This is a genomic window from Acidovorax sp. KKS102, assembly GCF_000302535.1.
Classification (GTDB): Bacteria; Pseudomonadota; Gammaproteobacteria; order Burkholderiales; family Burkholderiaceae_C; genus Acidovorax.
In genome coordinates this window covers 799,612-856,151 of record NC_018708.1, presented here as the reverse complement: position 1 = coordinate 856,151, position 56,540 = coordinate 799,612, and the positions used below count along the sequence as shown (strand labels likewise).

51 protein-coding genes and 1 riboswitch (1 of these 52 running past the window's edge) are annotated in these 56,540 nt (G+C 66.8%); of the genes, 20 read left to right on the top strand and 31 right to left on the bottom strand.

Features of this window, described 5'->3' with window-relative positions; genetic code table 11:
- The first annotated feature begins 179 nt into the window (after positions 1-179).
- The 3 genes from ilvA (at position 180) to C380_RS03830 (ending at position 3,216) form a co-directional block, all read left to right on the top strand.
- On the top strand, positions 180-1,739 hold the full coding sequence (gene ilvA / locus C380_RS03840) for a threonine ammonia-lyase, biosynthetic (RefSeq protein ID WP_015012579.1): 1,560 nt from the start codon (positions 180-182) through the stop codon (positions 1,737-1,739).
- 80 nt (positions 1,740-1,819) lie between these two features.
- A complete protein-coding gene (cobS, locus tag C380_RS03835) occupies positions 1,820-2,626 on the top strand; it encodes an adenosylcobinamide-GDP ribazoletransferase (protein ID WP_015012578.1) in 807 nt (268 codons plus the stop codon).
- Positions 2,623-3,216, top strand: coding sequence for a histidine phosphatase family protein (locus C380_RS03830; protein WP_015012577.1), 594 nt, complete (start codon positions 2,623-2,625; stop codon positions 3,214-3,216). The genes cobS and C380_RS03830 overlap by 4 nt, the downstream gene beginning before the upstream one ends.
- A gap of 33 nt (positions 3,217-3,249) precedes the next feature.
- Here the strand turns inward: C380_RS03830 and C380_RS03825 are convergent, their stop codons facing one another.
- On the bottom strand, positions 3,250-3,699 hold the full coding sequence (locus tag C380_RS03825; protein WP_015012576.1) for a type II secretion system protein N: 450 nt from the start codon (positions 3,697-3,699) through the stop codon (positions 3,250-3,252).
- A 72-nt stretch (positions 3,700-3,771) separates the two neighbouring features.
- Between C380_RS03825 and gspG the strand changes: the two genes are divergently transcribed.
- The 10 genes from gspG (at position 3,772) to C380_RS03775 (ending at position 13,491) form a co-directional block, all read left to right on the top strand.
- Positions 3,772-4,212: a type II secretion system major pseudopilin GspG gene (gene gspG / locus C380_RS03820; protein WP_015012575.1), complete on the top strand. Its 441-nt coding sequence runs from the start codon at positions 3,772-3,774 to the stop codon at positions 4,210-4,212.
- A 28-nt stretch (positions 4,213-4,240) separates the two neighbouring features.
- Positions 4,241-4,756 carry a prepilin-type N-terminal cleavage/methylation domain-containing protein gene (locus C380_RS03815; protein ID WP_051022478.1) on the top strand — a complete coding sequence of 172 codons (516 nt, stop codon included), beginning with the start codon at positions 4,241-4,243 and terminating at the stop codon, positions 4,754-4,756.
- The gene (gspI, locus tag C380_RS03810; RefSeq protein WP_015012573.1) at positions 4,753-5,127 is read left to right on the top strand and encodes a type II secretion system minor pseudopilin GspI; all 375 of its coding nucleotides are present in this window, start codon (positions 4,753-4,755) and stop codon (positions 5,125-5,127) included. The genes C380_RS03815 and gspI overlap by 4 nt, the downstream gene beginning before the upstream one ends.
- Positions 5,127-5,948 (top strand): type II secretion system protein J, encoded by an 822-nt coding sequence (locus C380_RS03805; protein ID WP_015012572.1) that lies wholly within the window; start codon positions 5,127-5,129, stop codon positions 5,946-5,948. Before gspI ends, C380_RS03805 begins: the two co-directional genes overlap by 1 nt.
- Positions 5,945-7,024 (top strand): type II secretion system minor pseudopilin GspK, encoded by a 1,080-nt coding sequence (gene gspK / locus C380_RS03800; protein WP_015012571.1) that lies wholly within the window; start codon positions 5,945-5,947, stop codon positions 7,022-7,024. Before C380_RS03805 ends, gspK begins: the two co-directional genes overlap by 4 nt.
- Before the next feature lie 95 nt (positions 7,025-7,119).
- Positions 7,120-8,406: a type II secretion system protein GspL gene (gene gspL / locus C380_RS03795; RefSeq protein WP_015012570.1), complete on the top strand. Its 1,287-nt coding sequence runs from the start codon at positions 7,120-7,122 to the stop codon at positions 8,404-8,406.
- A complete protein-coding gene (gspM, locus tag C380_RS03790; RefSeq protein WP_015012569.1) occupies positions 8,403-8,948 on the top strand; it encodes a type II secretion system protein GspM in 546 nt (181 codons plus the stop codon). The genes gspL and gspM overlap by 4 nt, the downstream gene beginning before the upstream one ends.
- 41 nt (positions 8,949-8,989) lie before the next feature.
- Positions 8,990-9,802 carry a type II secretion system protein N gene (gene gspN / locus C380_RS03785; RefSeq protein ID WP_015012568.1) on the top strand — a complete coding sequence of 271 codons (813 nt, stop codon included), beginning with the start codon at positions 8,990-8,992 and terminating at the stop codon, positions 9,800-9,802.
- Positions 9,803-9,806: 4 nt separating this feature from the next.
- On the top strand, positions 9,807-12,089 hold the full coding sequence (gspD, locus tag C380_RS03780) for a type II secretion system secretin GspD (RefSeq protein ID WP_015012567.1): 2,283 nt from the start codon (positions 9,807-9,809) through the stop codon (positions 12,087-12,089).
- Between the two features lie 13 nt (positions 12,090-12,102).
- The gene (locus C380_RS03775; protein WP_015012566.1) at positions 12,103-13,491 is read left to right on the top strand and encodes a GspE/PulE family protein; all 1,389 of its coding nucleotides are present in this window, start codon (positions 12,103-12,105) and stop codon (positions 13,489-13,491) included.
- A gap of 66 nt (positions 13,492-13,557) precedes the next feature.
- On the opposite strand, the gene C380_RS03770 is transcribed toward C380_RS03775, so the two are convergent.
- The 4 genes from C380_RS03770 to lpxC form a co-directional block, all read right to left on the bottom strand.
- Positions 13,558-15,207 (bottom strand): methyl-accepting chemotaxis protein, encoded by a 1,650-nt coding sequence (locus tag C380_RS03770; protein WP_015012565.1) that lies wholly within the window; start codon positions 15,205-15,207, stop codon positions 13,558-13,560.
- 196 nt (positions 15,208-15,403) lie between these two features.
- Positions 15,404-17,308, bottom strand: coding sequence for a phosphomethylpyrimidine synthase ThiC (thiC, locus tag C380_RS03765; RefSeq protein ID WP_015012564.1), 1,905 nt, complete (start codon positions 17,306-17,308; stop codon positions 15,404-15,406).
- 122 nt (positions 17,309-17,430) lie between these two features.
- A riboswitch (TPP riboswitch) is annotated at positions 17,431-17,554 on the bottom strand.
- Positions 17,555-17,609: 55 nt separating this feature from the next.
- The gene (locus C380_RS25220) at positions 17,610-17,786 is read right to left on the bottom strand and encodes a hypothetical protein (protein ID WP_015012563.1); all 177 of its coding nucleotides are present in this window, start codon (positions 17,784-17,786) and stop codon (positions 17,610-17,612) included.
- 12 nt (positions 17,787-17,798) lie between these two features.
- A complete protein-coding gene (lpxC, locus tag C380_RS03760; protein ID WP_015012562.1) occupies positions 17,799-18,722 on the bottom strand; it encodes a UDP-3-O-acyl-N-acetylglucosamine deacetylase in 924 nt (307 codons plus the stop codon).
- Between the two features lie 178 nt (positions 18,723-18,900).
- Between lpxC and C380_RS03755 the strand changes: the two genes are divergently transcribed.
- Positions 18,901-20,682, top strand: a complete 1,782-nt coding sequence (locus C380_RS03755; RefSeq protein ID WP_015012561.1) for a methyl-accepting chemotaxis protein — start codon at positions 18,901-18,903, stop codon at positions 20,680-20,682.
- Between the two features lie 144 nt (positions 20,683-20,826).
- Here C380_RS03755 and ftsZ read toward each other — a convergent pair whose 3' ends face one another.
- From ftsZ to C380_RS03650, 21 genes are all read right to left on the bottom strand, one after another.
- On the bottom strand, positions 20,827-22,068 hold the full coding sequence (gene ftsZ / locus C380_RS03750) for a cell division protein FtsZ (protein WP_015012560.1): 1,242 nt from the start codon (positions 22,066-22,068) through the stop codon (positions 20,827-20,829).
- Positions 22,069-22,219: 151 nt separating this feature from the next.
- The gene (gene ftsA / locus C380_RS03745) at positions 22,220-23,449 is read right to left on the bottom strand and encodes a cell division protein FtsA (RefSeq protein ID WP_015012559.1); all 1,230 of its coding nucleotides are present in this window, start codon (positions 23,447-23,449) and stop codon (positions 22,220-22,222) included.
- A gap of 107 nt (positions 23,450-23,556) precedes the next feature.
- Entirely contained in the window at positions 23,557-24,360 is an 804-nt protein-coding gene (locus C380_RS03740; protein ID WP_015012558.1) for a cell division protein FtsQ/DivIB, read from the bottom strand.
- A complete protein-coding gene (locus C380_RS03735; RefSeq protein WP_015012557.1) occupies positions 24,360-25,349 on the bottom strand; it encodes a D-alanine--D-alanine ligase in 990 nt (329 codons plus the stop codon). The genes C380_RS03740 and C380_RS03735 overlap by 1 nt, the downstream gene beginning before the upstream one ends.
- Positions 25,346-26,779, bottom strand: coding sequence for a UDP-N-acetylmuramate--L-alanine ligase (gene murC, locus C380_RS03730; RefSeq protein ID WP_015012556.1), 1,434 nt, complete (start codon positions 26,777-26,779; stop codon positions 25,346-25,348). Before murC ends, C380_RS03735 begins: the two co-directional genes overlap by 4 nt.
- Positions 26,776-27,837 carry an undecaprenyldiphospho-muramoylpentapeptide beta-N-acetylglucosaminyltransferase gene (murG, locus tag C380_RS03725; protein WP_015012555.1) on the bottom strand — a complete coding sequence of 354 codons (1,062 nt, stop codon included), beginning with the start codon at positions 27,835-27,837 and terminating at the stop codon, positions 26,776-26,778. Before murG ends, murC begins: the two co-directional genes overlap by 4 nt.
- A gap of 79 nt (positions 27,838-27,916) precedes the next feature.
- A complete protein-coding gene (gene ftsW, locus C380_RS03720) occupies positions 27,917-29,185 on the bottom strand; it encodes a putative lipid II flippase FtsW (RefSeq protein ID WP_015012554.1) in 1,269 nt (422 codons plus the stop codon).
- The gene (gene murD / locus C380_RS03715; protein WP_015012553.1) at positions 29,182-31,047 is read right to left on the bottom strand and encodes a UDP-N-acetylmuramoyl-L-alanine--D-glutamate ligase; all 1,866 of its coding nucleotides are present in this window, start codon (positions 31,045-31,047) and stop codon (positions 29,182-29,184) included. The genes ftsW and murD overlap by 4 nt, the downstream gene beginning before the upstream one ends.
- 107 nt (positions 31,048-31,154) lie before the next feature.
- Positions 31,155-32,333 carry a phospho-N-acetylmuramoyl-pentapeptide-transferase gene (mraY, locus tag C380_RS03710; RefSeq protein WP_015012552.1) on the bottom strand — a complete coding sequence of 393 codons (1,179 nt, stop codon included), beginning with the start codon at positions 32,331-32,333 and terminating at the stop codon, positions 31,155-31,157.
- A gap of 39 nt (positions 32,334-32,372) precedes the next feature.
- Positions 32,373-33,839, bottom strand: coding sequence for a UDP-N-acetylmuramoyl-tripeptide--D-alanyl-D-alanine ligase (murF, locus tag C380_RS03705; protein WP_015012551.1), 1,467 nt, complete (start codon positions 33,837-33,839; stop codon positions 32,373-32,375).
- Positions 33,830-35,344 carry a UDP-N-acetylmuramoyl-L-alanyl-D-glutamate--2,6-diaminopimelate ligase gene (locus tag C380_RS03700; RefSeq protein WP_015012550.1) on the bottom strand — a complete coding sequence of 505 codons (1,515 nt, stop codon included), beginning with the start codon at positions 35,342-35,344 and terminating at the stop codon, positions 33,830-33,832. Before C380_RS03700 ends, murF begins: the two co-directional genes overlap by 10 nt.
- Positions 35,344-37,089, bottom strand: a complete 1,746-nt coding sequence (locus tag C380_RS03695; protein ID WP_015012549.1) for a penicillin-binding protein 2 — start codon at positions 37,087-37,089, stop codon at positions 35,344-35,346. The genes C380_RS03700 and C380_RS03695 overlap by 1 nt, the downstream gene beginning before the upstream one ends.
- Entirely contained in the window at positions 37,086-37,415 is a 330-nt protein-coding gene (ftsL, locus tag C380_RS03690; RefSeq protein ID WP_015012548.1) for a cell division protein FtsL, read from the bottom strand. Before ftsL ends, C380_RS03695 begins: the two co-directional genes overlap by 4 nt.
- A gap of 1 nt (position 37,416) precedes the next feature.
- Positions 37,417-38,343: a 16S rRNA (cytosine(1402)-N(4))-methyltransferase RsmH gene (rsmH, locus tag C380_RS03685; RefSeq protein WP_015012547.1), complete on the bottom strand. Its 927-nt coding sequence runs from the start codon at positions 38,341-38,343 to the stop codon at positions 37,417-37,419.
- 8 nt (positions 38,344-38,351) lie between these two features.
- Entirely contained in the window at positions 38,352-38,780 is a 429-nt protein-coding gene (gene mraZ, locus C380_RS03680; protein ID WP_015012546.1) for a division/cell wall cluster transcriptional repressor MraZ, read from the bottom strand.
- A gap of 252 nt (positions 38,781-39,032) precedes the next feature.
- Positions 39,033-40,358, bottom strand: a complete 1,326-nt coding sequence (gene hslU / locus C380_RS03675; protein WP_015012545.1) for an ATP-dependent protease ATPase subunit HslU — start codon at positions 40,356-40,358, stop codon at positions 39,033-39,035.
- Between the two features lie 132 nt (positions 40,359-40,490).
- Positions 40,491-41,057 carry an ATP-dependent protease subunit HslV gene (gene hslV, locus C380_RS03670; protein WP_015012544.1) on the bottom strand — a complete coding sequence of 189 codons (567 nt, stop codon included), beginning with the start codon at positions 41,055-41,057 and terminating at the stop codon, positions 40,491-40,493.
- A 165-nt stretch (positions 41,058-41,222) separates the two neighbouring features.
- Positions 41,223-42,962, bottom strand: a complete 1,740-nt coding sequence (locus C380_RS03665) for an STAS domain-containing protein (protein WP_015012543.1) — start codon at positions 42,960-42,962, stop codon at positions 41,223-41,225.
- Between the two features lie 47 nt (positions 42,963-43,009).
- Positions 43,010-43,807, bottom strand: coding sequence for an RNA polymerase-binding protein DksA (gene dksA / locus C380_RS03660; RefSeq protein ID WP_015012542.1), 798 nt, complete (start codon positions 43,805-43,807; stop codon positions 43,010-43,012).
- A 177-nt stretch (positions 43,808-43,984) separates the two neighbouring features.
- On the bottom strand, positions 43,985-45,046 hold the full coding sequence (locus C380_RS03655) for a GTP-binding protein (protein WP_015012541.1): 1,062 nt from the start codon (positions 45,044-45,046) through the stop codon (positions 43,985-43,987).
- Positions 45,047-45,159: 113 nt separating this feature from the next.
- Positions 45,160-46,395, bottom strand: coding sequence for a class I SAM-dependent rRNA methyltransferase (locus C380_RS03650; protein WP_015012540.1), 1,236 nt, complete (start codon positions 46,393-46,395; stop codon positions 45,160-45,162).
- A gap of 227 nt (positions 46,396-46,622) precedes the next feature.
- Here C380_RS03650 and C380_RS03645 point away from each other — a divergent pair, with 227 nt between their 5' ends.
- Both C380_RS03645 and C380_RS25720 read left to right on the top strand, forming a co-directional pair.
- Entirely contained in the window at positions 46,623-47,150 is a 528-nt protein-coding gene (locus tag C380_RS03645) for a chemotaxis protein CheW (protein ID WP_015012539.1), read from the top strand.
- Between the two features lie 34 nt (positions 47,151-47,184).
- Complete coding sequence (locus C380_RS25720) at positions 47,185-48,840, top strand: methyl-accepting chemotaxis protein (RefSeq protein WP_015012538.1); 1,656 nt, start codon at positions 47,185-47,187, stop codon at positions 48,838-48,840.
- 39 nt (positions 48,841-48,879) lie between these two features.
- Here the strand turns inward: C380_RS25720 and lepB are convergent, their stop codons facing one another.
- From lepB to dapF, 4 genes are all read right to left on the bottom strand, one after another.
- A complete protein-coding gene (gene lepB / locus C380_RS03635) occupies positions 48,880-49,560 on the bottom strand; it encodes a signal peptidase I (RefSeq protein ID WP_015012537.1) in 681 nt (226 codons plus the stop codon).
- Positions 49,561-49,679: 119 nt separating this feature from the next.
- Positions 49,680-50,657 carry a tyrosine recombinase XerC gene (locus C380_RS03630; RefSeq protein ID WP_015012536.1) on the bottom strand — a complete coding sequence of 326 codons (978 nt, stop codon included), beginning with the start codon at positions 50,655-50,657 and terminating at the stop codon, positions 49,680-49,682.
- A 51-nt stretch (positions 50,658-50,708) separates the two neighbouring features.
- Complete coding sequence (locus C380_RS03625; protein WP_015012535.1) at positions 50,709-51,398, bottom strand: DUF484 family protein; 690 nt, start codon at positions 51,396-51,398, stop codon at positions 50,709-50,711.
- Complete coding sequence (gene dapF, locus C380_RS03620; protein ID WP_015012534.1) at positions 51,395-52,276, bottom strand: diaminopimelate epimerase; 882 nt, start codon at positions 52,274-52,276, stop codon at positions 51,395-51,397. The genes C380_RS03625 and dapF overlap by 4 nt, the downstream gene beginning before the upstream one ends.
- Before the next feature lie 94 nt (positions 52,277-52,370).
- Here dapF and C380_RS03615 point away from each other — a divergent pair, with 94 nt between their 5' ends.
- Positions 52,371-53,075 (top strand): glutathione S-transferase N-terminal domain-containing protein, encoded by a 705-nt coding sequence (locus tag C380_RS03615; protein WP_015012533.1) that lies wholly within the window; start codon positions 52,371-52,373, stop codon positions 53,073-53,075.
- A 120-nt stretch (positions 53,076-53,195) separates the two neighbouring features.
- The gene (locus C380_RS03610) at positions 53,196-53,393 is read left to right on the top strand and encodes a hypothetical protein (protein ID WP_015012532.1); all 198 of its coding nucleotides are present in this window, start codon (positions 53,196-53,198) and stop codon (positions 53,391-53,393) included.
- A 25-nt stretch (positions 53,394-53,418) separates the two neighbouring features.
- On the opposite strand, the gene C380_RS03605 is transcribed toward C380_RS03610, so the two are convergent.
- Positions 53,419-54,303, bottom strand: coding sequence for a LysR family transcriptional regulator (locus C380_RS03605; RefSeq protein ID WP_015012531.1), 885 nt, complete (start codon positions 54,301-54,303; stop codon positions 53,419-53,421).
- A 123-nt stretch (positions 54,304-54,426) separates the two neighbouring features.
- Between C380_RS03605 and C380_RS03600 the strand changes: the two genes are divergently transcribed.
- Together C380_RS03600 and C380_RS03595 are read left to right on the top strand one after the other, a co-directional pair.
- A complete protein-coding gene (locus C380_RS03600) occupies positions 54,427-55,629 on the top strand; it encodes an MFS transporter (RefSeq protein ID WP_015012530.1) in 1,203 nt (400 codons plus the stop codon).
- 106 nt (positions 55,630-55,735) lie between these two features.
- Positions 55,736-56,540, top strand: the 5' end (the start) of a protein-coding gene (locus tag C380_RS03595; protein ID WP_015012529.1) for an MBL fold metallo-hydrolase. Its footprint extends 893 nt past the window's final position; 805 of the gene's 1,698 nt are visible here — the first part of the coding sequence; its start codon is at positions 55,736-55,738; its stop codon lies beyond the right edge, outside the window.

Below are 56,540 nucleotides of genomic sequence, written 5' to 3'. Positions count from 1 at the left end.
TCTCCTCAAAGGATGGATTAGCCCCAGGCCTCACGGCCCGGGGCTTTTTTTTGCCCGATCGCCCTGCGCCGCAACAGGCCGCCCGCCCAGAGGCCTCGGCCCCTGCCCAGGGCGACGCCCTATGATGTGGGCCCCCGCCCGCCGCCCTGCGCCGGTGGGGCTCTCCTCCTGCACCTGCCATGACCCAGCACCTCACCCCCGCCGACTACCTCAAGAAAATCCTGACTGCCCGCGTGTACGACGTGGCGGTGGAGTCGGCGCTGGAGCCCGCCAAGAACCTCAGCCGCCGCCTGCACAACAAGGTACTCCTGAAGCGCGAAGACCAGCAGCCCGTGTTCAGCTTCAAGTTGCGGGGCGCGTACAACAAGATGGCGCACCTCACGCCCGAGCAGCTGCAGCGCGGCGTGATCTGCGCCTCGGCCGGCAACCACGCCCAGGGCGTGGCCATGAGCGCCCACCGACTGGGCACGCGCGCCGTGATCGTGATGCCCACCACCACCCCGCAGCTCAAGATTGATGCCGTGAAGACGCTCGGTGGCGAGGTCGTGCTGTTTGGCGAGAGCTATTCCGACGCCTACGGCCATTCCGTCCAGCTGGAAAAGGAACAGGGCCTGACATTCGTGCACCCGTTCGACGACCCGGACGTGATTGCTGGCCAGGGCACCATCGCCATGGAGATCCTGCGCCAGCTGCAAAGCCTGGGCAGCAACCAGCTCGATGCCGTGTTCGTGGCCATTGGCGGCGGCGGACTCATCTCGGGTGTGGCCAACTACATCAAGGCCGTGCGCCCTGAGATCAAGGTGATCGGGGTGCAGATGAACGACTCGGACGCCATGATCCAGTCGGTGCAGGCCCATGAGCGCGTGACGCTGGCCGATGTGGGCCTGTTCTCCGACGGCACGGCCGTGAAGCTGGTGGGCGAGGAAACCTTCCGCGTGGCACAGGGCCTGGTGGATGACTACATCACCGTCGACACCGACGCCGTCTGCGCCGCCATCAAGGACATCTTTGTGGACACGCGCAGCATCGTCGAGCCCGCCGGGGCGCTGGCTGTCGCTGCCATCAAGCAGTACGTGGCCCAGCGCAAGACCAAGGGCGAGACCTACGCGGCCATCCTGTGCGGCGCCAACATGAACTTCGACCGGCTGCGCTTTGTGGCCGAGCGGGCCGAGGTGGGCGAGGAGCGAGAAGCGCTGCTCGCTGTCACCATTCCGGAAGAGCGCGGTAGCTTCCGCCGCTTCTGCGAGGTGGTCGGCGGCCTGCCCGGCGGCCCGCGCAACGTGACCGAGTTCAACTACCGCATCAGCGACGCCGCCCGCGCCCATGTGTTTGTAGGCCTGACCACCAACGGCAAGGGCGAATCGGAAAAGATCGCCAAGAACTTCAACCGCCACGGTTTCGAGGCGCTGGACCTGACGCACGACGAGCTGGCCAAGGAACACCTGCGCCACCTGGTGGGCGGGCACTCGGCGCTGGCGCAGGACGAGCGCCTGATGCGCTTTACCTTCCCCGAGCGGCCCGGTGCGCTGCTCAAATTTTTGAGCCTGATGCAGCCGACCTGGAACATCAGCCTGTTCCACTACCGCAACCAGGGCGCGGACTATGGCCGCATCCTCGTGGGCATGCAGGTGCCGCCCGAGGACAAGGCGGCCTTCGACGCCTTCCTGGCCACGCTGGGCTACCCCTATGTGGAAGAAACGCTGAATCCGGCCTACCGCCTGTTCCTGCGCTCCAAATAATGCCAAAAATGGCTGCAAGCGCTGGTTGAACATGCCTTGACAGCTATCAAAACAGAAGCATCGAACCCCCACTGCACACCATGCAATCCCTGCGCCACTACCTGCTGGCCGTGCAGTTCTTCACCCGCATCCCCGTCACCGGGCGGCTGGCGAACTGGGTGGGCTACAGCCCGGCCATGCTGCGGGCCAGCGCGGCACACTTTCCGGGCATTGGCTGGCTGGCGGCGTTGCTGTCTGTGGCCGTGTATGCCGCGCTGCACTGGGCGCTGGCGCCCAACCCGCTGGCCCCGGCTGTGGCGGCGGTGTTCTGCACCATCGCCACGGTGCTGATGACAGGTGGCTTTCATGAAGACGGCCTGGCCGACGTGGCCGATGGCCTGGGCGGCAGCTACGACCGCGAACGCGCGCTGGACATCATGAAGGACTCGCGCATCGGCGCCTTCGGGGCCATGGCGCTGGTGCTGGCGCTGTTGGCCAAGCTCAGCCTGCTGGCGCTGCTGGGGGCACACAGCGTGCTGGCCGCCCTGGCCGCGCTGGTGGGCGCGCATGTGCTGTCGCGCTTTTGGCCCCTGCTCATCGTGCGCAGCCTGCCGCATGTGGGAGACACGGCGCGCTCCAAAAGCAAGCCGCTGGCCGACCAGATCTCCGGCCAGGCATTGGTTGCGGCGCTTTTGTGGTGTTTTCCGCCCCTGGTGCTAGTGGGATATGCCCAGTCAGCTCTCTTTTTGGTAGCACCCATCGCTCTCAGCGCGCTCTGCGCGGCCTGGATGGCGCGCTGGTTCGCCCGGCGGCTGCAAGGCTTCACGGGCGACTGCCTGGGCGCCACGCAGCAGGTGAGCGAGATCGGGTTCTACCTGGGCGCTGCCATCGCACTGCGATGGCTATGACGCCCTCCCCCGCCACCGCCAGCAGCCGCCTGTGGCTGGTGCGCCATGCAGCCCCGCTGGTTGCGCCGGGCACCTGCTACGGCGCTTTGGACGTGCCCGCCGACGCGCAGGCCACCCGTGCTGCGGCAGAGCGACTGGCAACGGCACTGCCACCCGGAGCTCGCGTGGCGCATTCCACGCTACAAAGATGTGAGCTGCTAGCGCATGATTTACAGGCACTCAGACCCGATTTGACATTCGCCCCTGACACCCGGCTGCGCGAGATGGACTTTGGCCGCTGGGAAGGGCAAACCTGGGACGCCATCGGCAAAAGTGCCATCGATGCCTGGGTGGCCGGGTTCGCCACCCACGCACCCGGCGGGGGCGAAAGCCTGGCGCACATGCTGCACCGCGTGGCGGCCGCCCTGCAGACCGCCCGCGAATGGCGCAATGATCAGGGGGCGATGGATGTGGTGTGGATCACCCACGCCGGGGTGGCACGCTGCGTGGCCTGGTTGCAGGAGCGTGGAGAAAGCGCCCTGCCCCGCTCGGAGGACTGGCCGGTGGCGGCACCGGGCTGGGGGGAATGGGAAATCAGGGAGCTGGCCTAAGCGCCTGGTCAAAGTCTTCAGGCCAGCAGGTGCTCAGTTCTTGAGCGGCATGTCCAGCGTCACTGTGGCAGGCCCGCCCATGCTGGCCCCCAGTTGCGCCTGGCGGGGGCCCAGGGCCTGCAGCACCAGCCCCTCATCCACAGCAGCGCCCACACGGAAGGGCTTGGCGGGCTTGCCGTCCACGGCAATCAGTGCCGCACCGCCGCCGCTGCTGCGCCCCGACAGCACCCCGATCAGCGTGAACCGGCTCGCGGTGGGTGCCACCGGCGCTGCCACGCCAGGGGCTGCAGGCGCAGCACCCAGCAAACGCGCCAGCGCCTGCGCGTCCATGGCCACCGGGGCAGGCGCCACGGCCGGCGCGGAGGAAGCGGACGAGGGCGCCGACAGGCGCAGCCCCCAATAGACCACGCTGGCACCGGCTGCTGCCCAGAGCACCAGAGTCCCCAGGCGGACGCCCCATTTGCTGTACGTATTGGTCACCATGCGGGGATTATGATTCACGCGATTCGACCATCCGAGAGACCGCCAGCAGTGAACACTTCTTTCTCCCTCCTTGTGCGCTCCGCCCCGCGCCGCGTTGCCAAGTCCGTGGCCCGTGGTTTCACCCTCATCGAACTGATGGTGGTGCTGGTGATCATCGGCGTGCTGGCCGCGCTGATCGTGCCCAACGTGCTCGAACGTGCCGACGATGCCCGCGTGACGGCCGCCCGCACCGACATCACCAACATCATGCAGGCGCTCAAGCTCTACCGCCTGGACAACCAGCGCTACCCCACGGCCGAACAGGGCCTGCAAGCCCTGGTCATCAAGCCCACTGCGGGCCCCGTGCCGGGCAACTGGAAGCTGTACCTCGAAAAGCTGCCCAACGACCCCTGGGGCCGCCCTTACCAATACCTCAACCCCGGCATCAAGGGCGAGATCGACGTGATGTCGTTCGGCGCCGATGGCCAGTCGGGCGGCGAAGGCAAGGACGCCGATATTGGCAGCTGGCAGTGACCGTTCATTGCCAAGGTGCCCCAGCCCCATGAAACGGGCATGCGCCCAGCGAGGGACGCCGTGGAACTGGTTTTGCCAGGCCACTGGCGTCTTCTCCCCCGGAAGAAGCCGTGCAGAGGCTCAGAGGGGCTTCACCCTCCTGGAGTTGCTGGTCGTCATCAGCATCATGGCGCTGGCCACGGCGGGCGTGGGGCTGGCGATGCGCGATGGCGGGCAGACGCAGCTGGAGCGGGAGGCCGCGCGGCTGGCGGCGCTGCTCGAATCCGCACGCGCCCAGTCCCGCGCCGGGGGCATCCCGGTGCGCTGGCGTGCGCTGCCGGGGGGATTCCGTTTTGAAGGGCTGCCACGCAGCGCGCAGGCCGCTCTGCCCAACCAATGGCTGGACCCCGGCACCGTGGTACGCGGACCGGCGGTGCTGCAACTGGGCCCCGAGCCCCTGATCGGCCCGCAGCAGGTGCTGATCACCCACCAGTCCTCCCCCGACCGCACCCTGCGCATTGCCACCGACGGCGTGCGCCCGTTTTCTGTGGATGCGGTGCAGTGAGGACTCTCCGCCCTTTCATCCGTCACCAGGGCTTCACGCTGGTGGAAGTGCTGGTGGCGCTGGCCATTGTGGCCATTGCCCTCATGGCGGGGCTGCAGGCCACGACGGCACTCACGCGCAACGCCCTGCGGCAGTCCGACATCGTGCTCGCACAGCTGTGCGCAGAGAACGAACTGGTCAAGGCCCGCCTCTCGCGCCAGATGCCCAGCGTGGGTGACAGCAGCCTGACCTGTGAGCAGGCCGGGCGCCAGTTGCAGGTGGTGACCATCGTGCGGCCCACGCCCAACCCGAGTTTTCGGCGCATCGATGCGCAGGTGCTGGATGGGGACAACTCCATCCTGCGACTCTCCACCATCATCGGGCGGTATTGATGGAACACCCCCCTGAGGCCCTGCGGGCCTTCCCCCCGCTCTCGCATTGCTGCGCAATGCGGGCAGGGGGACGCCGCCAGCGCGGCGGGGCGGCCCTTGCGCGGCGTCCGCTGGCCTGGGCCGCGCCAGTTGCTCAGGCCTCGCGCCGGCGCCTCTGCAGTGGGGGCACGGTCCCGCGCGGCTTCACGCTCATCGAGTTGCTGGTCGCGATCAGCGTCATGGCGTTGATCGCCATCCTGAGCTGGCGCGGGCTCGATGGCATGGTGCGGGCGCAGGAGTCCACCCGCCAGCGGGCGGACGAGATGCTGGTGCTGCAGGCCGCGCTGGGCCAGTGGGGGACGGACCTGGACGCCCTGGTCTCCATCGCCAACACCACGCCGCTGGACTGGGATGGCCAGGTGCTGCGCCTCACCCGCCGCAGCAGCGCCGTGCCCGACGAGGGTGCGCTGGTGGTGGCCTGGACCCGCCGCAACAACAACCAGGGCGTGGGCCAGTGGCTGCGCTGGCAGTCGCCGCCAGTGCGCACCCGTGCTGATTGGCGGCAGGCCTGGGAACAGGCCGCCCAGTGGGCGCGCACGCCGGGCGACGCCGAGCGGCGCTACGAGGTCACGCTGCTGCCGCTGGACAACTGGCAGATCTTCTACTACCGGGGCGGCGCGTGGTCCAACCCGCAGTCGAGCACGGGCACCCCGACGGGCGACAGCACCTCGGCCATCCCGGACGGCATCCGCCTGCAGATCACCCTGCCCCCGGGCCAGGCGCTGACGGGCCAGCTGACGCGAGACTGGGTCAACCCGGTGCTGGGCGGAGGCAGATCATGAGTACCCCCCTGAGCGGCTGCGCCGCATCCCCCCAGGGGGACGCCACCCGTGGCCTGGCAAAGCCAGCTCCACGGTGGCACCCGCTGCGGCAGCGCCCATTGCACATGCACAGGGCGCGCGGCGCCGCACTGCTCGCCGCCATGCTCACCGTCACGCTCGTCGCCACCTTTGCGGCCGCCGCGATGTGGCAGCAGTGGCGCGCGGTGGAGGTCGAGACGGCCGAGCGCGGCCGCGTGCAGTCCGCGTGGATCTTGATCGGCGCGCTCGACTGGTCGCGGCTCATCCTGCGCGAGGACGGGCGCTCGGGCGGTGCCGACCACCTGGCCGAGCCCTGGGCCATTCCCTTGCAGGAGGCCCGACTGTCCACCTTCCTCGCGGCCGACAAGAACGTGACGCAGGTGGACGACGCCAGCACCGACACCACCGAGGCCTTCCTGTCGGGCCAGATCACCGACCTGCAGGGCCGCCTGAACATCACCAACCTCGCAGAAGGTGGGCAGGTGCAGGCCGTGGCCCTGCGGCAGTTCACCCGGCTGTTCGAGCGCCTGGGCCTGCCCGGCACGCAACTGAGCACCCTGATCGACGGCCTGCGCCGCGCGCAGGCGGGTGCAGGCACCGACAGCGGCTCCGCCCCCCTGCAGCCCCCCAGCGTGACCCAGCTGGGCTGGCTGGGCCTGACCCCCGCCACGGTGGCGGCGCTCGCTCCCCATGTGACGCTGCTGCCCGTGCGCACCCCGGTCAATCTGAACACCGCCGACATCAACGTGCTCATGGCCGCCATCGACGGGCTGGACAGCGCCACGGCCCAGAAGATCGTGCAGACCCGCGAAGCGCGGCATTTCCGCACCCTCAGCGACGTGCGCGACCTGGTGGGTGCCAGCATCGACATCAACGAAAGCGCCCATGCCGTGGCTTCGTCGTACTTTGAAGTGCGGGGCCGCCTGCGCCTGGGCGATGCGATGGTGGACGAGCGCTCTTTGGTGCGCAAACAGGGTATCGACGTGACCACGCTGTGGCGCGAGCGCGGGGCCTTCGACCGGGAAACCACGCAAACCCTGCCAGGGGCGCAGCGTTGAGAACCTGTTCTGAGGCACAACAACCCTCAACACCGCACCACCCACACCGCCGCCGTGTCACGCCCGCCCCCTAAAATGGCCCGCAAAACCCGCCCATGAGCACCCTGATCCTTTTCCTGCCGCCGGCACGCCCGGGACCCGCCTCCGAGTACGCCTACACGCTCACGGCAGACGGCCATTCCGCCCTCCAGCACGCCACCGCACCCGCTGCCCTGCTGCCCGAGCCCACCCGCCCCGGCGGCGAGGTCGTGGCTGTGGTGCCCGCACGGGCGCTGTCGTGGCAACGCGTGACCATTCCGGCCGGGGTGCCGCTGGGCGCCGGCCAGCAAACGCCCCGGCTGCGCTCGGTGCTCGAAGGCCTACTTGAAGACCGCGTGCTGGACGATGCCAGCCAGCTGCACTTTGCGCTGCAGCCCGGTGCACAAAGCCGTGCACAGGCCGGCGAGCCGGTGTGGGTGGCTGTTTGCGACCGCGCCTGGCTGCGCGAACACCTGCAGGCGCTCGAAGCCGCAGGCCGCCGCGTGGCCCGCGTGGTGCCCGAATTTGCGCCCGGCCCCACGGCCAGCGGCCAGCCTGAGCTGTGCGCCCTGGGCACGCCCGAAGAGGCCTACGTGGTGCTCACTGGCCATGGTGCCGAACAGGGCGTGGCGGTGCTGCCGCTGACGCCCATGGCCCTGACGCTGGCGCGTACCGGTTTGCCGGCCGCCGAGGCAGGCGACGACCTGGCCCTCATGGTCCGCGCCGAGCCCGCCGTGGCCGCGCTGGCCGAACGCACCCTGGGCCAGCAAGGCCAACGCATTGCGCTGCACACCACCAGCCAGCGCGCGCTCGATGCCGCCCGTGGCGACTGGGACCTGGCGCAGTTCGACCTCTCCAGCACCAGCAGCACCCGCGCGCTGCGCAAAGTGGGCAGCGCGCTGAGCGCGGCGCTGTATGCCCCGCAGTGGCGTGCAGCCCGCTGGGGCGCGGGCGTGCTGGTGGTGGCACACCTGGTGGGGCTGAATGCCTGGGCCTGGCAAGAACGGCAGGCACTGAACGCCAAGCAGGCCAGCGTGCGCAACACCCTGACCCAGACCTTCCCCAAGGTGCAGGTGGTGGTCGACGCGCCGGTGCAGATGGAACGCGAGCTCGCCCAGCTGCGGCAGGCCGCCGGTAGCGTGTCGGCGCGCGACCTGGAGCCCCTGCTGGCAGCGGCCGGCGCCGCCTTGCCCGATGGCCGCCTGCCCAGCAGCATCGAATACACGCCCGGCGAGCTGCGCCTGCGCGGCGTGACGCTGGCGCCCGATGAAGAAGCTGTGGCGTCTGGCCGCCTGCAAGCCGCCGGCTACCGCGCCCGCATGGACGATGGCAGCCTGTTGCTGCGCACCGAGGTGAGCCCATGACCCAACCCTCCGCCCTCCAGGACCGCTGGAAAGCCCTGGCGCCCCGCGAGCAGAACCTGGTGCTGGCCGCCAGCACCGTGGTGGCGTTGGCCCTGCTGTGGTGGGTGGCCGTCGCCCCCGCACTCGGCACCCTGCGCGCCGCGCCCGCGCGGCACGCCGCGCTCGATGCTCAACTGCAGCGCATGCAAAGCCTGCAGGCCGAGGCCCAGCAGCTGCAGGCCACCCCCGCCACCAGCCCCGGCGATGCCGTGGGCGCGCTGCGCACCGCCCTCACGCAGCGCCTGGGCAACACGGCCCAACTCAACGTGGCGGGCGACCGGGCCACGGTCACGCTCAAAGGCGCATCGGCCGACGCTCTGGCCCAGTGGCTGGCCCAGGCCCGTAGCAACGCCCGCGCCACGCCGCTCGAAGCGCGGCTGACCCGCAGTGCTGCCGCTGCGCCGACTGGCAACGCGCCCGTCACCCTGGGCAGCACACCCGTGGCCATGCCCCGCTGGGATGGCACCGTGGTGCTGGCCTTGCCCGCCACCCCGGCCCGCTGACCCGCTGCCCCGTCACCGCCCTGAACGACACCCTCCCCACCGTGGCCCGCAACCTCCGTCCGACACGCCCAGCCCCCCGCTCCGCCCCCCGCACAGCGTGGGGCTGGGCATGTGCCGGTGCGCTGGCCGGCGTGCTGCCCGCCGTGGTGGCCTTTGCGCCCGCGCACTGGCTGGCCGGCGGCGTGGCCCGTGCCACCCAAGGGCAGGTGCTGTTGCTGCAGCCACGCGGCACGGTGTGGACCGGCTCGGCCCAGCTGGTGTTGACCGGCGGCCAGGCCAGCAAAGACAGTGCCGCCCTGCCCGGCCGGGTGGACTGGCAGCTGCGCCCCACCTGGGGCGGGCTGCGCGCCCGGCTGCAAGCGGGCTGCTGCACGGCGGAGCCCCTGCAGGCCCAGGTGCACCTGCGCTGGGCAGGCCCGCAAATCACCCTGGCCGACGGCCAGAGCCAGTGGCCCGCCGCGTTGCTGGCGGGCCTGGGCACCCCCTGGAACACGCTGCAGCCGCAGGGCCAGCTGGCGCTGCAGACCCGCGCACTGGCCGTGCAATGGGCCGCTGGCCGCATGGTGCTGTCGGGCCAGGCCCAGCTGGATGCACGGGCCATGTCCTCGCGCCTGTCCACCCTGCGCCCCATGGGCAGCTACCGGCTGGTGCTGCAGGGCGGCGAGGTGCCCACGCTCGCCCTCAGCACCCTCGACGGGGCCTTGCAACTGAGCGGCAGCGGCCAGTGGGTGGGCAACCGCCTGCGCTTTGCGGGCGAGGCCAGTGCCGCCCCCGAGCGGGAGGCCGCACTGTCCAATCTTCTGAACATCATCGGACGGCGCAATGGCGCGCGCTCCATCATCACCGTGGGTTGAATCTATGACTTTCCTGTTTGCTCCACGCCTGCGCTTTACTCTCAAAACAATAGCTGCCAGCGCAATACTTACTTGCGCCAGCGGCCAAATTGGCGCCCAAACGGCGGTGGACACCCGCACCGGCAGCGTGCGCCCCAGCGAACCCGTCACGCTCAACTTTGCCAACGCCGAGATCGAGGCTGTGGCCCGCACCATGGCCACCATCACCGGCCGCAACGTGGTGGTGGACCCGCGCGTGAAAGGCCAGCTCAACCTGGTGACAGAGCGCGCCGTGACACCCGCCGCCGCGTTCCAGCAGTTCCTGGCCGCGCTGCGGCTGCAGGGCTTCACGGTGGTGGAGGCAGCCGGCCTGTACAAGGTGGTGCCCGAGGCCGACGCCAAGCTGCAGGGCGGCAGCGTGAGCGTGGTGCAGGGCAACGCGGGCAGCGCGCCCGGCGGCGGGCAGATCGTCACGCAGATCTTCAAGCTCAACTTCGAGAACGCGGCCAACCTGGTGCCGGTGCTGCGCCCGCTCATCAGCCCCAACAACACCATCAACGTGAACCCCGGCAACAACTCGCTGGTGATCACCGACTACGCCGACAACCTGCAGCGCCTGGCGCGCATCGTGGCGGCCATGGATGTGTCCAACGCCAGCGATGTGGAGGTGATTCCGCTCAAGAACGCGATTGCCAGCGATCTGGCACCGCTGGTGTCGCGCCTGATCGACGGCGGCAGCGCCAACGGAGGCGCCGCCGCTGCGGCCGCGCCCGGCCAGGCCGACACGTCGTTCAAGACCACCCTGATTGCCGAGCCGCGCAGCAACTCGCTGATCCTGCGCGCCGCCAACCCGGCCCGCGTGGCCCAGGTGCGCGCGCTGGTGGCCCAGCTGGACCAGGCGCCTGCGCCGGGCAGCAGCGCCGCCAGCGGCAACATCCATGTGGTCTACCTCAAGAACGCCGACGCCACCAAGCTGGCCACCACCCTGCGCGCCGCCATGGCGGCCATGGGCGGCAACAATGGCGGCGCGGCCAGTGGCGGTGGCGGTGCCAGCGCGCCCGCACCCAGCACGGGGCTGAGCACCGGCGGCATGCTGTCCACCAACGGCAGCTCGTCCGGCAGCAACAGTAGCACCGGCGGCCTGGGCTCCAGCGCGAGCGCCATGGGCACCAGCAGTACCAACAACAACCAGCCCTCCACTGGCGGGCAGATCCAGGCCGACCCCACCACCAACTCGCTCATCATCACCGCGCCCGAGCCGCTGTACCGCCAGCTGCGCGACGTGATCGACAAGCTCGACGGCCGCCGCGCGCAGGTGTTGGTCGAGAGCCTGATCGTCGAGGTCTCCGCCAACAAGGTGGCCGAGTTCGGCATCCAGTGGCAGGGCGTTCTGGGCAAGAACGGTGATGGCACCGTGGGCGTGATCGGCACCAACTCCGGCCAGGCGGGCGCCAACATCCTGAACGTGACAGCCGCCCTGGCCTCGGGCTCCACCACCTCCATCGCCTCGGCGGCCAGCTCGCTGGGCAAGGGGCTGAACCTGGCGCTGGCGCCACGCGTCAACGGCCAGTACTACCTGGGTGCGCTGGCGAACTTCCTGCAGACCAGCGGCGATGCCAATGTGCTCTCCACCCCCAACCTGATGACGCTGGACAACGAAGAGGCGCGCATCATCATCGGCAACAACGTGCCTTTCGTGACCGGCTCGTACGCCAACAGCACGGGCAGCAGCACGGTGAACCCGTTCACCACGGTGGAGCGCAAGGACGTGGGCCTGATGCTCAAGGTGCGCCCGCAGATCAGCGAGAACGGCACCGTGAAGATGGCCATCTACCAGGAAGTCTCCAAGATCGACACCGCCACGCTGAGCAACGCCAACGGCCCCACCACCAGCAAGCGCTCCATCGAGTCGAACGTGGTGGTGGACGACGGCAACATCATCGTGATCGGCGGCCTGCTGGAAGACAGCTACTCGCAAGGCCAGGACAAGGTGCCGGTGATGGGCGACATCCCGGTACTGGGCAACCTGTTCCGCAGCGAGAACCGCACCCGCAACAAGACCAACCTGATGGTGTTCCTGCGCCCCATTGTGGTGCGCGACAACGCTACCAGCGACGCGCTGATGATGGACCGCTACGAGGCCATCCGCGCGCTGCAGCAGACCACGCAGCCCGCGCCCAGCGTGGTGATGAAGTCGGTGTCCGGCGCGCCCATCCTGCCCGCGCTGCCACAGCGCGCAGAGCCCGGCGCAGCCACGGTGCCTGCGCAGCCGCTCGCCCCGCTGCCCGCAGAAACTTCGCCACGCTGAAGGGTCGCCACGCATGCGCCACCCCCTGCCCTACGCCTTTGCCCGCACCGCCCAACTGCTGCTGGAGGACGACGGCCACCAGCTGGTGCTGTGGCACGGCCCCAGCCCCGACGCGGGCGCGCTGTCCGAAGTGCTGCGCAAGCACCCCGTGCAGCAGCTGCTGCCGCTCGATGCCCCGGCCCTGGCCCAGCGCATCAGCGCGGCCTATTCGCACAGCGAATCGAGCGCTGCCACCGTGGTGAGCGAGGTCGAGAGCGACGCCGACCTCTCGCGCATGATGCAGGAGCTGCCGGCCGTCGAAGACTTGCTGGAGTCGGCCGGCGACGCGCCCATCATCCGCATGCTCAACGCCCTGCTCACGCAGGCCGCGCGCGACGGCGCGAGCGACATCCACATCGAGCCCTACGAGCGCCACAGCAGCGTGCGCTTTCGGGTGGACGGCACGCTGCGCGAAGTGGTGCAGCCCAACCGCGCGCTGCACGCGGCCCTGATCTCGCGCCTGAAGATCATGGCCGACCTGGACATCAGCGAAAAACGCCTGCCCCAGGACGGCCGCATCAGCCTGCGCCTGGGCACCCGCGCCATCGACGTGCGCGTGTCCACCCTGCCCAGCGCCCATGGCGAACGCGCGGTGCTGCGTCTTTTGGACAAGAGCGAAAGCAAGCTGAGCCTGGAGGCCGTGGGCATGCAGGGCGACACCCTGCACCGCTTCGAGGGCCTGATCGGCCAGCCGCACGGCATCATCCTGGTCACCGGCCCCACGGGCTCGGGCAAGACCACCACGCTGTACGCGGCGCTGGGCCGGCTCGACGCCACGCGCAACAACATCATGACGGTGGAAGACCCCATCGAATACGAGCTGCCCGGCGTGGGGCAAACCCAGGTCAACAGCAAGATCGAGCTGACCTTTGCCAAGGCCCTGCGCGCCATCCTGCGGCAGGACCCGGACATCATCATGATTGGTGAAATCCGCGACTTCGAGACCGCGCAGATCGCCATCCAGGCGTCACTCACCGGCCACCTGGTGCTGGCCACGCTGCACACCAACGATGCGGCCAGCGCCGTCACGCGCCTGACGGACATGGGCGTGGAGCCCTTCCTGTTGTCGTCGTCGCTGCTGGGCGTGCTGGCCCAGCGCCTGGTGCGCAAGTTCTGCACCCACTGCCATGGCGCGGGCTGCGAGCACTGCGGCCAGACGGGTTACACCGGCCGCACCGGCGTGTTCGAACTGCTGGTGACCACGGACGCGATCCGCGCGCAAATCCACGCCCAGGCGTCAGAGGCCGACATCCGCGCCGCCGCCATGGCCGATGGCATGGCACTGATGCGAGAGGATGGCGAACGCCTGATTGCCGCCGGCATCACCAGCCGCGAAGAAGTGCTGCGGGTGACGCGGGACTGATTTGCTATACATATGATAGCAGCCAGCACATAAAGCACTAGCGCCACCAGCCAAAAACACCTGAAATTACCGGATCTGCAACGCCGGTCGGCGCGCCACCTGGGCGACGGCGGGTGCTGCGGGCGCGGGGGTGTTGAACGTGGCCGAGGGCGATGCGCCATCCTGCAGCTTGAACTGGCTGACCGCGCTGTTGAGGTGGTGGGCCTGCTCACGCAGCGACTCGGACGCTGCGGTGGATTCCTCCACCAGCGCCGCGTTCTGCTGCGTCATTTGGTCCAGCTGGGTGACCGACTGGCTGATCTGGCCGATGTTGTCGCTCTGCTCGGCCGACGAGGCGGTGATCTCCGCAATGATGTCGGACACACGCCGCACGCTGCTCACGATCTCCGTCATGGTCTGACCGGCCTGGCTCACCAGGCGCGAGCCGTCTTCCACCCGCTCCACCGACGAACCGATCAGGCCCTTGATCTCCTTGGCCGCTTCGGCGCTGCGCTGCGCGAGGTTGCGCACCTCGCTGGCCACCACCGCAAAGCCACGGCCTTGCTCACCGGCACGGGCGGCTTCCACGGCGGCATTCAGCGCCAGGATGTTGGTCTGGAACGCAATCGAATCGATCACGCCCGTGATGTCGGCGATCTTGCGCGAGCTGGTGGTGATCTGGTCCATGGTGGTCACCACCTGCGACACCACGGCGCCGCCGCGTGCGGCCACCTCGGCAGCGGTCGACGCGAAGTCGCTGGCCTGGCGCGAGGCCTGGGCGCTTTGCTGGACGGTGCTGGTCAGCACTTCCATCGACGAAGCCGTCTCTTCCAGGTTGGCCGCCGTCTGCTCGGTGCGGTGGCTCAGATCGTGGTTGCCGCTGGCGATCTCGGAGCTGGCGGTGGAGATGTTGCCCGCCGCGTCCTGCACCTGGCGCACCAGGTCACGCAGCGAGTCCTGCATGCGGCCCATGGCGCCCACCAGCTGGCCCACTTCGTCCTGGTTCATGGCCGCCACATCGCGCGACAGGTCGCCGCTGGCAATGCGTTCGGCCAGCTCCTGCGCCTGTCCGATGGATTTGGTGATGGAGCGCACGCTGAAGAACGTGAGCGGAATCAGAACCGCCAGCGCCAGCACCAGGCCCACACCGATCAGCGCGGCCATGGTGGAGGTGCGTGATTCGACGCCCGCACGGGCCTCGTCCATCTGCGCACGGGCCGAGTCCGCGAGGCTGGAGAACAGCTTGTCGGTGGCCTCCATGTGGACCTTCAGGCGATCGGCGTAGGCGCCGCCACCCGCGCCGTCCAGCTGCGCGCCTTCGATCTTCTCGAAGATGGGCGAAATGCCGGTTTCGTACTGCTTGATCTCGTCCAGCGATTTGTCGATGGAGGCCACAAAATCGGCATCGCCCGACTGCACCTGGCGCACATCGGCCAGGCGCTTGCGCAGGGAGGTCAGGGTCTTGGCCCAGGACTCGCGCAGGGCAGAGACCTCGACCGAGTTGTTGAAGTTGATGATGATGTCTTTTTCGGTCCGGCGCAGGTCACCCAGGGTGGTGCGCAGCTCGGACATGTCGGTCAGCGTCTGCACCCGCTCTGAAAACAGCACCTGCAGGGTGCCGCGCGTGCGGTCCAGGGCTACGTAGCCCATGGCACCGATGACGACCAGAAGGATCAGGGAGAAGACGGTTCCGAAGTAGAGACGCGTGCGGATGGAGAAGCGGCCGAGAGCGTTCATGGCTCTTCCTTACATTTTTTAACAGATAGTCCAGCATAGCAAATTTGGTGCCACACACACCCCCCACCTTCTGGGCCGGGGGTGGGCGGGACTATATGCCGGGCCAGGCCGTCCGCCGCACAGGGTAAGCACGGCCCAGGGGCCCTGTTTCAGGGAATCCTCGGGGCCAGTAGCTGCGCTTATTGCGCCGCTGCCATCACACGGGCTTGAGGGGGATGTACAGCTCGCCGCCGCCCTGCTGGAACTCGGCCGCCTTGGCCTGCATGCCCTGGGCCAGGGCTTCGGCCTCGGCCACGCCCTTTTGCGCGGCAAAGTCGCGCACTTCCTGGGTGATCTTCATCGAGCAGAACTTGGGCCCACACATCGAGCAGAAATGCGCCACCTTGGCCGAGTCCTTGGGCAGGGTCTCGTCGTGGTATTCCTTGGCCGTCTCCGGGTCCAGGCCCAGGTTGAACTGGTCCTGCCAGCGGAAGTCGAAGCGCGCCTGGCTGAGCGCATCGTCGCGCGAGCGGGCGCCGGGGTGGCCCTTGGCCACGTCGGCCGCGTGGGCGGCAATCTTGTAGGCAATGATCCCTTGCTTCACGTCGTCACGGTCGGGCAAGCCCAGGTGCTCCTTGGGCGTCACGTAGCACAGCATGGCCGTGCCCATCCAGCCGATCATGGCCGCGCCAATCGCGCTGGCGATGTGGTCATAGCCCGGCGCGATGTCGATGGTCAGCGGGCCCAGGGTGTAGAACGGCGCTTCGTGGCAGGTCTTGAGCTGCTCGGTCATGTTGGCCTGGATCATGTGCATGGGCACATGGCCGGGGCCTTCGATCATGGTCTGCACGTCGTGCTTCCAGGCCACCTGGGTCAGCTCGCCCAGCGTGTGCAGCTCGGCAAACTGCGCTTCGTCATTGGCATCAGAGGCGCAGCCGGGGCGCAGGCCGTCGCCCAGGCTGAACGACACGTCGTACGCCTTCATGATGTCGCAAATGTCCTCGAAGTGCTCGTACAGGAAGCTCTCGCGGTGGTGCGCCATGCACCACTTGGCCATGATGGAGCCGCCGCGCGAGACGATGCCCGTGCGGCGCTGCGCCGTGAGGTGGATGTAGGCCAGACGCACGCCCGCGTGGATGGTGAAGTAGTCCACGCCCTGCTCAGCCTGCTCGATCAGCGTGTCGCGGAAGATTTCCCAGGTCAGGTCTTCGGCCACGCCGCCCACCTTTTCCAGCGCTTGGTAGATGGGCACCGTGCCAATCGGCACGGGCGAATTGCGCACGATCCAGTCGCGCGTGGTGTGAATGTTCTTGCCGGTGGACAGGTCCATCACGTTGTCTGCGCCCCAGCGGATGGCCCACACAAGCTTTTCCACTTCTTCTTCAATGCTCGACGTGACGGCCGAGTTGCCGATGTTCGCGTTGATCTTGACCAGGAAGTTGCGGCCAATGGCCATCGGCTCGACTTCAGGGTGGTTGATGTTGGCGGGGATGATGGCGCGGCCCCGGGCCACTTCGTCGCGCACGAATTCGGGCGTGATGATGCGCGGGATGCTGGCACCCATCGGGTTGCCCATCAGGCGCTTCTCACGGCCTGCGTCGGCCATGTACTGCGCCATCCACTCGCGCTTGCCGTTTTCGCGAATGGCCACGTATTCCATCTCGGGCGTGATGATGCCCTTCTTGGCGTAGTGCATCTGCGTAACGTTGGCACCGGCTTTGGCGCGCAGGGGCTGGCGCTGCAGGGCCGCAGCCTCGGCGCGCAGCTGGGCCAGGCGGGTGGCGTCTTCGCTCTTTTGTCCGTCGTCCAGCGCCACGGGCGCGCGGCCTTCGTACTGCTCCACATCGCCCCGGCCGGTGATCCAGCCACCGCGCACGCTGGCCAGGCCTTGGCGCACATCGATCACGGCATTCGGGTCGGTGTAGGGGCCCGAGGTGTCGTACACGCTGACGAGCTCGCCGTTGGTGAGCGCGATGTCGCGCACGGGCACGCGCAGGTCGGTGTGCAGCTGGCCGGGGATATAGGCCTTGCGCGATGCGGGGAAGGGTTCGCGGGTGCGGGCGAGCAGCTCGGCAAACTTTTCGGAGGCAGCGAGCTGGGCGTGGGGGTCGGGGGCGTTCATGGGCAGGTCTCCTGGTTCCGGTGGCGGTGGGGTCTGCTCCGGAATGGACCTGTGCGCCCCTCGGGCGGCTGCGCATGGCAGCCCCTGAGGCATGGCGTGCCTACAGGGACTGCGGGCACGGGGACAAGGAGGTCGGCTCTTCTTCCGCCGGTATGAACCGGATCAAGTTCGTCGGGTTCGCAAGCTCGCCTGAATTCCTTCAGGACCCTTGCATCTCAGCGCATCAGCACACCCCGGAGCAGGCGCGAGTATAGGGCAGAGGAAAAAACGGGCCCGCAGAGCCCGCGCATCAGCCGATACATCAGGCCAGGCGGCCGATGAGAATCACCGCAAAGAAGAACACAGCGGCAATCACCGTCCACTTGAGGATGACGAGCCCCAGGCGCTTGTAGCGCGGCTGCCCGGTGCCGGCATAAAACGCAAAGGACACGGCTGCCGCCAAGAGCAGCAGCATGGCCAGCCAGCGAAAGATCAACATGGCCAACGGGCCCTACCAGGCACGCGCAGGCTGCGCAAAACCGGTGGGTGCCTGGCGCTCATCCTCGAAGGTGACCACTTCCCAGGCATCGCGCTGGGCCAGCAGCTCGCGCAGCAGCAAATTGTTCATGGCATGGCCCGAGCGGAAGGCGCTGTAGGCGGCCAGCAGCGGCTTGCCAATGAGGTACAGGTCGCCCATGGCATCCAGGATCTTGTGCTTCACGAACTCGTCGTCGTAGCGCAGGCCGTCGCTGTTGAGCACCTTGTAGTCGTCCATGACGATGGCGTTGTCCAGCCCGCCTCCCAGCGCCAGGCCGTTGGAGCGCATCATCTCCACATCGCGGGTGAAGCCAAAGGTGCGCGCGCGAGCGATGTCGCGGCTGTAGTTGCCTTGCCCCAGGTCAAACTCCACACGCTGGCCGGTGGAGTCTACGGCGGGGTGGTCGAAGTCGATTTCAAAACTGAGCTTGTAGCCGTGGTACGGCGTGAGGCGCGCCCACTTGGCGTTGGCGCCTTCACCCTCGCGCACCTCCACGGGGCGGGTGACGCGGATGAAGCGCTTGGGCGCGTTTTGCAGCTCCACCCCGGCGCTTTGCAGCAGGAACACGAACGAGGCTGAAGACCCGTCGAGGATGGGGACCTCCTCGGCCGTAATGTCCACGTAGAGGTTGTCAATGCCCAGCCCCGCACAGGCCGACATCAGATGCTCCACGGTGTGCACCTTGGCATTGCCCACCGCGATGGTGGACGCCAACCGCGTGTCCGTCACCGCCTCGGCACGGATGGGAATGTCTACCGGCTGCGGCAGGTCTACCCGCCGGAACACGATGCCCGTGTCCGGCTGCGCGGGCCGCAGGGTCAACTCGACCCGCTGGCCGCTGTGCAGACCCACGCCTACGGCGCGGGTCAGGGTCTTGAGGGTGCGTTGCTGGAGCATCCGTGCATTTTAGTTTCTGCGGCACCGCCCCGCACGCGCCGAGGTCTTGTCGGCTACGTAGAGCTACCGCCGCGTTTTCACCTACTGTGCAGGCCCCATGCTTGGTCGCAAAATTTGGTACAGAGGGCCTTGGAAACCACAACATGAACACATGAAACCCGCCCCACAGGAGACTCCCATGAGCAAGCTCAGTTTCAAGATGAAGGTCATGCTCATGATCGGCACCGCGCTCACGGCGCTGCTGATCATGGCCATCCTGTCCCTCCTCCAGGAGCGACGGCTGATCACCGAGTCCCGCAAGGACATGCTGACCACCGCCGTCCAGTCCGCCCACAGCATCGTGGTCGGCTACCAAGCCAAGGCCGCCAGCGGCGCCATGTCGGTGGAAGATGCGCAGAAAGCCGCCAAGGACGCCCTGCGCATTGCCCGTTACGGCGGCCCCGAGGGCAAGACCGAATATTTCTACATCTGGACCACGGAGGGCGTGGGCGTGATGCACCCCTTCAAGACCGAATGGGACGGGCAGGACATGCTCGGCAAGGTCAAGGACGGTTCGGGCGTGGACATCATCGGCCTGCTGGTCAACGGCATGCGCAACAGCAAGGATGGCAAGGCCTTTGTGCCCACCATGTTTGCGCGTCCCGGCCAGCAGACGCCCGTGCCCAAGCTGCAGTACATCGTCAAGGTGGATGGCTGGAACTGGATGGTCGGCTCCGGGCTGTATACGGACGACGTGGATGTCATGCTGCGCCAGGCCCTGTGGTCGAGCCTGGCGCTGGTGCTGGCGGTGTTTGTGGCGGTGGGGGTGATCGGCCTGCTGGTGTCGCGCTCGGTATTGCGCCAGATTGGCGGCGAGCCCACCCATGCCATTGCCATCATGTCCGAGGTGGCCGAAGGCAACCTGGACGCGCAGATTCCGGCCGCCCCTCCGGGCTCCATGCTGGACGGCCTCGCACACATGGTGACCTCGCTGCGCAAGCTGGTGACCGAAGTGCGCTCGGCCACCGACAGCATCGCCACCGCGTCCAGCGAAATTGCGCAAGGCAACAACGACCTGGCCCACCGCACCGAAGACACGGCCAGCAACCTGCAGACCACAGCCAGCAGCATGGAGGAGCTGACCAGCACGGTGAAGCAGACCTCCGACTCCGCCCAGACCGCCAACCAGATGGCCACGTCCGCCGCCGAAGTGGCGGCACGCGGGGGCGAGGTGGTGTCGCAGGTGGTGTCCACCATGCAGGACATCAACGCCAGCAGCAAGAAGATCAGCGACATCATCGGTGTCATCGACGGCATTGCGTTCCAGACCAACATCCTGGCGCTCAATGCCGCCGTGGAGGCCGCCCGTGCTGGCGAGCAGGGCCGGGGCTTTGCTGTGGTGGCCGGCGAGGTGCGCAGCCTGGCGCAGCGCAGCGCCGAAGCCGCCAAGGAGATCAAGTCGCTGATCGGCGCGTCGGTCGAGAAGGTGGAGTCCGGCACGGCCCTGGTGGGCAATGCGGGTGCCACCATGACGGAGATCGTGGCCAGCGTACAGCGCGTGACCGACATCATTGGCGAGATCCGTGCCGCCACGTCGGAGCAGAGCCAGGGCATTGCGCAGGTCAACACGGCCATGAACCAGCTGGACCAGATGACGCAGCAAAACTCGGCACTGGTGGAAGAATCCACCGCCGCCGCCGACAGTCTGCGCGAGCAAGCCATGAAGCTCACCCAGGTGGTGGCGCTCTTCCGTGTGAACGGCAGCACCTCCGCGCCCGCCCCGGCCAGCCGGCCCGCAGCCGCGCCACGCCCCGCCGTGGCTCCTGCAGTGCGCGCCGCAACACCCCGCCCAGCCCTGGCCAAGGCGCCGGCAGCCCCTCGCCCAGCGGCGCCTTCACCTGCCCCAGCGGCGGCATTGCCCCCCAAGGCCAGCAGCCCCAAGCCTGCGGCAGACAACAACGATGACTGGGAGTCTTTCTGATCGCTGAGAGGCCTGGGGCCACCCAGGCCTGAACGCGCGCTGAAGCACACCACACCAGTAAAAAAGCCCTGCCAGCTTGCGCTGGCAGGGCTTTTTGTTTTATGCCCCCCATCAAGGGGAGGCGAAGTGCGATCAGCGGGGCTCTCAGTCCGCCTGCTTGCGCAGGAAGGCGGGGATCTCCAGGTCATCCATGCCGCCCGACGACAGGGCATCCACGCGGGCTGCCGCCTGCGTGCGGTTGGTGCGCCACACGCTGGGCACCGACATGCTGCCGTAGTCGGCCTGTGCGCTGCCTGCATGGCCGCCTGGCACGCCCACGGCGCCACCCAGCGTGCCCACACCTGCGACGGGCATCTGGTAGGCCATGTTGTCCGTGCCCGTGCGCAGACCACCTTGCACCACCGAGATGGGCTGGCGGCGTGCATTGGCACGCGACAGGCCCGTGGCCACCACGGTCACGCGGATCTCATCGCCCAGGCTTTCGTCGTAGGCGGCACCGAAAATCACATGCGCATCGGTGGATGCGTAGGCGTTGATAGTGTTCATGGCCTGGCGCGACTCGGACAGCTTGAGGCTGCCCTTGCTGGCTGTGACCAGCACCAGAACGCCCTTGGCGCCCGACAGGTCGATGCCTTCGAGCAGCGGGCAGGCAATCGCCTGCTCGGCAGCGATGCGTGCACGGTCTGGGCCGCTGGCCGTGGCCGTGCCCATCATGGCCTTGCCGGGCTCGCCCATCACGGTGCGCACGTCTTCAAAGTCCACGTTCACCTGGCCGTATTCGTTGATGATCTCAGCGATACCGCCCACGGCGTTCTTGAGCACGTCATTGGCGTGCGCAAAGGCCTCGTCCTGGGTGATGTCGTCGCCCAGCACGTCCAGCAGCTTCTCGTTGAGCACCACGATCAGCGAGTCCACGTTGGCTTCCAGTTCGGCCAGACCATCGTCCGCATTCTTCATGCGGCGACCGCCTTCCCAGTCGAAAGGCTTGGTGACCACGCCCACGGTGAGGATGCCCATCTCCTTGGCCACGCGCGCGATCACGGGCGCCGCGCCCGTGCCCGTGCCGCCGCCCATGCCCGCCGTGATGAACAGCATGTGGGCGCCGGAAATGGCTTCACGGATATCGGCCACCGCTGCCTCGGCCGCGTCGCGGGCCTTCTCGGGCTTGCCCCCTGCGCCCAACCCGCTGTTGCCCAGCTGGATGACGCGGTGGGCCGAGCTGCGCGTGAGCGCCTGCGCGTCGGTATTGGCGCTGACAAACTCCACGCCCTGGACGCTGCGGGCAATCATGTGCTCGACGGCATTGCTGCCGCCGCCGCCCACACCGATCACCTTGATCTGGGTGCCCTGGTTGAATTCTTCGGCTTCGATCATTTCGATGGTCATCTTGGAGCTCCTGGTTCTAAATTCGTATGCAATTGCCAATTGAGAGATGGGATCATTTTTCTTGTAGTGCGTGGCGGTCCTGTACATCGCCATCGCTCGCGCGGTATCTGGTGAGGGCTCCCACGCGCTAGCCACAGGGGATATTTCATGGTCAGAAATTCCCCACGATGAAATCTTTGAAGCGACCGAATGCGGTCTTCATGGACCCACTCTTCTGAGCCACCTTGAAGCCGCGCAGGCGCGCCAGTCGGGCCTCTTCCAGAAGGCCCATCACCGTGGCTGCACGGGGCTGAGCCACCATGTCCGCCAGAGCGCTGGAATACTTGGGGATGCCGCGCCGCACGGGCTTAAGGAAGATGTCTTCGCCCAGTTCGATCATGCCGGGCATCACCGAGCTGCCGCCCGTGAGCACGATGCCCGACGACAGCACTTCTTCGTAGCCCGACTCGCGCACCACCTGCTGCACGAGCGAGAAGATTTCTTCGACACGCGGCTCGATCACACCGGCCAGCGCCTGCTTGCTGAGCATGCGCGGACTGCGGTCGCCCAGGCCGGGCACTTCCACCTGCGCCTCGGGGTCGGCCAGCAGCTGCTTGGCGTAGCCGCTTTCCACCTTGATGTCTTCGGCGTCCTTCGTAGGGGTGCGCAGCGCCATCGCGATGTCGCTGGTGATGAGGTCGCCCGCAATCGGGATCACCGCCGTGTGACGGATCGCACCACCCGTGAAGATGGCCACATCCGTCGTACCTGCGCCGATGTCCACCACCACCACGCCCAGCTCGCGCTCGTCGTCGGTCAGCACGGCCTGGCTGCTGGCCAACGGGTTCAGCATGAGCTGCTCGACCTCCAGGCCGCAGCGGCGCACGCACTTGATGATGTTTTCGGCCGCACTCTGTGCACCGGTCACGATGTGAATCTTGGCCTCCAGGCGGATGCCGCTCATGCCGATGGGCTCCTTCACATCCTGCCCGTCGATCACGAATTCCTGCGGCTCCACCAGCAACAGGCGCTGGTCGCTGCTGATGTTGATGGCCTTGGCCGTCTCCACCACGCGAGCCACGTCGGCCGACGTGACCTCCTTGTCCTTCACGGCCACCATGCCGCTGGAGTTGAGGCCGCGAATGTGGCTGCCGGTGATGCCGGTGTAGACGCGCTGGATCTTGCAGTCCGCCATCAGCTCGGCCTCTTTCAGGGCCTGCTGGATGCTCTGCACCGTGGCATCGATGTTGACCACCACGCCCCGCTTGAGACCATTGCTCGGGGCCACGCCCAAGCCTGCGAGCTTCAGCTCGCCATTGGGCAGAACCTCGGCCACCACGGCCATGACCTTGGCGGTGCCAATGTCCAGCCCCACGACGACGTCTTTGTATTCTCTTGCCATATCAGTCTATGCCCTTCTCGGTTCTGTCCCGCTGTCCCACCAAGCCCTCACACCGCCCTCTCGGGGCCTGCAGCATGCTGCGTCCAGTCCTGTTGTTCCTCATGCCATCACCTCTTGCGCACGGCCGTGGCGCCGGTTGCGTCTGCACTCACCGTGGTCACGCCCCGCAGGCGCAGCGCGTAGCCCCCGGCGTGGCGCAGGTCTGCCGACTCCAGCGCATCCACGCGGCGGCCGTACTGCGCGGCCACCTGGGTGAGGGTTCGCACAAACCGCTGCGTGCGCTGCACCACTTCCTGCGGCGTACCGCCGCCTAGCTCCACCACAGCCTCGCTGTCGAGGGTGGCGCGCCAGCCGCCCCGCCCTGTCAGCTCCAGCTCTTCCACATCCAGCCCAAGCGGTTGGAACACCGGCTCCAGCAGCCCGTACATCTGCAGCACCTCGGCCGAGGTGCCCGCTGGCCCCTGCAGGCGCGGCAGGCCTTCCTGCTCCACATCGCCCACATTCGCCTCGAAGACCTCGCCCTGGCTGTTGACCAGCGCCGAGCCGGTGTCCGGGCCCCAGTACGCCACGGCGTCGTGCTCCTGCAGCTCCACACGCAGGCTGCCGGGGTAGACCCGCCGCACCTGCGCGCGGCGAACCCAGGGCACCTGCTCAAAGGCCTCGCGCGCCGCGCGCAGGTCCACCGTGAAGAAGTTGCCCACCAGGTGCGGCGCCACGTTGGCCCGCAGCGTCACCGCGTTGTTGTGCACCAGTTCGCCCTGCACCACGATGCGTGCAATGGCAAAGCCGGGGTAGCGCAGCACCCACCACGCGCCCGCCGCCAGCACGGCCATGGCGCAGCCCACGAACAGGACCGACGCGGTCAGGTTCATGAGCTTGACGTCCAGGGGTGCGGGCAGCGTCTGATTCATCAGGCAGCCTTTGGCTTTGCGGGCGTGTCCAGTGCCGCATCCGCAAGGATGCGCAGGCACAGCTCTTCGTAGCTGATGCCTGAGGCCCGGGCCGACATGGGCACGAGCGAATGGCCTGTCATGCCGGGGGACGTGTTCATCTCCAGCAGGAAGGGCTTGCGGTCACTCGCACGGATCATCAGGTCGGCGCGGCCCCAGCCCCGGCAGCCCAGGGTGCGATAGGCCTCCAGCACGATGCGCTGGATCTCGCGCTCCTCGGCCTCGGGCAGGCCGCTCGGGCACTGGTACTTCACGTCGTCGGTGAAGTACTTGTTCTGGTAGTCATAGGCGCCATCGGGCGCCACGATGCGGATCACCGGCAACGCACGGGCATTGGCGCCCTGGCCCAGCACGGGGCAGGTCACCTCTTCGCCCTCGATGAATTCTTCGCACAGCACGTCGGGGTCGTACTGGGCCGACAGCTGCACGGCCTCCTGCATGTCGGAATAGCCGCGCACCTTGGTCACGCCGATGGACGAACCTTCGCGCGGCGGCTTGACGATGAGGGGCAGACCCAGCTCGTCGGGCACGGTGCGTACCACTTCGCGCTGCTGGCGGTCAGGGGCCAGCCACACATAGCGCGGCGTGGGCAGGCCCTCGGCCAGCCACACCCGCTTGGTCATGACCTTGTCCATGGCAATCGCCGACGCCATCACGCCAGGGCCGGTGTACGGAATGCGCAGCAGCTCCAGCGCGCCCTGCACCGTGCCGTCTTCGCCATGGCGACCATGCAGTGCGATGAAGCAGCGCGCATAGCCGTCGCGCTTCAAATCACCCAGCGCGTTCTGCGCAGGGTCAAACGCATGGGCATCGACGCCACGGGAGCGCAGCGCCTGCAGCACGCCGCTGCCCGACATCAGCGACACCTCGCGCTCGGCCGAGTCTCCGCCCATCAGGACGGCGACCTTGCCCAGCGATTTCACGTCGATATTCGATTCAGGAAGGGTCATGGTGCGCTCCCTTCACGCGCTTTCAGCTCATTATTTTGTAGCATCTCAACCACCTTGCCGGGCACGGCACCGATGGAACCGGCGCCCATGCACATCACCACATCGCCCGCGCGTGCGTTGTCGGCAATGGCCTGGGGCAGATCGGCCACGTTGTCCACAAACACAGGCTCCACGCGCCCCGCCACACGCAAGGCACGGGCCAGCGAGCGCCCATCGGCAGCCACGACCGGCGCCTCGCCTGCGGCATACACCTCGGTGAGCAGTACCGCGTCGGCATGGCCGATCACCTTGACGAAGTCTTCGAAGCAATCGCGCGTACGCGTGTAGCGGTGCGGCTGGAAGGCCAGCACCAGGCGCCGCCCGGGAAACGCGCCACGTGCGGCTGCCAGCGTGGCAGCCATTTCCACCGGGTGGTGGCCGTAGTCGTCGATGACGGTGAAGGTGCCGCCGTCCTTCGCGGGCAGATCGCCATAGCGCTGGAAGCGCCTACCTACGCCCTTGAAGCCCGCCAGCGCGCGTTGCACGGCCTCATCGGGGATGTTCAGCTCCACCGCCACGGCAATGGCCGACAGCGCGTTGAGCACGTTGTGCTCGCCCGCGAGGTTGAGCACCACCTCCATGTCGGGCAGCGTGACGCCGTTGCGCCGCTGCACCGTGAAGCGCATCTGGCCGGCATCGGCACGCACGTTGATGGCACGCACCTGGGCGTCTTCCGCGAAGCCGTAGCTGGTGACGGGGCAGGTCACGCTTTGCAGGATGTCGCGCACGGCGGGGCTGTCCACACACAGGATGGCCGTGCCATAGAACGGCATGCGGTGCAGAAAGTCCACAAACGCGCCCTTGAGCCGGCCGAAGTCGTGCCCGTAGGTCTCCATGTGGTCGGCATCGATGTTGGTCACCACCGCCATCACGGGCAGCAGGTTCAGGAACGACGCATCGGACTCATCGGCCTCGACCACGATGTAGTCGCCGCTGCCCAGTTTGGCATTGGCGCCCGCGCTGTTGAGCTTGCCGCCGATCACAAAAGTCGGGTCCAGTCCCGCCTCGGCCAGCACGCTGGTCACTAAGCTGGTGGTGGTGGTCTTGCCGTGCGTGCCCGCAATGGCAATGCCCTGCTTGAGGCGCATCAGCTCGGCCAGCATCAGCGCGCGCGGCACCACGGGGATTTTCTTTTCGCGTGCGGCCAGCACTTCGGGGTTGTCCGATGTGACTGCTGTGGACGTGACCACGGCGTCGGCACCATCGATGTGCGCGGCCGCGTGGCCGAGGCAGGTTTTGATGCCCAAGTCGGCCAGGCGGCGCAGCGTGGCGCTGTCGGCCAGGTCCGAGCCCGAGATGCGGTAGCCCAGGTTGAACAGCACTTCAGCAATGCCGCTCATGCCGGCGCCGCCCAGGCCGACGAAGTGGATGTGGCGAATCGCGTGTTTCATGCCAACTCCTCGCAGGCAGTCACCACTTCGCGGGTGGCGTTGATTTTTTGCATGTTTTTGGCCTTGAGCGCTACATCCACAAGCGTGGACCGCTCCAATTTCAATAGCATTTCAGACAGCCCTTGCGGCGTCAGGTCGCGCTGCTGCACCAGCCAGCCGCCGCCCGCATTCACCAGGAACTGCGCGTTGGTGGTCTGGTGGTCATCCACGGCCGACGGGAAGGGCACAAAGATGGACGCGGCGCCCACGGCCGCGATCTCGGTGACGGTGCTCGCCCCCGCCCGGCAGACGATGATGTCGGCCACTGCAAACGCACTGGCGGTGTCGTCGATGAAAGGCGTCAGCTCTGCCTCGACACCCGCGGCGGCATAGTTGGCTCGCAGCGCATCGATCTGCGCCGCACCGCTTTGGTGGACTACGGTGGGGCGCTGGTCGGCAGGCATCAGCGCAATGGCCTGGGGCACGATCTCGTTGAGCGCACGCGCGCCCAGGCTGCCGCCCACCACCAGCAGACGCAGCGGGCCGCTGCGGCCCGCAAACCGTTCTGCCGGGCCGTGCTGCTGTGTGAAGGCGGTACGCAGCGGGTTGCCCACCCACTGCCCCTTTTTGAACACGTTGGGGAAGGCGGTGAACACCCGGTCGGCCACACCGGCCAGCACCTTGTTCGCCATGCCCGCCACGGAGTTCTGCTCGTGCAGCACCAGAGGCTTGCCCGCGAGCACGCCCATCATCCCGCCCGGAAAGGTGATGTAGCCGCCCAGGCCCACCACCACATCGGGCTTCACACGGCGCACGACCTGCAGCGCCTGCCAGAACGCACGCAACAGGCGCAGCGGCAGCAGGGCCAGCGTGACGAGCCCCTTGCCGCGCACGCCAGAGAAATCGATGAGTTCCAGCGCAAAGCCGTGCTGCGGCACGATGCGCGACTCCATGCTGCCGGGAGCGCCCAGCCAGTGCACGCGCCAGCCGCGCGCGCGCAACTCTTCGGCAACAGCCAAACCGGGGAAGATGTGGCCACCGGTGCCACCGGCCATGATGAGGGCGGTCTTCTGCTTCATACCCGCCCTCCTCGCATCGGATGCTGCGCATTCGGCAGCGTTGCACGCTGCTGCAGCTTGTTTTGGTGAAACAAACTCCTCATACGCGGCCTCCGCGCATGAGGAGTTTGTTTTCATAGTCAACGCGCAGCACGACCGCCAGCGCCACCAGATTCATCAGAATCGCCGACCCGCCAAAACTCATCAGCGGCAGCGTGAGCCCCTTGGTCGGCAGCGCGCCCAGGTTCACGCCCATGTTGATGAAGGCCTGGAAGCCGATCCAGATCGCCACGCCCTGTGCGACGAGGCCGGAGAACACCCGGTCCAGCGCAATGGCCTGCCGACCGATGTGCATGATGCGGCGGGTCATCCACAGGAACAGGATGATGAGCGCCACCACCCCCACGAGGCCAAACTCTTCGCCGATCACGGCCATCAGAAAGTCGGTGTGCGCCTCAGGCAGCCAGTGCAGCTTCTCCACGCTGCCGCCCAGCCCCACGCCAAACACCTCGCCCCGCCCGATGGCGATCAGCGAGTGCGACAACTGGTAGCCCTTGCCCAGCGCATGCTGTTCGCTGAAGGGGTCCAGGTATGCAAACACGCGCTCGCGACGCCAGGGCGAGCTGGCGATCATCAACGCAAAGGCACCGACCAGCACGCCAGCAATCAGGAAGAACATGCGGGCATTCACACCGCCGAGGAACAGGATGCCCATGGCAATCACGGCCACCACCATGAAGGCGCCCATATCGGGCTCGGCCAGCAGCAGCACGCCGACGATGGCCACCGCAGCGCCCATGGGCAGCACGGCGCGGAAGAAGCGCTCCTTCACCTCCATCTTGCGCACCATGTAGTCGGCGGCATAGATCAGCACCGCAAACTTGGCCACCTCGGACGGCTGGAAGCCCACCGGCCCGATGGACAGCCAACGGCGCGCGCCGTTGACCACCTTGCCCACGCCAGGAATCAGCACCGCCACCAGCATGAGCAGGGCCACAATGAACAACCAGGGTGCCACGCGCTCCCACAGCGCCATGGGCACCTGGAACGCCAGCAGCGCCGCCACAAAGCCCACCACCAGATACATCATGTGGCGGGTCAGGAAATGGGTGGACGCGTAGTTAGCAAAGCGCGGGTTGTCCGGCATGGCAATCGACGCCGAATAGACCATCACCAGTCCCCAGGCCAGCAGCGCCACCACCACCCAGAGCAGGGCTTGGTCAAAGCCCAGCACACTCGCGGGCGTGCTGGACGACTGGCGGTACTCGGTGCCGCCCACACGCACGGGCAACACGTCGGCCGCCTTGCCGGGCAGGCCACCGAACCAGCCGGTCACGCGTTGGAGCAAGGTGCTGGCGGGGGCTGTCATTGCATGCCCTCCGCCGACTGGCCCGCATCGTCAGCCATCGCCCGCACGGTCTCGCAAAAGACGTGGGCGCGATGCTCGTAGTCCTTGAACATGTCGAAGCTGGCGCAGGCGGGCGACATCAGCACCGCGTCGCCAGAATGGGCGCGCTGCGCTGCCAGTGCGACGGCCTCAGGCAAGGTGCCCGCATCGAGCAGCGGCACGCCGGCGTCCTGGAGCGCAGCGCGGATCAGCGGTGCGTCGCGGCCGATCAGCACCACCGCACGTGCGTAGCGGGCGACGGGAGCGGCCAGGGGCGCAAAGTCCTGCCCCTTGCCTTCTCCGCCCAGAATGACCACCAGACGCCGCTCCGTGCCCAACCCCACCAGCGCTGCCGCCGTGGCGCCTACGTTGGTGCCCTTGCTGTCGTCAAAATATTCCACGCCATGGATGATGGCCACGGGTTCCACGCGGTGCGGCTCGCCCCGGTACTCGCGCAGGCCGTACAGCATGGGCGCCAGCGGGCAACCCGCTGCTGTGGCCAGCGCCAGCGCCGCCAAGGCGTTGGTGGCGTTGTGGCGCCCCCGGATGCGCAGCGCATCCGCCGGCATGAGCCGCTGGATATGCAGGTCCTCTTCGACCTCGTTGCGGCCACGCTTGCGGGTTTCGTCGGCGTCCATGGCGCGCACCAGCCAGGGCATGCCGCTGACCACCTCAATGCCGAAGTCGCCCGGACGCCGGGGCATGTCGCCACCAAAAGTGATGTGCGCGCGCACCTGCGGCTTTTGCAGCTTGACCTTGACGGGCGGCGGCAGCATGCCCATCACCGCAGGGTCTTCGCGGTTCAGGATCATCCAGCCCGTCTGGCCAAAGATGCGAGCCTTGGCCGCAGCGTAGGCCTCGATGCTGCCGTGCCAGTCCAGATGGTCCTGCGTGATGTTGAGCACCGTGGCGGCTGTGGGCTCGAAGCCGCCTTCACCCCCATTCACGCCATCGAGCTGAAAACTCGACAGCTCCAGCACCCACACATCGGGCAAGGTGCCGGAATCCAGGTGTTCTGCCAGTGTGTCGAGCAGGGTCGGACCGATGTTGCCGGCCACGGCCACGCGTTTGCCCGAGCGCTCCACCAGTTGGCCGGTGAGCGAGGTCACCGTGGTCTTGCCGTTGGTACCGGTGATGGCCAGCACGGCGGGGGCATACGCGTGCGATGCACGCAGCGCAGCCAAGGCCGTGGCATACAGGCTCAACTCACCGCCAGCGCTGATGTTGTTTGCACGAGCCGCTTCCAAAACAGGAGCAACCGCCTCGGGGCTCAGCCCTGGCGAACGATAGACCGCATGCATGTCCTGCCCCTGCACCAGGCTGGCATCGAATGCGCCCGACACAAAACGCACCTGGGGCAGCTCCTGCTGCAGCGCAGGCAGTTGCGGCGGGGCAGCGCGTGTGTCAGCCACGGTGACCTGCGCACCACAACGCACACACCAGCGGGCCATCGCCATGCCCGAGGCGCCCAGGCCCAGGATCAGGATGTGCTGGTCTTGCAGCAGGTTCGCCACGCCTTCGCGCGCCGGGCCTGCAGGCACATCGGGCGTGGTGGACTCGTCGGCCTCAGCGGTCTCGGCAACGTCCGCGCTGTCCGCAGCGCCCGGCTCGGGGGCGGACACCTCGGCAAAGATCTGCGCCACAAAGTCCGCCGCTGCCTTCGCGGCGGAGACGGCCGGCACGGCCTCGGGGTTCCAGGCGGTGCTGGTGCTTTTGGCTGCGGGCGCAGCGTCTGTGGCCTCGCTGCCTGTCGCGGCAACATCCTGCTGCGGATTCGCCTCAGGCACTGCGAGCGCTGCGAGCGCTGCGGGCTCTGCGGGCTCTGCGGGCAAAGGGGCCTGCATGCCAGGATCGCCTTCGGGAGCGCCGTCCGCGCCCACCCCGGCCCCTGCCAACGGGGGCATAGCCTCGGGCTTACCGAGGGGGTCAGGGACAAGAGGATCGTTCGGAATCATCGCAGTTTCAGCGTGGACAGCCCAATCAGGCACAGCAGCATGGTGATGATCCAGAAGCGCACAACCACCTGCGTTTCCTTCCAGCCGCTCTTTTCAAAGTGGTGATGCAGAGGTGCCATCTTGAGCAGGCGGCGGCCTTCGCCGTAGCGCTTCTTGGTGAACTTGAACCAGGTGACCTGCAGCATCACCGACAGCGCCTCGACCACAAAGATGCCGCCCATGATGGCGAGCACGATTTCCTGGCGCACGATGATGGCGATGGTGCCCAGGGCACCGCCCAGCGCGAGTGCACCCACGTCACCCATGAAGACCTGGGCAGGGTGCGCGTTGAACCACAAAAACGCCAAGCCTGCGCCCGCCATGGCTGCGCAGAAGATCAGCAGCTCGCCCGACCCCGGAATGTGCGGGAAAAACAGGTACTTGGAGTACACCGAGCTACCGGTGACATAGGCAAACACGCCCAGTGCCGAGCCCACCATCACCACGGGCATGATGGCCAGGCCGTCCAGACCATCGGTCAGGTTCACCGCATTGCTGGAACCCACGATGACCAGGTAGGTGAGGATCACGAAACCCAGCACGCCCAGCGGGTAGCTCACCTCTTTGAAGAACGGCAACTGCAGGCCCGCCTTGGGCGGCAGGTCCAGCGAGAAGCCCGACTGCACCCAGCCCACAAACAGCTCCCACACCTTGGCGTTGGAGCTTTCGGAAATGCTGAACACCAGATACAGCGCGGCCATGAGGCCGATCACCGACTGCCAGAAATACTTCTCGCGCGAGCGCATGCCCTCGGGGTCTTTGTTGACCACCTTGCGCCAGTCGTCCACCCAGCCGATGGCGCCAAAGCCGAGCGTGACGATGAGCACGATCCACACAAAGCGGTTGGACAGGTCAAACCACAGCAAGGTGGAAATGGCAATCGACAACAGGATCAGCACACCACCCATGGTGGGCGTGCCGCTCTTGGACAGGTGCGACTGCATCGCATAGCCCCGGATGGGCTGGCCGATCTTGAGCGAGGTGAGGATGCGAATCACCTTGGGGCCGGCCACCAGCCCGATGAGCAGCGCCGTCATGGCGGCCATCACCGCACGGAACGTGAGGTACTGGAACACCCGGAAAAAGCCGAACTCGGGCGACAGCCCTTGCAGCCATTGCGACAGCATCAGCAGCATGTGGCACCTCCGGCGCAGGCTGGCACCGTGCGGGCAATATCAATGCGTTGCGCCATGGTGTCCCTCCCGTGGGTTGATCGGCCTTTGTTGTTGTTCTGCGGGCAGTGCGGCGGCGCTGATCGCCTCGACCACCTGTTCCATCTTCATGAATCGCGATCCCTTGACCAGCACACTGCCCACCGTGGGCAGGGCTTTGCGCACGGCATCCTGCAGGGCGGCCATCTCGTTGAAATGCCGGGCCCCATCGCCATAGGCCGATGCGGCGTGCACCGACTGCGCACCCAGCACAAACATCGTGGGGATGCCCGCCTCACGGGCCAGTGCGCCCGCCTCGGCATGGAACTGCGGGCCCTGGTCGCCCACCTCGCCCATGTCGCCCATCACCAGCAGTTGCGGGCCTGGCAGTTCAGCCAGCACCTGGATGGCCGCGTGCATGGAATCGGGGTTGGCGTTGTAGGTGTCGTCCACCACCGTGATGTCGCGGCCTGCAACGGACACGCTGAACGCGCGCGAACGGCCCTTGACCGGGGTGAAGTCGCGCAGCCCCTGGGCAATGGCCGCAACCGGTGCACCCGCTGCCAGCGTGCACGCCGTGGCCGCCAGCGCGTTGGACACGTTGTGGCGGCCTGCGATGTGCAGACGGGTGGTGATCTCGCCGCGTGGCGTGACTAGGGTGACCGCCCAGGCGCCGCGCTCCCAGGTGGCCTGCGCGCAGCGGACGTCGCCGCCCTCACCAAACGTCACCGTACGGCGGCCGGGCCGCTCCATGGCAAGCGATTGCCACAGGCTCGTGTACGCATCCCCTGCCGGGAATACGGCCACACCATCGGCCGGCAGGCTGGCAAACACCGAACCGTTCTCGCGGGCCACGGCCTCTACGGTGTGCATGAATTCCAGATGCTCACGCTGCGCGTTGTTGACCAAGGCCACCGTGGGCTGGGCCATGGCCGCCAGTGTGGCGATCTCGCCAGGGTGGTTCATGCCCATCTCGATCACGGCGGCGCGGTGGCTGGCGCGCAGGCGCATCAGCATCAGCGGCACACCGATGTCGTTGTTGAAATTGCCCTGCGTGGCAAATGCGGCGTCGCCCTGCCAGGCACGCAGAATGGACGCAATCATCTGCGTCACCGTGGTCTTGCCGTTGCTGCCCGTCACGCCGATCAGCGGCAGATGAAATTGCGCGCGCCAGCCGGTGGCCAGTGCGCCCAGCGCAGCCAGGCTGTTGGGCACTTCGATGCCGGACAAGCCCGCTGCTTCCAGGCCACCGTGCGCAATAGCGGCTGCAGCGCCGCCAGCCCGGGCGTCGGCCAAAAAGGCGTTGGCATCAAAACGCTCGCCCTTGAGGGCCACAAACAAATCGCCCGGCTGCAACGTGCGCGTGTCGGTGTGCACGCGCGCCAGCGGAGTGGCGCCATCGCCCACCAGACGGGCAGCAGGGATACTTGGCTGCAGCAGCGCCCAGGCTTGCTGCAGAGTCATGACGGGTTCAAAACTGTTCATGCCCATGTGTGGGCTCCTCGGGCCTGCAGCGCAGCCTGCGCGTGGGCCATGTCGGAAAACGGCACGCGCACGCCTGCCGTCTCCTGGGTGTCTTCGTGGCCCTTACCGGCAATCAGCACCACATCGGCGGGCGCAGCTTCGGCCACGGCCTGGGCGATGGCGACGGCACGGTCGGGCTCGGCTCGCACAGTGCCACCGGCAATCGTGCCCTGCAGGATCTGGTGCAGGATGGCGGCCGGGTCTTCGCTGCGGGGGTTGTCACTGGTCACCAGCACCTGGTCGGCCTGCTGCTGGGCCACCGCCCCCATCAGCGGGCGCTTGCCCGCGTCGCGATCGCCGCCGCAACCGAACACGCACCAGAGGCGCCCGCCACGCTCGGCCGCCAGGGGACGCAGGGCTTGCAGGGCCTTGTCCAAAGCATCGGGGGTGTGGGCGTAGTCCACGGCCACCAGGGGTTGTCCTGCAGACACCAGCCGCTGCATGCGGCCCGGCACGGGCTGCAGACTGGCGCAGGCGCGCACGGCGCGGTCCAGCGGTACGCCCAGGCTGCGCAGCGTGGCCAGCACGCCCAGCAAGTTGAGCACGTTGTACTGGCCGATCACACGGGTTTGCAGCAGATGACGGTCATTGCCCTCCACCACCGTGAAGCGCAGGCCCTGGTCACCCAGGGTGGTGTCTTGTGCCGTCAGACGCGCAGGTGCCTGGGCCGAGACGCTCCACAGATCCAGCGCACTGCCTTTCAGCTCTCCATGCAGCTGGGCGCCTGCGGGGTCGTCCACATTGATGATGGCGGCCTGCAGACCGGGCCAGTCGAACAGGGCGCGCTTGGCCAGCCAGTAATCGGCCATGCTGCCGTGGTAGTCCAGGTGGTCCTGCGTGAAGTTGGTGAAGATGGCGGTGTGGATCTGCGTGCCGTCGAGCCGGGCCTCGGCCAGTCCAATCGACGAGGCCTCGATGGCACAGGCACCGAAGCCCTGCGCCACAAACTGGGCAAACGCGCGCTGCAGTCGCACCGGGTCGGGCGTGGTCATGCCGGTGGAGGCCAGCGCGGGGGGCACCCCCATGCCCAAAGTACCCACCAGCGCACATAGGTCTTGCCCCGAATGCTCCTCATTCGATAGCACATTCAGCACGCCCGCCAGCCACCAGGCCGTGCTGGTCTTGCCGTTGGTTCCGGTCACGGCCAGCACCTTCAGCTGCTGCGTGGGTTGTGCAAACCATTCAGCGGCGATGGGCCCTGTGGCGGCCTTGAGGCCTGGCAGCGCGGCCATGTGGTCGCCCTCGAAGGCAAAAGCCTCGACGCCCGCCTGTTCGACCAGGCAGGCCGTGGCGCCGCGCACCATGGCGTCGGCCACATGCGCGCGGCCATCGGTAGCGGCACCGGGCCAGGCAATGAAGCCGTCGCCAGGCGTGATCTGGCGGCTGTCGGTGTGCAAGGTGCCGGTGACGCGCGTGCGCAGCCATTGCACGGCCTCGCCAGCGGTCTGCAGGGTGTGGAGCGGCGCTGGCATCACAGCGACTCCTCCACCGCATTGGCCACGATCTGCGGCTTGACCGCCATGTCAGGCTGCACGCCCATCATGCGCAGGGTTTGCTGCACCACCTCACTGAACACCGGTGCGGCCACGGCGCCGCCGTAGAACACGCCATTGCTGGGCTCGTCGATCATCACGGCCACGATGATGCGGGGCTTGTCGATGGGCGCCATGCCGGTAAACCAAGCGCGGTACTTGCCCGAGGCGTAGTTCTTGCCCACCTGCTTGCGCGCGGTGCCCGACTTGCCGCCCACCGAGTAGCCCACGGTCTGCGCCTTCTGGCCCGTGCCGCCGGGGCCTGCGGCCATCTGGAGCATCTTGCGCACCTGGTCGGCCGTGCGTTCGGAAAACACGGGCACGCCCACGGCGGGTTCGCTGGTCTTGAGCATGGTGGCGGGAATGACCCGGCCGCCATTGGCAAACACGGTGTACGACCGCGCCATCTGGAACAGGCTGGCCGAGAGGCCGTAGCCGTAGGACATGGTGGCCTGCTCCACGGGACGCCAGCTCTTGTAAGGGCGCAGGCGGCCCGTCACCACACCCGGGAAGTGCAGTTGCGGCTTCTGGCCAAAACCGGCCGCCGAGAAGGTCTCCCACATTTCACGCGCGGGCATCTGCATGGCCAGCTTGGTGGTGCCCACATTGCTGGACTTCTGGATCACGCCTTCCACCGTGAGCACGCCGTAGTTGTGCGTGTCCGAGATCGTGGAGCCGGTGATGGTGATGCGCCCGGGGTTGGTGTCCACGATGGTCTCGGGGCGCACGCGGCCCGTCTCCAGCGCGAGGCCGATGGTGAACGGCTTCATGGTGGAGCCGGGCTCGAACACGTCGGTGAGCGCGCGGTTGCGCAGCTGCTCGCCGGTGAGGTTCTGGCGCTTGTCGGGCACGTAACTGGGGTAGTTGGCTAGCGCCAGCAGCTCGCCGGTGTGGGCATCGAGCACCACGACGCTGCCCGCCTTGGCCTTGTGCGCGGCCACCTGGTCGCGCAGCTTCTGGTACGCAAAGAACTGCACCTTGCTGTCGATGGACAGCTGCATGTCCTTGCCGTCGACCGGGGGCACGGTTTCGCCCACGCTTTCCACCACGCGACCCAGGCGGTCCTTGATTACGCGGCGCGAACCGGGCTTGCCCGCCAGCTCCTTGTCGAACGCCAGTTCCATGCCCTCCTGGCCGTGGTCTTCCACATTGGTGAAGCCCACCACGTGCGCAGCGGCCTCGCCTTCGGGGTACTGGCGCTTGTATTCCTTGCGCTGGTAGATGCCCTTGATGTCCAGGGCTGCAATCTGCTGGCCCACATCCCAGTCGAGCTGGCGCTTGATCCAGACAAAGGTCTTGTCCTCGTCCGCCAACTTCTTCAGCAGATCGGCCTGCGGCATGTCCAGCAGCTTGGCCAGCTGCTTGAGCTTGGCGCGGACCTCAGGCTTGTCCTGGTCCACGTCTTCGGGAATGGCCCAGATGCTCGCAGCCGGCACGCTGGATGCGAGGATCAGACCGTTGCGGTCCACGATCTTGCCGCGGTTGGCAGGCAGCTCCAGCGTACGCGCAAACCGCACCTCACCCTGGCGCTGGAAGAACGCGTTGCCAAACACCTGCACATACGCCGCCCGTCCAGCCAGCCCCAGAAAGCCGAGCGCAATCACCGCCACGATGAACTTGCTGCGCCAGACCGGTGTCTTGCTGGCCAGCAAGGGGCTGGACGTGTAAAGCACGCTGCGACTCATGGCTGCGCCCCCGCAGGTTGCGAAGCGGCGGCTGCCGCTGCTGCATTGGCAGTTGCGACACCCTGTGGGTCAGACACGTACTGCGTGATGGCCGGCGTGGCCGTGCGCATGTTCAGCTGCGCACGCGCGATCCTTTCCACCCGCAGCGGCGTGGCCTGGGCGCGCTTTTCCACCTGCAGGCGCTGGTGCTCCGTCTCCAGACGGCGCGCCTCGGCCACCGCGCGGTCCAGCTCGGTGAACAGGCGGCGCGATTCGTACTGGGTGTGCACCAGGTAGATCGCGCTGGCAAGCACCGCCAGCAAAAGGACCACGTTCAGCCGCGTCATGTCAGGCGACTGCCGTGCGCTCGGCCACGCGCATGATGGCGCTGCGCGAGCGGGGATTGGACTCGACCTCGGCCGCACTGGGCTTGATGCGGTCGAGCGCGATGAGCCTCATGGCCTGCGGCGCGGCAAACGGTGCGCGGCGGTCGTAGACCTCCTTGGAGTGTTTCGCGATGAATTGTTTGACGATACGGTCTTCGAGCGAGTGGAAGCTGATGACCACCAGCCGCCCGCCGGGCTGCAGCACCGAGAGGCTGGCCTCTAGCGCCTGTTGCAACTCTTCAAGCTCGGCGTTGATGAAAATCCGAAGAGCTTGAAATGTGCGCGTTGCAGGGTTCTGGCCCGGCTCGCGGGTTTTGACCGCGCCAGCCACGAGGTCGGCCAGTTCTGCGGTGGTTGCAAGAGGACCCCGTTCTTCGCGCCGAGCAACAATCGCCTTTGCAATGGGGCCAGCAAACCGTTCTTCACCGTAGTCACGTATCACCTCCGCAATCTGACCGACTTCGGCCGTGGCCAACCAATCGGCCACGCTTTCGCCGCGCGTGGTGTCCATGCGCATGTCCAGCGGACCGTCAAAACGGAAACTGAAGCCCCGCTCGGGGCTGTCGATCTGGGGCGAGCTCACACCCAGGTCCATCAGCACGCCCGCAGCGCTGGCAGGCGGCAGGTCGGCCAGATGGCGAAAACCTTCGTGCCGAATGGAAAAACGCGCATCGGTGATGCGCGTTGCTTCGGCGATGGCCTCGGGGTCCTTATCAAAGGCCACCAAGCGCCCCTGGGGGCCCAGCCGGAGCAGGATGAGGCGGGAGTGACCGCCGCGCCCGAAGGTCGCATCGACCCAGGTGCCGGAAGGCTCCGGGCCTGCGCCGCCCAAGAGAGAGTCCACAGCCTCATTCAGCAGGACGGTGGTGTGTTGCAAGGGAGATGTCACAGCGCGCCTCAGAAGGAAAAGTCCTTGAAGACATCCGGCATCTCGCCCTGCATGGCCTTGGCCTCCTGCTCGTCGTAGGTGGCCTTGTCCCAGAGCTCGAAATGGTTGCCCATGCCCAGCAGCATGGTGTCTTTAGAAATACCGGCGGCTTCGCGCAGCTCGGGGGAGATCAGCACACGGCCCGTGGCGTCCATGTCCACATCCATGGCGTTGCCCAGAAAGATGCGCTTCCACCATTGGGCGGACATGGGCAGCTGGGCGATACGCTCGCGGAACTTCTCCCATTCAGGACGGGGAAAGACCATGAGGCAGCCGTGCGGGTGCTTGGTGATGGTGAGCTGGCCCGATGCCGTGGCCGCTAGGACGTCACGATGCCGGGTCGGCACAGACAGCCGACCCTTCGCATCGAGACTCAGCGACGAGGCACCTTGAAACACGGACAGATTCCCAGTTCGGTTTTGCGCCTCGGAGGTCCCGAAGGGGACCTTGAGGGCACTTTTCACCACTTAATTGCACTTTTTTGCACTGTAGCAGGAAAAGCACACCGAACAAGGGGGGTGTCCCACAAACTTTTCAATGAAATCAACGACTTAGATACGTTTTTTCAGCCACCAAAACGCCAAAAGTCGTTGAAAAAGAAGTACTTAGAGAGGCCTATGAAAGTGACCTCTCAAGGCTTGACCGAGTGGTCACAGGATGTAGCGCGACAGGTCCTCGTCCTGGCTCAGGGTCTGCAGGCGCGCATCGACGTAGGCGGCGTCGATGGTGATGGTCTGGCCGGACAGGCGGGTGGCGTCAAAACTCACTTCGTCCAGCAGGCGCTCCATCACCGTGGACAGGCGGCGCGCACCGATGTTCTCGGTGCGTTCGTTCACCTCGAAGGCGATGTGCGCCAGGCGTGTGATGCCCTCGGGGGCAAACTCCAACGTCACGCCTTCCGTGGCCAGCAAGGCCTGGTACTGCTTGACCAGCGATGCATGGGTCTGCGTGAGGATGGCCTCGAAGTCCTTGACCGACAGCGACTCCAGCTCCACCCGGATCGGGAAACGCCCCTGCAGTTCCGGAATCAGGTCGCTGGGCTTGGACAGGTGGAAGGCGCCCGACGCGATAAACAGAATGTGGTCCGTCTTGATCATGCCGTACTTGGTGGACACCGTGGTGCCCTCCACCAGCGGCAGCAGGTCGCGCTGGACGCCCTGGCGCGACACGTCCGCACCACTGCTTTCCTGGCGCGCGGCCACCTTGTCGATCTCGTCGATGAAGACGATGCCGTTCTGCTCGGCGTTCTGCACGGCGCGGGTCTTGATCTCCTCTTCGTTGACCAGCTTGGCCGCCTCTTCGTCGGTGATGAGCTTCAAGGCTTCCGCGATCTTGAGCTTGCGGGTCTTGCGCTTGTCCCGCCCCAGCTGACTGAACATGCCGCGCAGCTGCTCGGTCATTTCCTCCATGCCCTGGGGGCCCATGATTTCGAGCTGGGGGCGGCCTTCGGCCACGTCGATCTCGATCTCCTTGTCGTCCAGACTGCCTTCGCGCAACTTCTTGCGAAAGACCTGGCGGGCGGTGTTGTCAGCGGCGGGCTCGCTGCCTGCTGCGGCGCGGGCCGGGGGGATCAGCACGTCCAGAATGCGCTCCTCGGCCGCATCTTCGGCGCGGGTGCGCACCTTCTTCATCTCGGCCTCGCGCGTCTGCTTGACGGCCATCTCGGCCAGGTCGCGGATGATCGAATCCACATCCTTGCCGACGTAGCCCACCTCGGTGAACTTGGTGGCCTCGACCTTGATGAAGGGCGCATCGGCCAGCTTGGCCAGGCGACGCGCGATCTCCGTCTTGCCCACGCCGGTGGGGCCGATCATCAGGATGTTCTTGGGCGTGATCTCCTGGCGCAGGCTGCCTTCCACCTGCTGGCGGCGCCAGCGGTTGCGCAGGGCGATGGCCACGGCGCGCTTGGCGCTGGCCTGGCCCACGATGTGGTTGTCCAACTCGGAGACGATTTCCTGGGGGGTCATGGACGACATACAGGTCTTCCTGGTATCAAATGGGGCTGTAGCGCTAGTGGATCATGCGCTGGCAGCTATAAATAACAGAGCAATCAGCCCGTCAGGGGCTGACCGTGCGGCCAACGTGGGGCCGGTTCTACCGCCGTACGCTCAGAGCGTCTCGATGGTGTGGTTCATGTTGGTGTAGATGCAGAGTTCGCCCGCGATTTCGAGCGACTTCTTCACGATCTCTTCGGCGGACAACTCTGTGTTCACCAGCAGCGCCTTGGCCGCCGAGTGCGCATAGGCGCCCCCGGAGCCGATCGCCACGATGCCTTGCTCGGGCTCCAGCACGTCGCCATTGCCAGTGATGATGAGCGACGCGCTGGCGTCGGCCACCGCGAGCATGGCTTCGAGGCGGCGCAGCACGCGGTCGGTGCGCCAGTCTTTGGTGAGTTCGATGGCCGCGCGCGTCAGGTGGCCCTGGTGCTTTTCCAGCTTGGCCTCGAACCGCTCGAACAGCGTGAAGGCATCGGCCGTGGCCCCGGCGAAACCCGCCAGCACCTTGCCGTGGTAGAGCTTGCGCACCTTGCGCGCCGTGCCCTTGACCACGATGTTGCCCAGCGTCACCTGCCCGTCGCCCCCGATGGCGACCTGGATGCCGGAAGGCGTCTGGCGGCGCACGCTGAGGATGGTGGTGCCGTGGAACACCGGGTGGTTGTCTTGTAATGAGTCCATAGCTGCGGCAGATGGGGGCGGTGACCCAATTTGCAAGCCAGCCACCCAGCGGGAAGATGGGCAGAAAGCCCCCTCACGCGCGCAGCAGAAGGCGGCTCCCCCGAAACCGCAGGCTGCAAGGAAAAGAAAGAGCCGCCGAGTCCCCCGTGGCAGCGCCGACTCGCCTCAGTTTTTGCGGGGAACCACCCAGGCGTGCTCGTTGATGCCGATCACGTTGAAGAAGATTGCCACCAGCCGCTGCAGGTTGTGGAACTGGATCACATGGCCGTGGCCTTGTTGCTCGGCGGCCCAGTTGAGCACGGAGCCTGCGGCCGCGAAGTCCACCCGGATCAGCTTGTCGCAGGCTATGGTCAGCGGCACGCCGGGCTTGAAGTGCGCCTCGAACGGCTGCAAGAGGGGCGTGGCATCGCCATCGATTTGGCCCTTGAGCTCTGCCACCGGGCCCGCATCCAGCGGGGCCGGGGCCGACAGCTCGCCCAGGTCGGAGGCCATGAAGTCGCTGTCCGCCGCCAGCGGGGCGGAACCAGACGAAACCCCTTCGTTGTCCGAGTATCCGCAGCGCGGCGACACCCAGGACGGCGGCGAGACCTCGTAGGTCACGCAGTAATCGAGGGCCACCAGTTCAAATTCGTCGGGCTTGCCCATGAGGCGCATGGCGGCCATGCGCAGGCGCCACCACTCGGGGCTGTTGGAGCGATCGCCCGACTGGGTCTTGGCATCCAGCAGGGCATGGAGCTTTTCCACACCCGAAAACACGATCTGCCCTTCACGGTCGGCCCACTGGCTGAACTGGTCGGCCAGCAGGGGCACCGCAGCCTCGTCAATGGAGGTGAGGCGCGACCAAGACAAGGTCCAGGGCGAGGCGGCACGCGCCAGCGAGGCCTGCAGGGCCGCCACCGAAGAGACGGCGACGGTGGGTGGTGCGTTCCAGCTGAAATCGCGGCGCATGGCGACGGCGGGCTCGGCGGCGGGTGCGGCCTCTGCGGCCAGACCCAGCTGCGCCGGCATGGAGAACCACAGCGGCGCAGAACGGCCGTACTGCGCGGCAAAGTCGATGGCCAGGGTGTCAAAACGGTCGTGCTGCCCGGTGGCCCGATACAGGTCAAACAGCGTCATCCAGATTTCCAGCTGCTGCGCTGGATCGTCCTGCTGGTGCTGGGCCAGCACCTCCAGCAGACCAGACTCGGCCCCTGCGTGGTCACCATTGGCAAACCGGATGGCGGCTTCTTCAAGATCGGGTTCGTGCACGAATTCCTCCGGTTCGAATGCGGGCGCGGGCGCAGCCGTGGGAGCCGCAGGGCTGAAGGATGCTTCGACGGTTGGGGTGGTGCCGGGCCGCATGGTGGCGTCCGTGCCACCAAAACGGCCAATGGCCATGCTGTCATCGGCGAACAGGGGCTGTACGGCGGGTTTGGTATCCAGCGGGGCGGATAAGCTGCCGGGCACCGTGGGTGCGTAGGCCCGGGCCTGTTCTTCCGAAGACGCCTCGGTGCTGGAATCAGGCATCACCCCCGGCTGGGTGGGGGCGTCGGCGCCCTGCTTGCTCTTCCACCACTGCTGGGACATCTGCGCTTCGATCTCGTCGATCTTCTTGAGCGTGACGGCCCGCTCGTCGGGCGACGCCATGCTGCTCTGGAAGAACGAGGGCCGCCCTGCAGCGTCTTCCACCCGCTGGCCGTGCAAGACCTCGCGCTGGCGCAGCTTGCGCAGCTGATCGAATTCGCGGCGCCGCACAAAGTCGTTGCGGCGCTTGCGCTCGATCATCTCCTTGAGCATCTGCTTGCTGTACTGGCTCTCCCGGTCGTCCTGAAGGGAATCCAGCTCCGTCCAGTTGACGGTCGGATTCTTCACGAACCGCACCACCTTCGATAGCAGGCCGCCGGGGGTGGATTCTTCCTTGCTCATGGCTCAGGGTGCAGAGTGCGCGCGTTGATTGACAGGCCGCTGCCTGCTCAATCCCCAAACATCTTCTGCTTGAGTTCGCGGCGTTGCTGCGCTTCGAGCGACAGCGTGGCAGTGGGGCGAGCGATCAGGCGGCCCACGCCGATGGGCTCACCGGTTTCGTCGCAGTAGCCGTAGTCACCGGCATCAATGCGGGCGATAGATTGCTCGATCTTCTTGAGCAGCTTGCGCTCGCGGTCGCGGGTGCGCAGTTCCAGTGCGTGCTCTTCTTCGATGGTGGCGCGGTCGGCCGGGTCGGGCACCACCACGGTGTCTTCACGCAGGTGCTCGGTGGTTTCGCCGGCGCTGTTGTGGATGTCCTGCTTGAGCTGAACGAGCTTGAGGCGGAAGAACGCCATCTGTTTTTCGTTCATGTACTCGCTGTCGGGCATGGCCATGACTTCAGCGTCGGTCAGCTCGGCAACGGACTTGGTTTTCCAGTTGTTCGCCAGCTTGGGGTCTTTTTTGGCAGCCGTGAAAGTGGGCTGCGCTTGCGCGGTCGTGGGCATGGTGTGTTGATAACTGGCTTTGGCGGCCGTGGAGGCCACCGTCTGTGCCATGGATGGTACGGTCAATTGGGCCAATCGGGAAGAAGGCCGGGTTGTGCGCACGGGTACCTGCGAGCCCGCCTGCAGCGCAGGCGCCGCAGCGGGTGCCGCCACGGCGGGGGGCGCGGCCACCTTGGGTGCCGCAGCAGCCTTGGCAGCGGCCTTCGCAGCCACCTTGGGTGCTGCTGGGGCGGCGGCGCTTTTCGCCGCGGCAGGGGTTGCCTTGGTGGCCCCCTTGGATTTGCTGGTGTCGGCTTTCACTTCCTGGTCTCCTCGCAGTACGGGCGGGCCCTTGGCCGCTCTCACGGCCCGGGACTGGTGGCAAGCCTTGGGTGGTTTTACCGGGGCGCGATTGTATCGACCTGGGCTGACGCAAACGGAAACGTTGCGGATACAACACAAATCGGGCGCCATCGCCCCCTCAAACCCGTGCGCAGGTCAGACCAGGCTTTGCTCCAGCCCCTGCAAGAAGATGTCCTTGGGCAGGTCAATGCCAATGAAAACCATCTTGCTGGTGCGCGGCTCGCCCTCGGCCCACTGGGGGCCCAGGTCGCTGCCCATGAGCTGATGCACGCCCTGGAAGATCACCTTGCGCTCCGTGCCTTTCATATTCAGCACCCCTTTGTAGCGCAGCATGCGCGGGCCGTAAATGTTGACGATGGCGCCAAGGAAGTCTTCGAGCTTGGCCGGATCGAACGGGCGGTCCGAGCGGTACACAAAACTCTTCACGTCATCGTCATGGTGATGGTGGTGCCCGTGCTCGTGGCCATGCTGGTGCGCCGGGTGGTTGCAGTGCTCGCCATGCTCATGGTCGTGATCATGGTGGTCGTGCCCGTGCTCCTCTTCCTTGAGAAAGTCCGGGTCGATGTCCAGCTTGGCATTGAGGTTGAAGCCGCGCAGGTCCAGCACCTCCTTGAGCGGCACTTCGCCAAAATGCACGGCCTTGATGGGCGCGCGCGGGTTCATGTGCTTGAGGCGGTGGATCAGCGCATCGGCTTCCTCGGCGCTGACCAGGTCGGTCTTGGACAGGAAGATCTGGTCCGCAAACCCCACCTGGCGGCGCGCTTCCTGGCGGTCGTTGAGCTGCTGGGGCGCATGTTTGGCATCCACCAGCGTGATGATCGAGTCGATGAGGTAAGTCTCGGCGATCTCTTCGTCCATGAAGAAGGTCTGCGCCACGGGGCCCGGGTCGGCCACGCCGGTGGTTTCGATCACGATGCGGTCAAAGTCGAGCAGGTTCTTGCGCTTCTTGGCGGCCAGCAGTTGCAGCGTCTCGCGCAGGTCTTCGCGGATGGTGCAGCAGATGCAGCCGTTACTCATCTGCACGATCTGCTCCTTGGACTCGGTCACGAGGATGTCGTTGTCGATGTTTTCTTCGCCGAATTCGTTCTCGATCACGGCGATCTTCTGGCCATGGGCTTCGCTCAAGAGGCGCTTGAGCAACGTCGTTTTGCCCGAGCCCAAGAAGCCGGTGAGGATGGTGACGGGGATCAGTGCCATAAATCTGTCTTTCAAGGGAATCAAATACTTGCGCTGCGCGGCAGCAGTGCCCCACCCAGGGGCATCTTTTTCAGTTTACCGAGGCTGTCAAGCCCCTGCTGGCGCCGGAAAGCTCACCCCTTGCGCATGACGACCAGCCCCTTGAGGTACTCGCCCTCCGGAAACTCTAGCGTCATCGGGTGGTCGGGCGCGCCGCCCAGGCGCTCCAGGATGAAGCCGTCCACACCCGCATCCGCGCCGGCCGAGGCCACGATCTTGTGGAACAGGTCGGCGCTGATGCCGCCTGAGCAAGAGAAGGTGAACAGCACGCCCCCGGGCGACAGCAACTGCAGCGCCAGCCGGTTGATGTCCTTGTAGGCGCGTGCGGCGCGCTCGGCGTGCGCCGCAGTGGGCGCAAACTTCGGCGGGTCCAGAATGATGGCGTCGAAGCGCTGGCCTTCCTTGAGGAACTGGCGCAGCGAGGCGTTCACGTCGGCATCGAGGAAGGTGGCGCGGTTCGGATCGAACCCATTGAGCGCCACGTGAGCGCGGGCGCGCTCCAGGGCCGGGCCGGAGGAATCGATGGAGGTCACGTGCCCGTCGGCCACATTGCCCGCAGCACGCATGCCCGCCAGCGCCGCCACACTAAAGCCGCCGGTGTAGCAAAAGCAGTTGAGCACATGCTTGAAGCCCAGGCGCTGGGTGTAGTCAGCAAACCGCTTGCGGCTGTCGCGCTGGTCCAGATAAAAGCCCGTCTTGTGGCCCTCGGCGATGTTGAGGGTCAGGCGCCACTGGTGCTCGCGGATCGTCAGTTCGAGCGGCGGCCCCTCGCCATCGCCCGCAGCGCCCGTCGGCCCGCCGCGCAGCCAGCCGGTGGCGGGCTCCAGACCTTCCAGCGAACGCACGCTGGCGTCCGAGCGCTCGTACAGCTTGGTGAGCCCCGTCTCGCGCAGCAGCGCATCGGCAATCACGCCCTTCCAGCGCTCAGTGCCTGCGCTGGTGAACTGCGCCACCAGGGTATCGCCATAGCGGTCCACGATGAGCCCCGGCAGACCGTCGGACTCGCCGTGCACCAGGCGCACACCATCGCTTTGCACATCAAATCGGGCTCTGGCGATGATGGAACGTGCGCAAGCAGCTATGAAAAACGGAGCATCAATGCGCTGCGCCTCGTCAAAGCTCCACACCCGCGCGCGGATGCGCGAGCTGGGGCTGTAAGCCGCCCAGGCCAGAAACTGGCCTTCGTGCGATTCCACGCGCACGGTCTCGCCGCTGTCGCCGCCGCCCTTGGCGATGGCCGATTCAAAGATCCAGGGATGGCGACGCAACAGCGAGCGCTCTTTGCCTGCGCGGAGTCGAAGGGTTTTCATGCCCCGGATTGTGCGGGCTGGCGGGCACGGGAAAGTGCCCCGCCGATGGAAAAACGCGCGCAGAAGCCATCACTGCGACTGATCACGCCTCGCTCAGACACGCGCCGCACGCCCCTCTTCGCCCGACAGACACCCGGTCGAATCATTCTCTCGAAACCGCATATTTGACAAATGTGATTTTCAATCGATAAAATTACAGAAATTATCATTTTTATCAAAACACTCCGATGACTACCTCCGCCACACGCCCCAGCACCACCCGCCTCGCCCCCGCGCCCGGCACGGCCCAGGCCGTGATGACCGACCTGCGCGAATTTCTGGCCTTCAAGATCGGCAACGAGGAATACGGGGTGGACATCCTGCGCGTGCAGGAGATCCGGACGTACGAGAAGCCCACCACCATTGCCAACGCCACGGGCGAATTGCTGGGCGTGATGAACCTGCGTGGCGTGATCGTGCCCATCATCGACCTGCGCCTGAAGCTGGGGCAGACCGCAGTGCAATACAACCACCTGAAGGTGGTGATCGTGCTGCACATCGGCCAGCGCACAGTGGGCGTGGTGGTGGACGGCGTGTCCGACGTGCTCACACTGGAGCGCGAACAGCTGCGCCCCGTGCCCGCCCTGCGCGGCAACGTCAAGCCCGAACACCTGCTGGCCATCGGCTCGGTGGGCCCGCGCATGCTGATCCTGCTCGAAATCGAAAAATTCCTCGCCAAATCCGTAGCAGGTGACGCCCTCGCCGTCAGCCACTGAGCGGCCATCCCATACCCCAAGAACTGGACACACCATGAAATTCAATGACCTGAAGATTTCGACCCGGCTCACGCTGGGCTTTGGCTTGATGGCGCTGCTCATCGGCCTCATGGGCACGATGTCGGTGGTGCTGGCAAGCCGTGCTGACAAAGCGTTCCACTCCATCATCGATGACCGCTTCCCCAAGGTGCTGCATCTGCATGTGGCCAAGGAAGACGTGACGGGGGTCGAACTGGCCCTCACGCAGATGCTGCTGGATACCAGCCCCGAAAACGTACAACGGCACCAGGCCACCATCAACGCCAAACGCCAACAGATCACGCAGCTGTTCGAGACCCTCGCCCAGCAGATCACCACGCCCCAAGGCAAAGCCGCACTGGCCGAAACCCTGCGCGCACGCGGTGAGTACGCGGCGCAGTTGTCACGCTACTCTGAACTGCTGACCGCCGGGCGCATGGACGATGCACGGGCTGTGCTGACAGGGTCCATGGCGGCGCCGCGCAAGGCGTACTTTGATGCCCTCGACCGCCTGATCGAATTCCAGGAGTCGCTGGCGAAAACGGCCCAGGCCGCTGCCGTGGCGGCGGTGTCCACGCTGAACGTGTCGGTGCTGGCGCTCACAGGGCTGGCCCTGGTGGCCGGTGCGGCGATTGGTTTTGGCATCGTGCGCTCCACCACGGCTCCCCTGCGCCGCGCAGTGGATGCCGCCCGCGCCGTGGCGGCCGGGGACCTGAGCCTGCCCATCACCTACCGTGGCACCAACGAAACCGCACAACTGCTGCAGGCGCTGCAGGAGATGCAACAGTCACTGGTGCATCTGGTCGGCCAGGTGCGGACCAACAGTGACAGCGTCTCCTACGCGTCAGCCGAAATCGCCCAGGGCAACAACGATCTGTCAGCGCGCACAGAGCAGCAGGCCAGCGCCTTACAGGAAACCGCTGCCTCCATGGAGCAGCTGAACGCCACCGTGCGCCAGAACGCCGAAAACTCCCGCCAGGCCAACGAGCTGGCCCAGGCCGCCACATCGATTGCCGTGCAAGGGGGCGAGGTGGTGGCCGACGTGGTGCGCACCATGAAGGACATCAACGACAGCAGCAACAAGATCTCCGAGATCATTGGCGTCATCGACTCCATCGCGTTCCAGACCAACATCCTGGCGCTGAACGCTGCCGTGGAGGCCGCCCGTGCAGGCGACCAGGGCCGGGGCTTTGCCGTGGTGGCCACCGAGGTGCGCGTGTTGGCGAGCCGCTCGGCCGAGGCGTCCCGCGAGATCAAGGGCCTGATCGGGACCAGCGTGGAGCGCGTGGAAGCCGGATCGGCCCTGGTGGACTGCGCCGGTCAAACGATGAGCGAGGTCGTTGCCTCCATCCGGCGCGTGACCGACATCATGGGCGAGATCAGTGCCGCCAGCACCGAACAAAGCCAGGGTGTGGACCAGATCAACGAAGCGGTGACGCAGATGGACCACGCCACACAACAAAACGCTGCCCTGGTGGAAGAAATGGCCGCTGCCGCTGCCAGTCTGAACCAGCAGGCGGGCGAACTGGTTCAGACGGTTGCCACCTTCAAGCTGCCCGATGGCCAGGAGCAAGCCCAGGCTTCCGTGCAGGATCCACGCGCTGTCTTGCAACACCGGCCCGTACGCCGCCCCTTGCTCGGCCAGACCCATCTGCCGATGGCGGCCGCCTGAGCGGCTTAGGGCGGCCGATCACGCTGTGAGTGAACCGGACTACAGCGCCTTGCCAAAGCGCTCCAGGCGTGGCGCCCAGTGGCCCAGCACATCGGCCGACAGCAGCACGCGGTGCGCCTGCCCGATGAGCAGATGGCGCGGCACCAGGCCGATGTAGCGCGAGTCGGCACTGTTGTCCCGGTTGTCACCCAGCACCAGGTATTCGCCCTCGGGCACCTGCACCGGATCGAAGCTGCTGCGCGCTGTCACGCCTTGCAGCCACTGCACGCGGCGCTCATGCCCCAGCAGGCGCTCCGTCCAGCGCGTGGCGGTGAGCGTGCGGCCCGGCAGCACCGCCTCCTGCACAGAATCGGGCATTTCGTATTCGGCCGCCTGGCCGTTGATGTAGAGCACCTCGTTGCGCATCTCCACCGTGTCGCCGGGCAAGGCGGCAATGCGCTTGATCAGGCGGGTGCCGTCCAGCGGGGACGAGAAGGTGACCACATCGCCGCGCTGCGGGTCGTCGATGTGCGCCAGGATGACGTCGGTGAGCGGCAGCTTCAGGTCGTAGGCCAGGCGGTTGACCAGCACCACATCCCCCTCCAGCAGCGTGGGCCGCATCGAGCCCGAAGGGATGGGGTTCCAGTCGGCCACGGCAGTGCGAAAGACGCCAAAGCACAACAGCAGCACGATGAACCACCGGTTCGATTTAAGGTTCGATTGGATCCAGTTCAGCAGCATGACGACAACTCCAGGGCGCCCACGGCGGGCGGCAGATGGATCGGAGGCGCCGGGGGGCCACTTGGTTCCGCGCGGCGGGCGGGCGGTTGCTCCGCTTTCGCGGAGACCCGCGCGGCGGCTCAGGGGGACTTCTTCCGCGCACGCGGGTGGGCGGCGTCATACACCTTGGCCAGGTGCTGAAAATCGAGCCGTGTATAGACCTGCGTGGTCGTGATGTTGGCGTGGCCCAGCAGCTCCTGCACCGCGCGCAGGTCGCCACTGCTTTGCAGCAGGTGGCTGGCAAACGAGTGGCGCAGCATGTGCGGGTGCACCGGCGTGGTCAGCCCCGCCTGCTGGCTGCGCTGGCGCAGGCGCAGCCAGATGGACTGGGCGGTGAGACGCTTGCCGCGCTGGCCCACGAACAGGGCGGTGTCGAGCTGTGCAGAGTCCTCGCCACCAAACGGTGTGGCCCGCAGCTGCAACCAGGCCTGCAGCGCGGCCGTGGCCGCGGCGCCCACCGGCACGCTGCGGCGCTTGCTGCCTTTGCCGAACACATGGGCCTCGCCCGCTTGCAGGTCCACCCAGCCACGGCCCTGGCGCTGGGTGTCGGCGTTGGGGATGGCATCGAGCCCCGCCAGTTCGCCCACGCGCAGGCCGCAGCCGTACAGCAGCTCCACCATGGCCGCATCGCGCGCCTCCAGCCAGGGGTCGGCGCCGGTGTTGTCAAATTCTGCAAGCCGAACGGCGTCGTCCACGCCGAGCGCCTTGGGCAAGGGCTTGGGCGCCTTGGGCGCGCGCACGCCCTGCACCGGGTTGTGCGGAATCAGCCCCTGCCGCCCGGCCCAGATGAAGAAGCCGCGCCAGCCCGAGAGGATGAGCGCAATGCCCCGCCCGCTGCGCCCGCCGCTGTGCATCTGTGCCACAAAGCGGCGAATGTGTGCCGTCTGCAACTGCAGCAGCGGCACGTTCACGCCCGCCGCAAACTGCGCCAGCTTTTCGAGGTCCAGGGTGTAGAGCGTGAGCGTGCGCGCGGCCAGCCGCTTTTCGACGCGCACATGCTCCAGATAGCGCAGGACGTGGGGGTCGAGCGTGGTGGGGGCTGCGGGCGTTTCACACATGGTGCCGTCGCCGAGACGCCGCTAGGTTGGCACGGGCTGCCAGAGGGCGGGTTACTGCAGCCGCAACAGCGCTGCGCTGGCCAGCTCTGCCATGCGCGACAAGAAGTCGGTGCCCATCGTGGCATCAAAACGCTGCGGATCGTGCGAGCCCAGCACCAGCAGGCCAAACGCTGGCGTGGCGCTGTCGATGGCGCCAGCGCGCAGCGGCAGCAGGGCCAGGGACTGGGCGGGCTCTCCGCCCTCTTGCGCCAGCCAGCCAGCGGGCTCGAAGCCCAGGTTGGGACCGCAGAAGGGCATGGTCAGCGACGAGGCAAATGCCCGCGCGTCTTCGCTGGCACCCTGAGTGAAGTCGGCGTCGATGTACGGAGCGGCCACTGCCCACACCCGCACCGCCGCCTGGGGCACATCGAACAGGGTGCGCACTCCATCGACCACGGCCTGGGGCAGGTCGAACGGGTCGCGCACCTGCAGCAGGCTGCCGGTCCACTGGTGCACTTTGTGGGCAATGGCGGCGTTTTCGGTGCTGTTGCGCACCATTTCCATGATCCGATGCTCCAGGCCCTTGATCTTCTCGCGCAGCATCTCGGCCTGGCGTTCTTGCAAGCTCACGGCGCGCGCTCCGTGCGGGCTGGTGATCTGCACGCTGGCCAGCACCTCGGCATGGCGCTCGAAGAAACCCGGCGTGTTGGTGAGGAACTGGGCGATGTCGTCTTCGGTGATCGGTGGGATGTGGGTAGTCATACGAGCGTGTCGGGAATGTCGATCTGGCCTTCGAACACCGTGGTGGCCGGGCCGGTCATGAAAACGGAATCAGCCTCCTGGCCGCTCCAGGCGATGGTGAGGCGGCCGCCGCGCGTGTCCACCTGCACCTCGGGGTCGAGCAGCCCCAGCCGGATGCCGCTGGCCACTGCCGCGCAGGCGCCGGTGCCGCAAGCCAGCGTCTCGCCCGCGCCGCGCTCGAACACCCGCAGGCGCACATGGGAACGGTCCACGATCTGCAGGTAGCCAGCATTCACCCGCTGGGGGAAGCGCGCATGGCGCTCGATCAGCGGCCCGGTCTGCGCAACGGGGGCTGTGTCCACGTTGTCCACCAGCTGCACCGCATGCGGGTTGCCCATGGAGGCCACCGCTACCAAAACAGAAGCACCCGAGGCATATTCCTCTAGCGCTACCGGCCATTTTTGCCCCGAACCCTGCTGCACGGGCGTGAGACCGGTGGTGTCGAACGGCACCTGGGCGGGGTCGAACTCGGGCCGGCCCATGTCCACCGTGACGCGGCCGTCGCCCGTGAGGCGGGGGGCAATCACGCCGCTTTTGGTCTGCACGCGAATGGTGTCCTTGCCCGACAGTCCCCGGTCGTGCACAAAGCGCGCAAAACAGCGCGCGCCGTTGCCGCACTGCTCCACCTCGCCGCCATCGGCGTTGTGGATCACGTATTCAAAGTCGATGCCCTCCCCCGGCGAGGGGCGCACGGTGAGGATCTGATCGGCGCCGACGCCGAAATGGCGGTCGGCCAGGAAGCGGTATTGGGCGGCACTGAGCCCCAGGCGGCCCTGGGTTTCGTCGAGCACCACAAAATCGTTGCCCGCGCCCTGCATTTTGGTGAAGCGAATCTTCATGGGACGGGATTATGGCCCCGCCCCTGCGCCAAACCGCGCGCGGGCGTACGCTTGGCAGTTTCTCTCGATTCCAACGGCTTTTCAGGAACCTCGCATGACCGATCTTTCCGCTTTTGCCATCACCCGCAAATGGCCCGCCCGGCACCCGGACCGCATCCAGCTGTATTCCCTGCCCACGCCCAACGGCGTGAAGGTGTCCATAGCGCTGGAAGAACTGGGCCTGCCCTACGAGCCCCACCTGGTGAGCTTTGAGACCAACGACCAGACCACGCCCGAATTCCTCTCGCTCAACCCCAACAACAAGATCCCGGCCATCCTGGACCCGAACGGGCCGGACGGCCAGCCGCTGGCACTGTTCGAGTCCGGCGCCATCCTGGTGTACCTAGCCAGCAAAACCGGTCAGCTGATGCCGCAGGACACCGCCGGGCGCTACGAAACCCTGCAGTGGGTGATGTGGCAGATGGGCGGTGTGGGCCCCATGTTTGGCCAGCTGGGGTTCTTCCACAAGTTTGCAGGCAAGGACTACGAAGACAAACGCCCGCGCGACCGGTATGTCGCTGAGTCGAAGCGCCTGCTCAAGGTGCTGGACGAGCGCCTGGCAGGCCGCCCATGGGTGATGGGCGACCAGTACACCATCGCCGACATTGCCATCCTGCCCTGGGTGCGCAACCTCATCGGCTTCTATGGGGCGGGCGACCTGGTGGAGTTTGGCCAGTTCAAGGAAGTGCAACGCGTGCTCGATGCGTTTGTGGCGCGCCCAGCGGTGGCCCGGGGGCTGGCGATTCCGGCACGCGGCTGACGGCGGGCGCCAGGGCGCCTGGGTTTCTCATCGGCCCTTGATCTTGATCATGCCGCGCAGCCCGGCACCCGGCCGCCACGCACCTACCATGGGCCTCCTCAAAAAAACAGGGAGTGCCCCATGGGATTGACCGTTGATGTTCTTCAGGATCTGGACCTGCACGACCTCCAGGCTGCCGCCCGTGCAGCGCTGCAGGAAACGAACGCCATCGCCTTGATCGAGTTGCTGGAAATGCTGTGGAGCTGCGATGTGGAGGGTGCCAACGCCGTCATCGACGCGGTGCTGCTTCGCCTGCAGCAGCTGCGCGCGCTGCGCTGACGGCGGGCCTGCAAGGCAGGCCTGCTCAGCCCAGACGCTCCTGCAGAAAATCCAGAAAACACGCGATGCGCGCCGCCAGTTGCGTGTTGCGGTAGTACACCGCACTGATGGGCTGGCGCACCTCCACCGTGTCCTTGGCCAGCACCTGCACCAGGTCGCCGCGCGCACGGTCAGCGGCCGTCATGAAGTCCGACAGGCACACGATGCCCACCCCTTGCAGCGCCAGATGGCGCAGTGTCTCGCCGCTCGATGCGGTGAGGCCGGGCACGATGGGCCAGGCGTCTCCATGGGCGCCGCGCAGCGGCCACTGGTTGAGCGACTCGGGCTGGTTGAAGCCCAACAGCGTGTGCCGGGCCAGGTCGGCCACACTTTTGGGCTTGCCCGTGCGCGCCAGGTAGTCGGGGCTGGCCAGCACCCGCAGGCGGCTGGTGCACAGCGGGCGCGCATGCAGGGTGGAATCCGGTAGCTGCCCGATGCGAATGGCCACGTCCGTGCGCCGCTCCAGCAGGTCGATGTATGTCTCGTCCGTGTCCAGCTGCAGCGTGATCTGCGGATAGGCCTTGCGAAACGCAGGCACCAGGGGCACCACGGCGTGCAGCATGAAGGGCGTGGCCGCATTCACCCGCAGGCGGCCGGCGGGCTGCTGGCGGCGCGCGGCCATGTGCTCCTCGGCGTCGTCGATCGAGGCCAGGATGGCGCGCGTGCGCTGCAAAAAGGCCCGGCCCTCCTCCGTCAGCTCGGTGCGGCGTGTGGTGCGGCGCAGCAGCGTGGTGTCCAGCTTTTTCTCCAGCCGCGCCAGCGCCCGGCTGATGCCCGAGACGGTTTGGCCCAGGGTGTCTGCTGCGGCCGTGATCGAACCGCCGTCCACCACGGCCACAAAGGCCTGCAGTTCTTCCAGCGTGGTTTTCATGAGGGCTCCTGGCGCCTGATTGTTGATTTCAAATCAATTATCAATGGCGCTTAACGATCTTTTTCAGCAAGACTGAAACACCCACACTCCACAGCCCGAAAGCCTGAAACCTGGAGTGTTCCCATGCCCATTGCCTTGCTCGCGCTGACGCTCAGCGCATTTGCCATCGGCACGACCGAGTTCGTGATCGTTGGCCTGCTGCCCACCGTGGCGGCAGACCTTTCCATCAGCATCCCCTCGGCGGGCCTGCTGGTCAGCCTGTACGCCCTGGGGGTCGCCGTCGGCGCCCCGGTGCTCACCGCACTCACCGGCAAGCTGCCGCGCAAGGCGCTGCTGCTGGCGCTGATGGCACTGTTCACCGCCGGCAACCTGCTGGCCTGGCAGGCGCCCCGCTACGAGACGCTGGTCGCGGCGCGCATCCTGACCGGGCTGGCGCATGGCGTGTTCTTCTCGATCGGCTCCACCATCGCCACCGGCCTGGTGCCGCGCGAGAAGGCCGCAAGCGCGATTGCCATCATGTTCACCGGCCTCACCGTGGCCCTGGTCACCGGTGTGCCGCTGGGCACGTTCATCGGCCAGCATTTCGGCTGGCGTGAGACCTTTTTGGCCGTGTCGGTCCTGGGGGTGGTGGCCTTCATCGGCAGTGCAGTCTTTGTACCCCGCCACATCGCCCACACGCCCCCCGCTTCGCTGGCGCAACAAGCCCAGGTACTGGTCGAGCCCCGCCTGCTGCTGGTGTACGCCAAGACAGCCATTGGCTACGGCGGCACCTTCATTCCGTTCACTTTTCTCGCGTCCATCCTCACCGACATCTCGGGCTTCAGCGCCAGTGCCGTGGGCTGGGTGATGCTGGTCTACGGCGTGTCCGTGGCCGTGGGCAACCTCTGGGGCGGCAAGCTGGCCGACCGCCTGGGCCCCATCCCGGCACTGCGCATCATCTTTGCGCTGCTGGCGGCCGTGCTGCTGGTACTGCAGTTCACGGCCCCCCATCCCTGGCTGGCGGTGTGCACCGTGCTGCTGTGGGGCGCTGTGGCGTTCGGCAATGTGCCGGGGCTGCAGGTGTACGTGGTGAAACAGGCCGAGCGCTTCACCCCGCAGGCAGTGGACGTGGCCTCGGGCCTGAACATCGCCGCCTTTAACCTGGGCATTGCAGGCGCCGCCTGGGCGGGGGGCCTGATCGTGACGCACCTGGGCCTGCAGCACACGCCATGGATTGGTGCGCTAGTGGTGTTGGTATCGCTCGCGCTCACGCACTGGAGCGGTGTGCTGGACCGGCGCAGCGGCATCCCCGTGCGCGCCAGCGGCCCTGCGCCCGTGGGGCACTGACCGTGCCGTGCCCCTAAACACAAAGGGGCACGCGCCATGGGCTACCCACTGCAGCCTGTGCGCTGGCAGGAGTGCACGGAGTCCAGCGCGCCTCGATAATGGCCTGATGCCCCGCTCCAGCCAACAACTCCACCCCCAACGCGAACCCGTCGCCACCCGCCCCGCCGCCACCGTGCTGCTGCTGCGCGATGTGCCTGACGGCGGCGGGCTCGAAGTCCTCATGACCCGGCGCTCGGCCACGGCCAGTTTTGCGCCCGGTGCCTATGTCTTCCCCGGCGGGGGCATTGATGCGCTGGATGCCGCCCCCGCCACCCACGCCGCTGCGGACCGCCGCCCTACCCAGAGCGACCTGCACCTCACCCAGGCGATTGCGGCCATCCGCGAGAGTTTTGAAGAACTGGGCGTGCTGCTGGCGCGCCATGCCGAGGGCCACCGCCAAGGACAGATGGCCGATGCGCAGGACATTGCCGCCATCGACCGCCACCAGCCCTTTGCCGCGCAGTGCACCGCACGCGGACTGCGCCTGGCGGCCGATGGGGTGTACCTGCTGGCCCACTGGACGGCCGACCGTGACCTGGCGCGCCGCTTTGAAGTGCCCTTTCTGGTGGCCCGCATGCCCGACGGCCAGGAGCCCGTGGCCGACGAGGCAGAGCAGTTCGAGCCCGTGTGGGTGCGCCCTGCCGACGCGCTGGCGCGGCACGAGGCGGGGCAGTTCTTCATGATCTTCCCGACCATCCGCACGCTGCAGCGCCTGGCCCAATTTGCCAGCACCCAGGCAGTGCTGGACGCCGTCGCGCACGAGCAGCCCCTGTGGGTCAGCTGCCCGCGCGCCGGCCTGCTGGCAGGCAAGGAAGCGCGCTACATGGAGGACGAAATGCCGTTTGGCGAGCTGGCGCTGGTCTGCCCCGACG

What these genes read in the sequence shown, in the direction of transcription:
- ilvA (WP_015012579.1), top strand. Translation starts at nt 180, where the DNA reads ATGACCCAGCACCTCACCCCCGCCGACTACCTCAAGAAAATCCTGACT.
- cobS (WP_015012578.1), top strand. Translation starts at nt 1,820, where the DNA reads ATGCAATCCCTGCGCCACTACCTGCTGGCCGTGCAGTTCTTCACCCGC.
- C380_RS03830 (WP_015012577.1), top strand. Translation starts at nt 2,623, where the DNA reads ATGACGCCCTCCCCCGCCACCGCCAGCAGCCGCCTGTGGCTGGTGCGC.
- C380_RS03825 (WP_015012576.1), bottom strand. Translation starts at nt 3,699, where the DNA reads ATGGTGACCAATACGTACAGCAAATGGGGCGTCCGCCTGGGGACTCTG.
- C380_RS03815 (WP_051022478.1), top strand. Translation starts at nt 4,241, where the DNA reads ATGAAACGGGCATGCGCCCAGCGAGGGACGCCGTGGAACTGGTTTTGC.
- C380_RS03805 (WP_015012572.1), top strand. Translation starts at nt 5,127, where the DNA reads ATGGAACACCCCCCTGAGGCCCTGCGGGCCTTCCCCCCGCTCTCGCAT.
- gspK (WP_015012571.1), top strand. Translation starts at nt 5,945, where the DNA reads ATGAGTACCCCCCTGAGCGGCTGCGCCGCATCCCCCCAGGGGGACGCC.
- gspL (WP_015012570.1), top strand. Translation starts at nt 7,120, where the DNA reads ATGAGCACCCTGATCCTTTTCCTGCCGCCGGCACGCCCGGGACCCGCC.
- gspM (WP_015012569.1), top strand. Translation starts at nt 8,403, where the DNA reads ATGACCCAACCCTCCGCCCTCCAGGACCGCTGGAAAGCCCTGGCGCCC.
- gspD (WP_015012567.1), top strand. Translation starts at nt 9,807, where the DNA reads ATGACTTTCCTGTTTGCTCCACGCCTGCGCTTTACTCTCAAAACAATA.
- C380_RS03775 (WP_015012566.1), top strand. Translation starts at nt 12,103, where the DNA reads ATGCGCCACCCCCTGCCCTACGCCTTTGCCCGCACCGCCCAACTGCTG.
- C380_RS03770 (WP_015012565.1), bottom strand. Translation starts at nt 15,207, where the DNA reads ATGAACGCTCTCGGCCGCTTCTCCATCCGCACGCGTCTCTACTTCGGA.
- thiC (WP_015012564.1), bottom strand. Translation starts at nt 17,308, where the DNA reads ATGAACGCCCCCGACCCCCACGCCCAGCTCGCTGCCTCCGAAAAGTTT.
- C380_RS25220 (WP_015012563.1), bottom strand. Translation starts at nt 17,786, where the DNA reads ATGTTGATCTTTCGCTGGCTGGCCATGCTGCTGCTCTTGGCGGCAGCC.
- lpxC (WP_015012562.1), bottom strand. Translation starts at nt 18,722, where the DNA reads ATGCTCCAGCAACGCACCCTCAAGACCCTGACCCGCGCCGTAGGCGTG.
- C380_RS03755 (WP_015012561.1), top strand. Translation starts at nt 18,901, where the DNA reads ATGAGCAAGCTCAGTTTCAAGATGAAGGTCATGCTCATGATCGGCACC.
- ftsZ (WP_015012560.1), bottom strand. Translation starts at nt 22,068, where the DNA reads ATGACCATCGAAATGATCGAAGCCGAAGAATTCAACCAGGGCACCCAG.
- ftsA (WP_015012559.1), bottom strand. Translation starts at nt 23,449, where the DNA reads ATGGCAAGAGAATACAAAGACGTCGTCGTGGGGCTGGACATTGGCACC.
- C380_RS03740 (WP_015012558.1), bottom strand. Translation starts at nt 24,360, where the DNA reads ATGAATCAGACGCTGCCCGCACCCCTGGACGTCAAGCTCATGAACCTG.
- C380_RS03735 (WP_015012557.1), bottom strand. Translation starts at nt 25,349, where the DNA reads ATGACCCTTCCTGAATCGAATATCGACGTGAAATCGCTGGGCAAGGTC.
- murC (WP_015012556.1), bottom strand. Translation starts at nt 26,779, where the DNA reads ATGAAACACGCGATTCGCCACATCCACTTCGTCGGCCTGGGCGGCGCC.
- murG (WP_015012555.1), bottom strand. Translation starts at nt 27,837, where the DNA reads ATGAAGCAGAAGACCGCCCTCATCATGGCCGGTGGCACCGGTGGCCAC.
- ftsW (WP_015012554.1), bottom strand. Translation starts at nt 29,185, where the DNA reads ATGACAGCCCCCGCCAGCACCTTGCTCCAACGCGTGACCGGCTGGTTC.
- murD (WP_015012553.1), bottom strand. Translation starts at nt 31,047, where the DNA reads ATGCAGGCCCCTTTGCCCGCAGAGCCCGCAGAGCCCGCAGCGCTCGCA.
- mraY (WP_015012552.1), bottom strand. Translation starts at nt 32,333, where the DNA reads ATGCTGCTGATGCTGTCGCAATGGCTGCAAGGGCTGTCGCCCGAGTTC.
- murF (WP_015012551.1), bottom strand. Translation starts at nt 33,839, where the DNA reads ATGGGCATGAACAGTTTTGAACCCGTCATGACTCTGCAGCAAGCCTGG.
- C380_RS03700 (WP_015012550.1), bottom strand. Translation starts at nt 35,344, where the DNA reads ATGCCAGCGCCGCTCCACACCCTGCAGACCGCTGGCGAGGCCGTGCAA.
- C380_RS03695 (WP_015012549.1), bottom strand. Translation starts at nt 37,089, where the DNA reads ATGAGTCGCAGCGTGCTTTACACGTCCAGCCCCTTGCTGGCCAGCAAG.
- ftsL (WP_015012548.1), bottom strand. Translation starts at nt 37,415, where the DNA reads ATGACGCGGCTGAACGTGGTCCTTTTGCTGGCGGTGCTTGCCAGCGCG.
- hslU (WP_015012545.1), bottom strand. Translation starts at nt 40,358, where the DNA reads ATGTCGTCCATGACCCCCCAGGAAATCGTCTCCGAGTTGGACAACCAC.
- hslV (WP_015012544.1), bottom strand. Translation starts at nt 41,057, where the DNA reads ATGGACTCATTACAAGACAACCACCCGGTGTTCCACGGCACCACCATC.
- C380_RS03665 (WP_015012543.1), bottom strand. Translation starts at nt 42,962, where the DNA reads ATGAGCAAGGAAGAATCCACCCCCGGCGGCCTGCTATCGAAGGTGGTG.
- C380_RS03655 (WP_015012541.1), bottom strand. Translation starts at nt 45,046, where the DNA reads ATGGCACTGATCCCCGTCACCATCCTCACCGGCTTCTTGGGCTCGGGC.
- C380_RS03650 (WP_015012540.1), bottom strand. Translation starts at nt 46,395, where the DNA reads ATGAAAACCCTTCGACTCCGCGCAGGCAAAGAGCGCTCGCTGTTGCGT.
- C380_RS03645 (WP_015012539.1), top strand. Translation starts at nt 46,623, where the DNA reads ATGACTACCTCCGCCACACGCCCCAGCACCACCCGCCTCGCCCCCGCG.
- C380_RS25720 (WP_015012538.1), top strand. Translation starts at nt 47,185, where the DNA reads ATGAAATTCAATGACCTGAAGATTTCGACCCGGCTCACGCTGGGCTTT.
- lepB (WP_015012537.1), bottom strand. Translation starts at nt 49,560, where the DNA reads ATGCTGCTGAACTGGATCCAATCGAACCTTAAATCGAACCGGTGGTTC.
- C380_RS03630 (WP_015012536.1), bottom strand. Translation starts at nt 50,657, where the DNA reads ATGTGTGAAACGCCCGCAGCCCCCACCACGCTCGACCCCCACGTCCTG.
- C380_RS03625 (WP_015012535.1), bottom strand. Translation starts at nt 51,398, where the DNA reads ATGACTACCCACATCCCACCGATCACCGAAGACGACATCGCCCAGTTC.
- dapF (WP_015012534.1), bottom strand. Translation starts at nt 52,276, where the DNA reads ATGAAGATTCGCTTCACCAAAATGCAGGGCGCGGGCAACGATTTTGTG.
- C380_RS03615 (WP_015012533.1), top strand. Translation starts at nt 52,371, where the DNA reads ATGACCGATCTTTCCGCTTTTGCCATCACCCGCAAATGGCCCGCCCGG.
- C380_RS03610 (WP_015012532.1), top strand. Translation starts at nt 53,196, where the DNA reads ATGGGATTGACCGTTGATGTTCTTCAGGATCTGGACCTGCACGACCTC.
- C380_RS03605 (WP_015012531.1), bottom strand. Translation starts at nt 54,303, where the DNA reads ATGAAAACCACGCTGGAAGAACTGCAGGCCTTTGTGGCCGTGGTGGAC.
- C380_RS03600 (WP_015012530.1), top strand. Translation starts at nt 54,427, where the DNA reads ATGCCCATTGCCTTGCTCGCGCTGACGCTCAGCGCATTTGCCATCGGC.